Raw genomic sequence first — 57,154 nt, 5'->3', positions numbered from 1 at the left:
GCCCCGGCGGCGCGGGTAGGCGGCGTCGCGCTCGGCGAGACGGCCCGCGATGTCCAGGGAGCCGTCGAGGGCGCGGACCAGGTCGGCGCGCAGCCGGGTGGCCTGCGGCAGGGAGCCGTACTCGGCGGCGACCCGCCAGTTCAGCAGCAGGACCGCGCCCTCGACGCCGTCCGGCAGGTCCAGGGCGCGCAGTTCGGCGGTGCGGACGGTGAGCCGGTGCATGGCGAGGACGCCGGCCACAGCGGGCAGCACGCCCGGCTGGTCCGGTACGGCGATGAGGAGCTCCACGCCGAGCGGCTCCGGGTCGCCGGGCGGCTGCTCCTGGGTCGGCGGCTCGGTCTGCGCCCGCAGCGCGAGCACGGGGCTGCCGGTGGCGACCGCCTCCAGGGCGAGCCGTTCCTGCTCGGCGGTCGGCGCGGCGGACTCGGGCTCGTCGGGGACGTCTCCGGCCAGCACCGCGGAGACCCGTTTGACCAGGTCGGCGACGAGGGAGCCGCGCCAGGACGACCAGGCGGCCGGGCCGGTGGCCAGCGCGTCGGCCTCGGTCAGGGCGTGCAGCAGCTCCAGCGTGGACTGGCTGCCGACGGCCTCGGCGACCGAGCGGACGGTGGCCGGGTCCTCCAGGTCGCGCCGGGTGGCCGTGTCCACGAGCAGCAGGTGATGGCGTACGAGAGCGGCGATCACGGCCACGTCGTCGCGGTCGAAGCCGATGCGGGCGGCGACGTCCTTGGCGATGATCTCGCCGGCCACCGAGTGGTCGCCGGGCCAGCCCTTGCCGATGTCGTGCAGCAGCGCGGCGACCAGCAGGAGGTCGGGGCGGTGCACGCGGCGGGTGAACTCGGCGGCGCGCACGGCGGTCTCGATCAGATGCCGGTCGACGGTCCAGATGTGCACGGCGTTGCGCTGCGGGCGGCAGCGCACCCGCTCCCAGTCCGGAAGCAGCTGGGTGATCAGCCCTTCCGCCTCCAGCGCCTCCCAGACGTCGACGGTCGGGCAGCCCGAGCCGAGCAGCGTCACGAGCTGTTCGCGGGCCTCGGCGGGCCAGGGCGTGGGCAGCGGGCGCACGGTCGCCGCCAGGCGCCGTACGGCGTACAGGGAGAGCGGGAGGCCGGCCTGTGCGGCGGCTGCCGCGGCGCGCAGCGGCAGTACGGGGTCGCGCTCGGGGCGCGCGGCACGGGCGAGCACGGCCTCGCCCTCCTGCTCGACCACGCCCTCGGCGAGCGGCGACCGCTCGGCGACCGGCTTCCCGCCGCCCAGCATGGCGCGCAGCCGCGGCCGTACGGCCCGCGATCTGAGCACGCGCCCCACCTCGCGCCAGGTGACGTCGCTGGCGTACGAGATGACCCGCGCCGCCTCGTACACCTCCCGCAGCAGGGTGTCGGCGTCGAGCAGACCGAGCTCGGCGGCGACCTGGTCCTGCTCCTGGAGGGCGAGCCGGTCGGTCGCGCGGCCCGTCGTCAGATGCAGTGCGTCGCGTACGTCGAGCAGCCGGCGCCGTGCCTCGGTGAGGCCCTCGCGCGGGGCGTCGGCCAGCCAGGAGGCGGCGACGGCGCGCAGGATGGTGGCGTCGCGCAGCCCCCCGCGGGCCTCCTTGAGGTCCGGCTCCAGCAGATACTGCAGCTCGCCCTGGCGCTCGGCGCGCTCGGCGCCCAGCTCCTTCAGTTCGGGCAGCCGCTTGGGGGCCTGGTTGCGCCAGTCGGCGAGCACCGCGGTGCGCAGCGAGGCGGTGAGGCCGCGGTCGCCCGCGATGTGCCGGGCGTCGAGCAGACCGAGCTGGACCTTGAGATCATCACCGGCTGTTTTGCGCGCCTCGGCGGGGGTGCGGACCGAGTGGTCCAGGGCGAGGCCGAGGTCCCAGACGGGGTACCAGATGCGGTCGGCCAGGGCGGCGACCGCCTTGGTGTCGCCGCCGTCGTGCAGCAGCAGCAGATCCAGGTCGCTGCGCGGGGAGAGCTCACCGCGGCCGTAGCCGCCGACGGCGACCAGGGAGACTCCCCGCGCACCCTCGGCGCCCGCGTCGAAGAGCCCCGAGAGCCAGTCGTCCGTCAGCTCGGACAGGGCCGCACGGCGCGGCGGCCCGGACTGCTTCCCCTCGGTGAGGAGATGCAGCCGGGCCGCCGCGTAGCCGCTGGGTCCCGAGTCCTCTGCTTCCTTGCGCGCGTCCGTACCCGTCACCCAGCGACTCCTGTTCTTCCTCGGTCAGAGCGCGTCCGGGCCGCGCTCGCCGGTCCGGACCCGGACGGCCGTCTCCACCGGGAGCGACCAGACCTTGCCGTCACCGATCTTGCCGGTCCGGGCCGCCTTGACGATGACGTCGATCAGCTGCTCGGCGTCGTCGTCCTCGGCGAGGACCTCGATACGGATCTTGGGCACCAGGTCGACGGTGTACTCGGCACCGCGGTAGACCTCGGTGTGTCCCCGCTGACGACCGTAACCGCTCGCCTCGGTGACCGTCAGGCCGTGGACTCCGAAGGCCTGCAGGGCCTCCTTGATCTCGTCGAGCCGGTGCGGCTTGACGACGGCGGTGATGAGCTTCATGCGTCCACCTTCTTGCTCTGGGGCGCCGCGGCACCGGCGGGCACGGCGGTGCGTGCGGCGCCGCCGCCCGCGCCGCTGAAGTCGTATGCGGTCTCGGCGTGTTCGGCCTGGTCGATACCGGAGATCTCCTCGTCCTCGCTGACCCGCATGCCGATGGTCTTGTCGAGCAGGAAGGCGAGGATCGCGGAGGCGATCAGGGAGTAGGCGAGGACGGCGAAGACACCGGCGCACTGCTTCCAGAACTGGTCCAGGCCGCCGCCGTAGAAGAGGCCCTGCACGTCGGACTGGCCCTTGCCGCTGGCGAAGAAGCCGATCAGCAGGGAGCCGAGGACTCCGCCGACCATGTGGACGCCGACGACGTCGAGGGAGTCGTCGTAGCCGAACTTGTACTTCAGGCCGACGGCCGCGGCGCAGCCGACACCGGCGATGGCTCCGACCGCCATGGCGCCCAGCGGGGAGACCGCGCCGCCGGACGGGGTGATGGCGACCAGGCCCGCGACGGCACCGGAGGCGGCGCCCAGCGTGGTGAACGCGCCGTGACGGATCTTCTCGTAGGCGAGCCAGGCGCACATGGCGGCGGCGGTGGCGATCTGGGTGTTGACGAACATCAGCGGGCCGACGCCGTCGTCGTTGCCGAGCCAGGAGCCGGCGTTGAAGCCGAACCAGCCGAACCACAGCAGACCGGCGCCGAGCATCACCAGCGGCAGGCTGTGCGGGCGCATCGGGTCCTTCTTGAAGCCGACGCGCTTGCCGATGACGAGGATCACGCCGAGTGCCGCGGCACCGGCGTTGATGTGGACGGCCGTACCGCCGGCGAAGTCGATCACGCCCAGTTCGAACGCCCAGCCGCCGGTGCCCCAGACCCAGTGGGCGACCGGGAAGTACACGACCGTGGCCCACAGGATGAGGAACAGCGTCCAGGCCGTGAACTTGACGCGGTCCGCGATGGCACCGCTTATCAGCGCGGGCGTGATGATCGCGAACATCATCTGGAAGACGGCGAACACGAAGACCGGGATCGTGTAGCCGGACCAGATGTCCATCTTGTCGATCCCGGCCCAGCCGACGTAGTCGCCGGTCCAGCCGATGAGCGAGCCGTGGTCCGTACCGAACGCCATGGAGAAGCCGTACAGCACCCACAGGATGGTGATGACGCCCATGCTGATGAAGCTCATCATCAGCATGTTGAGGGTGCTCTTGACGCGGACCATGCCTCCGTAGAAGAAGGCGAGGCCGGGGGTCATGATCAGCACCAGAGCGGAAGCAATGAGCATGAAGCCTGTGTTGGCGGCAGACAGCTTGTCTGCGGCAAGCGTGATGGCTGGTGCCATCGGCGTCTCCTCGTCGTTGGTACGGCCCCGTGCGGGCGAAGCCTGAAGCGGGCATGAGGGGTGGGCCGGTTATGCGCCATGAGATTGGCGCAGCACGGTTTCGGTGGAAGCCCCTCGTTGTTTCGCCGCCGTGACGAAGGCGCCGTGTGTGTTACGCCTCGATGAACTGCCGGATGCCGGCCCAGTAGATCGTTATCCTGGCGCAACCTTCGGAGAAGGAAAGAAACCGGCCGCGGACGGCCTTCCGATGACCTGGCATGGGGGAGCCGAGTCGGGCAGTTCGGGAGGGCCGGCCGCGGCCGGGGTCTGGGGGTTCAGACCGCCTCGGCGGTCTCCGGGAGTTCGATGGCGAGCTTCTCGGTGAGGTCGACGATCTCGGCCAGCTCGCCGAAGTCCCGTACGGCGGTGTCGACGGTCTTTCGGATACGAGTGTTCACGCGCTCGGAGCGGACCTTCTTGGCGATGTGCATCGCCTGCTCGGCCAGCACCGCGCTCTGCTCGGGCTCGCGCTGCAGCAGATGGACCGTGGCGAGACCGATCAGGTTCAGTGCGTACGAGCGCTGGTGCTCGGTGTCCTTCGAGAACAGCTCGACGGCCCGGTGCATCACGGGGTCGGCGAGCGAGGCGTACGTGGGGCTGCGGCCCGCGACATAGGCGAGGTCGCGGTAGGAGTGGCTGTTCTCGCCGTGCAGTTCGGCCTCGGAGAAGAAGCGGATCCAGTCGGGGTCCGGCTGGTCCCACTCGTCGACGTCGGCGAAGTTGTCCTCGGCCATCCGCACGGCTCGCTTGCACTTGCCGGGCTGCCCCATGTTGGCGTAGGCGCGGGCCTCCATCGCATACAGCATCGACTGGGTGCGCGGGCTCGCGCAGTCCCGGCTGCCGTACTGCGCGAGGTGGATCAGCTCCAGGGCGTCCTCGGGCCGGCCGAGGTGGATCATCTGGCGGCTCATGCTGGACAGGACGTACGAGCCGAGCGGCTTGTCGCCCGCCTCCTTGGCGGCGTGCAGGGCGAGGACGAAGTACTTCTGGGCGGTGGGCTGGAGCCCCACGTCGTACGACATCCAGCCGGCCAGCTCGGCGAGTTCGGCGGCGACCTTGAACAGCTTCCTGGTGGTCTCCTCGGGCTGGGGCTCCTGGAGGAGGTCGGTCACCTCGTGCAGCTGGCCGACGACCGCCTTGCGGCGCAGACCGCCGCCGCACTGGGCGTCCCACTGGCGGAACATGACCGTCGTGGACTCCAGCAGGTCCAGCTCGGGCCGGGAGAGCCGGCCGGGGCGGCGGGACGCGGACGGCTGCTCGGGCTCCGTCTGCGCGGTCTGGGACGTGGGCACCAGCCAGCGCTGCATGGGCTCGATGAGGGACGGGCCCGCGGACAGGACCAGCGAGGTCCCGAGGAAGCCGCGCCGCGCCAGCATCAGGTCGCTGCGCGAGAACTCGCTGAGCAGCGCCACCGTCTGCGGGCCCGTCCAGGGCAGGTCGACGCCGGTCGCGGAGGGTGACTGGCGTGCGGTGCGCAGGCCGAGGTCGTCGACGGAGACCACACAGCCGAAGCGCTCGGAGAACAGCTCGGAGAGGATCCTGGGGATGGGCTCGCGGGGGTTCTCGCCGTCCAGCCAGCGGCGCACCCGGGAGGTGTCCGTGGAGATGTGGTTGGCCCCCAACTGGCGCGCCCTGCGGTTGACTTGACGGGCGAGCTCGCCCTTCGACCAGCCGCTGCGCACGAACCACGAGGTGAGCAGCTCGTTGGGGCGCTTGTCCGTGCTGGTCGCGGTCGTCCCGCTGCCGTCGCTGCCGCTCACTGGAACGCCCCCATCCCTGAGACCACTTGTCGCCGAGTGCGCCAAGCCCTATCAGAATGCCGGTAAATACGGTCCTCCGTCCGCCAGTTCTCACCCTTCGAACGGGATACCGACTTGCCTCCGGCATACCCACGAGTGCATGTGCCCCCAGGACTCGTGCACTCAAAGTAATCCTACGATCACCCGTCCAGCCATGGCGATCCCGGAAACGCCACCATTCGCCACCCCTTCGAATGAACTCACGGTGGCCACTCCGCGATTCACTTGACATAGACCGATCGGGAGTAGGCGGAGCGGTGCACTCAGGGGCGCGCGCCGCCGAGTTCACCACCCGGGACACCTCCGGCGCCGCCCGGACCAAGCGGAGGGGATGCCCCGCGGATACACAGGGTCACGATCCGCATCCGCGTCGTAACCAGCGACGCGTCGGACCCGTTGGAGGGGGTATGGGCTTCACGATCGGCGGCATCCGCGAGATCCGCTCCGGCTCGCGTCGGCGCGGCCGCTCCTCGGAGTGCACCGCCGTCGCCGAGTTCACCGGGCTCTGGGGCTGGGACGTCGTAGCAGGCGCACGGGCCGCGGGAGGAGCCTGTTCGTGCGGCCGGGTGGACTGCGGCGAACCGGGGGCGCATCCCCTGGAGTTCGCGCCCGAGGTCACGGCCGGCGCCACGCTCGACGAAGTGGTCAGGACGTGGAGCGACTACCCCGGCGCCTCGATCATGCTCGCCGTCGGCCGGACCTTCGACGTCATCGACGTGGCCGGACCCACCGGCCGCCGGGCGCTGATCCGCCTGGAGCGCATGGGACTGCCGCTCGGCCCGGTCAGCGCGCTCCCCGAGGGCCGCGTCCAGTTCTTCGTCGCCCCGGGCGCCGCCGCCGAACTGCCCGAACTGCTCTACCGCATGGGCTGGGACGACGCGGACTCCCTCGACCTGCGCGGCCTCGGACCCGGTACGTACATCACGGCCCCGCCGTCCGACCGCGGCGGCCGCGGCCCGGCGCGCTGGCTGCGCCCGCCCGCCCTCGACTCGGCCTCGAAGCCACCCGCGGCCCGCCTGCTGCTCGGGACCCTGGCCTACGTCGCCCATCGGTCACGGGCGTAGCCGTACGACACAGCCCCGCGCCGCAGCCGCGCACAGCGAAGCGCCCGCTCTCCAACTGCACCTTGGAGGCGGGCGCTTCTTCGTGCACGTACCAGCGGCGGGAGGTGGTCTCACTCTCCGATAAGGGCGTCAACGAACGCCTCCGGCTCGAACGGCGCCAGGTCGTCCGCGCCCTCGCCGAGGCCGACCAGCTTGACCGGCACGCCCAGCTCGCGCTGGACGGCGACCACGATGCCGCCCTTGGCCGTGCCGTCGAGCTTGGTGAGCACGATGCCGGTGATGTCGACGACCTCGGCGAACACCCGCGCCTGCACCAGGCCGTTCTGCCCGGTCGTGGCGTCCAGGACCAGCAGGACCTCGTCCAGCGGGGCGTGCTTCTCGACGACGCGCTTGACCTTGCCGAGCTCGTCCATCAGCCCGGTCTTGGTGTGCAGGCGTCCGGCGGTGTCGATGAGGACGACGTCGGTCCCCATCTCCTTGCCCTCCTTCACCGCGTCGAAGGCGACGGAGGCGGGGTCGCCGCCCTCGGGCCCGCGCACGGTGTAGGCGCCCACCCGCTCGCCCCAGGTCTGCAGCTGGTCGGCGGCGGCGGCACGGAAGGTGTCGGCGGCGCCCAGCACGACGCTGCGGCCGTCGGCCACCAGGACGCGGGCGAGCTTGCCGGTGGTGGTGGTCTTGCCGGTGCCGTTGACCCCGACGACCATCACGATGCCCGGCTTGCTGCTCTCGGGCTCGGTCCTGACCGTGCGGTCCAGGTCGGTGCCGACCAGCTTCACCAGCTCCTCGCGCAGCAGGGTGCGCAGCTCGGCGGGGGTGCGGGTGCCGAGGACCTTGACGCGCTCGCGCAGGCTGTCGACCAGCTCCTGGGTGGGGGCCACCCCGACGTCGGCGGCGAGCAGCGTGTCCTCGATCTCCTCCCAGGTCTCCTCGTCCAGGTGCTCGCGCGACAGGAGCGTGAGCAGACCCTTGCCCAGTGCGTTCTGGGAGCGGGAGAGACGGGCACGGAGGCGCACGAGCCGGCCGGCGGTCGGCTCGGGGACCTCGATCTCGGGGACTTCGAGGGAGGGCGGCTCCTCGACGGTGACGGGCGCCGAGCCGTCCGGGAGATCCACCTCCTCTATCGTCCGGCGTGGTTCGTCGCGGGGCGTCTCGGCCTCGTCGCCGACGTGCGGCTCGGCGGGAGGGGTGGTGATGTCGGGCGCGGTGGGCGGCGGGGGGGGCAGCGGCTTCTTGCGCCGGGTGCCGATGACGAGCCCGCCGATCGCGCCGAGCACGACCACGGCGATGACTACAGCAAGGATGACGGTTTCCATAACCCGTCCAGTATCAGTCATGGAGTCCGGCGACACCCCTCTGGATGTCTGACACTCCGTCAGCTAACGTCCCCTCCACACCCGCCCGGTGGAGGGGAGCCCCCATGCCCGTCTCGGTCGTCCGCTTCAACCTCGTCGAGCCCGACGCCACCCCCGCCTCCCTCGGCGCCCGCTACCGGGCGGCCCTGGAGATGGCGGCCTACGCCGATGAGCACGGCATCACCACCGTGCAGACCGAGGAGCACCACGGCGTCGCCAACAACTGGCTGCCGTCGCCGTTCGCCTTCGCGGGCGCCGTCTTCGGGGCGACCAGCCGGGTCGCGGTGACCGTCTCGGCGGTGATCGGCCCGCTGCACGACCCGCTGCGGCTGGCGGAGGAGATCGCCGTACTGGACCTGCTCAGCGGCGGACGGCTGGTGACGGTCGCGGGGATCGGGTACCGGCCCGAGGAGTACGCGATCTTCGACGTGGACTGGAAGCGGCGCGGAAAGCTGCAGGACGAGGTGCTGGAGACGCTGCTGAAGGCCTGGACGGGCGAGCCCTTCGAGTACCGGGGCCGCACGGTCCGCGTCACCCCGCGCCCGCAGACCGAGCCGCATCCGCTGCTGCTCGTCGGCGGCTCCTCGAAGGCCGCGGCCCGCCGGGCCGCCCGCCTCGGCCTGCCCTTCTTCCCCAGCGCCCACCTGCCGCAGCTGGAGGCGTACTACAAGGAGCGGCTCGTCGAGTACGGCACCGAGGGCTGGACCATGATGCCGGGCGCCGAGACGCCCCTGCTGCACATCGCCGAGGACCCGGACCGGACGTGGGCCGAGTACGGCCGGCACTTCCTGCACGAGGCGCGCACGTACGCCTCCTGGCAGTCCGGGGACATCCGCTCCGCGGTGAAGTCGGCCGCGACGACCGTGGACGAACTGCGCGCCGAGGGCGTCTACCGCATCCTCACGCCCGAGCAGTGCGTCCAACTGGGCCTCGACAACCTCGTCCTGCATCCGCTGGCCGGCGGGATGCCGGTGGACGAGGGCTGGCGCAGCCTGCGCCTGTTCGCGGAACGGGTACTGCCCGCACTGGCGGACTGAGAACTACGAGGAGAGGGGCAGCGGGGACTTGGCCCCTCTCCTCGGGATCGGGTAGCGCCCCCAAAGGGGCGCGGGGAACTCGAGAACGGGAGCGCCCCAAAGGGGCGCGGGGAACTGCGCGACCAGCCACGACGGCGCCGCGGACGGCCAATGGCCCGCGGCGCCAACGCCCGCGAAGCGCCTAGCCCATTTCTTCGAGCGCCTTGCCCTTCGTCTCCTTCACGAACTTCAGGACGAAGGGGACGGAGAGCGCCGCGAAGGCCGTGTAGATCACGTAGGTCGCGGAGAGGTTCCAGTCGGACAGCGACGGGAAGCTCGCGGTGATGGCCCAGTTGGCGATCCACTGCGCGGAGGCGGCCACCCCCAGGGCGGCGGCGCGGATCTTGTTCGGGAACATCTCACCGAGCATGACCCAGACGACCACACCCCAGGACAGGGCGAAGAAGAGGACGAAGACGTGGGCGGCGATCAGGGCGGTCCAGCCCTGCGCGGCAGGCAGCTTGCCGTCGACGAGGTGGTACGAGAACGCCCAGGCCTCCAGCGCGAGACCGACGACCATGCCGACCGAGCCGATCAGGGCCAGCGGCTTACGGCCGACGCGGTCCACGAAGATCATGGCGATCACGGTGCCGACGATGTTGATGATCGACGTCGTGAAGGAGTAGAAGAACGAGTCCGTCGGGTCGACGCCGACCGACTGCCACAGCGTCGAGGAGTAGTAGAACGCGACGTTGATGCCGACGAACTGCTGGAAGACCGACAGGCCGATACCGACCCAGACGATCGGCTTGAAGAAGAAGCCACCGCCGAGCAGGTCCTTGAAGGAGGACTTCTCCTCGCTCTTCATCGCGTGCTCGATCTCCCCGACGCGGGCGTCCAGACGCTCGCCCCCGCCGCCCTCGACCTGGCCGAGGATCTCGCGGGCACGCTCGTGCCTGCCGACGGAGATGAGGAAGCGCGGGGACTCGGGGATGGCGAAGGAGAGCAGGCCGTAGACGACGGCCGGGATCACCATCACACCGAGCATGACCTGCCAGGCCTCAAGGCCCATCAGGGTGCCGCGCTGGTCGCCGCCCGCGGCGTTGAGCAGACCCCAGTTGACCAGCTGCGAGACGGCGATGCCGATGACGATCGCGGCCTGCTGGAAGGAACCGAGCCGGCCGCGGTACGCGGGCGGGGCGACCTCGGCGATGTAGGCCGGGCCGATGACCGAGGCCATGCCGATGGCGAAGCCGCCGACGATGCGCCAGAAGGCGAGGTCCCAGAGGGCGAAGGGCAGCGCCGAGCCGACGGCGCTGATGGTGAACAGCACGGCGGAGATCTGCATGCAGCGGATGCGGCCGATGCGGTCGGCTATCCGGCCCGCGGTCGCCGCGCCGATGGCACAGCCGATCAGGGCGATGGCGATGACCTGCGCGAGGGCGGCGGAGCCGATGTCGTAGCGGTCCCGGATCGCCTCGACCGCGCCGTTGATCACGGAGCTGTCGTAGCCGAAGAGGAAACCGCCCATGGCGGCTGCCGCGGCGATGAAGACGACGCGCCCGAGGTGCTCGGGATGAGCCGAACCGGCTCCTGACTTGGGTGCCTGCGCAATGCTGGTCACGTTCGAACTCCTCGTGCCACCGGCGTCGCTGCCGGAGTGGGGGCGCCTGTCAGATTCAAGTGGCGCACAGAGGAGCACCGCTCACACCTGAAGGTTGGAACAACGATTTCGAGAGTATGCCTTCAAGTTTCGAAGTCAATAGGCGGTTGACTGTGAGCTTTGAGATACGAGCGAGCCTGTTGTGTTTACTTCTTGAAGATTTGGTTAGCGGAGCCGCTGCGAGATGACCTTGGACACACCGTCGCCCTGCATGGAGACGCCGTAGAGCGCGTCCGCGACCTCCATGGTCCGCTTCTGGTGCGTGATCACGATCAGCTGCGAGGCTTCCTGCAGCTCCTGCATGATGCGGATCAGCCGCTGCAGGTTGGTGTCGTCGAGGGCGGCCTCGACCTCGTCCATGACGTAGAAGGGGCTCGGCCGAGCCTTGAAGATCGACACCAGCAGCGCCACAGCCGTGAGCGACCTCTCCCCGCCCGAGAGCAGGGAAAGGCGCTTGACCTTCTTGCCCGGCGGACGCGCCTCGACGTCGACACCCGTGGTGAGCATGTTGTCGGGGTCCGTCAGGATCAGCCGTCCGTCGCCCCCGGGGAAGAGCCGGCTGAAGACTCCCTCGAACTCGCGGGCGGTGTCCCGGTAGGCCTCCGTGAAGACCTGCTCGACGCGCTCGTCGACCTCCTTGACGACCTGGAGCAGGTCGGCGCGCGTCTTCTTCAGGTCCTCCAGCTGCTCGCTGAGGAACTTGTGGCGCTCCTCCAGCGCGGCGAACTCCTCCAGGGCCAGCGGATTGACCTTGCCGAGCTGCTGGTACGCCCGCTCTGCGGCCTTGAGCCGCCTCTCCTGCTCGGCGCGGTGGAAGGGCTTGGGCCGGTTGCGCGGATGCTCCGGGTCCTCCGGCAGCTCCTCGCCCTCGGCCGGGGGCGAGGGCGGCACGAGCTGGTGCGGACCGTACTCGCTCACCAGCCCGGCCGGCTCCACACCGAGCTCCTCCAGGGCCTTGGTCTCCAGCTGCTCGATCCGCATCCGCTTCTCGGCGCCGAGCACCTCGCCCCGGTGGACGGAGTCGGTCAGCTTGTCGAGCTCGCCCTTGAGGTCGCGGCCCTGGTTGCGGGCGACGGTCAGCTCCTGCTCGCGGCGGGCCTTGGCGGCCTCGGCCGCGGTGCGCTCCTCGTCGGCCCGCGTGAGCGAGACCTCGACGTGCTGGAGCAGCTGGCGGGCACCGGAGGCGACGGCCTCCGCCACGGCCGCCTCGTGCCGCAGGCGCGCCCGGCGCTGTTCGGCACGCGCGCGTGCCTCGCGTTCCGCCCGGGCGGCCCGGTCCAGCGAGTCGGCCCGTCCGGCCAGTCCCTTGACGCGTTCCTCGTGCGTACGGACCTGGAGCCGGGCCTCCATCTCGGTCTGGCGGGCGTTGGCGCCGTCGGCCGCGAGCCGGTCCCGCACCGAGGTGTCGGGCTCCTCCTCGACCGGCATCTCCTCGGCGACGGCGAGGCGTTCCGCGAGTTCCTCGACCTCCTGGAGTGCCTTGTCGAGCGACTCCTGCGCCCGGGCGGCGGCCGCGATGGAACGTTCCGCTTCTCCTGCCGCGCCCCGCGCCTGACCCACGAGCCGTCCCAACTGCTGGGCGACGGTCGACTTCTCCCGGTCGGCGGCGCGGCGGCGCTCCGCGAGCTCCTCGACACCGGCGGCGCATGCCTTACGGCGCTCCTGTGCCGCGTGCTGCGCCTCGGTCAGCTCCTCGCACCGGACGGCCAGCTCCTCCAGCTCGGCGGCGGCCTCGTCCACGGAGGCCTGGACCTCCAGCAGGCTGGGGGCGCCCGCGGAGCCGCCGTGGGCGAAGTGGGCGCCGAGGAGGTCGCCTTCGGCGGTCACCGCTGTGAGGTGGGGGTGGCTGTAGACGAGGTCTTCCGCGTCTTCGAGGGTGTTGACCACGACGATGCCGTGGAGGAGTCGGCGGATGGCGGGGAGGAGGTCTGAGGGGGCGCGGACGAGGTCTGCCGCGTAGGGCAGTCCCGCGGCTGCGGGTTCGTCGTGGCCGGGCGCGCCGTTCCCCGCGCCCCTTTGGGACGTGTCAGGCACCGCTCCCGCGAGCAGCAGGGACGCCCGCCCGCCGTCCTGTTTGCGGAGCATGCGGATGGCGTCGGCCGCCGCCGACGGGGAGGTGACGGCCAGGGCGTCGGCTGCCGCGCCGAAGGCGGCGGCCAGCGGGGCCTCGTAGCCGGGGGTGACCGTCAGCAGCTCGGCGGCCGGGCCCAGCAGGCCGCTGAGGCGGTCCTTGGCGGCGAGCAGTATGCCCGTGCCGTCCTTGCGGCGCAGTCCCAGCGCCAGTGCCTCGTGCCGGGCCTGGGTCGCCGCGCGCTTGCGTTCCGCCGCCGTGGCCGCTTCCCGGGCCGCGGTCAACGCGGCCTCCGCGTCGGCCAGTTGTTGTTTCGCCGCCTCGTGCCGCTCGCCGAGTTCGGCGTCGCCGGCGTCCAGGCCGTCGACCTCGGCCTTCAGCGCCTCGTACTCCTCCTGGGCGGCGACGGCCCGCTCCTGGGCCTCGTCGCGGGCGGCGGCCAGCCGGTCGATCTCGGCCTGGGCGGAGGCGGCGCGCGAACGGGCGGCGTTGACCTGGCCGTTCAGCCGGGCCAGGCCCTCGCGGCGGTCGGCGATGGCACGGGCGACGTCCTTCAGGCGCCGTTCCTCCTGGGCGAGTTCACGCTCCAGCTCGGCCCGGTGGGCGACGGTGTCCTCCAGGGCCCGCTCGGCCGCCTCCAGGGCCGCTTCGAGCTCGGCCTCCTGCTCCCGGACACGGGCGGCCTCGCGCTCCATGTCCTCGGGGTCGCGGCCGCGCCGCTCCTCGGGCGGCACCGACGTCGCGCTCTTCACGCGCGCGTCCGCGAGCGAGACCGTGCCGCGCACCCGCTCGGCCAGCTGCGAGAGTTCGTACCAGGTCTGCTGGGCGCGCTGTAGCCGCGGGGTGAGCTGCCGTACCTCGTCCTCCAGGAGCGCCTCGCGCTGCTGGGCCTTCTTCAGCTCCTGCTCGGCGGCCTCCTTGCGCTCCTTGAGCGCGGCCTCGTCGGCGACCTCGGCCTTCAGCGCCTCCCGCAGCCGTACGAGATCGTCGGCGAGCAGGCGCAGGCGGGCGTCGCGCAGGTCGGCCTGGATGACGGCGGCCCGGCGCGCGACGGCGGCCTGGCGGCCCAGCGGCTTGAGCTGTCGGCGCAGTTCGTCGGTCAGGTCCTGCACACGCGCGAGGTTGGCCTGCATCGCGTCGAGCTTGCGGAGGGCCTTCTCCTTGCGCTTCCTGTGCTTGAGGACACCCGCGGCCTCCTCGATGAAGGCGCGGCGGCCCATGGGGTCGGCGTGCAGGACCGAGTCGAGCTGGCCCTGGCCGACGATGACGTGCATCTCGCGGCCGATGCCGGAGTCGGAGAGCAGTTCCTGGATGTCGAGCAGCCGGCAGGTGTCGCCGTTGATCTGGTACTCGCTGCCGCCGTTGCGGAACATGATCCGCGTGATGGTGACCTCGGCGTACTCGATGGGCAGGGCGCCGTCGGAGTTGTCGATGGTGAGGGACACCTCGGCGCGGCCCAGCGGGGGGCGGCCGGTGGTGCCGGCGAAGATGACGTCCTCCATCTTGCCGCCGCGCAGGGACTTGGCACCCTGCTCCCCCATGACCCAGCTCAGGGCGTCCACCACATTGGACTTGCCCGAGCCGTTCGGTCCCACGACACACGTGATGCCCGGCTCGAACCGGAGCGTGGTCGCCGAGGCGAACGACTTGAACCCGCGGAGGGTCAGGGCCTTGAGGTGCACGCCGCCGGACTCTACCTTCCGGGGCCGCCGCACACGATGAACCCGGGCCACTTGCGGTTTCACGCAGGAAGATGCAGGGCACACCAGACGTTGTAGAGGGTGAAAGGATGCGCGGGGGAAAGAAGGAAGGGACGCCGAAGCGTCCCTTGCAAACTCTGACAACTTAGCGGTTGATACGGGCGGCCCAACCACTGCTGTCGCGGTTCGATGCAGTGATCAGGTGAGCGCAGGCTCCGCCTGGTGTGCGTCGATGCTCTCCATGATCCTGTCGTGAGAAGCGGCAGCCGCGAGCGCGTCGTTCTCCGCCTGGATCCGTACGAGCTCGGATTCCAGGTCCTGGACGCGCTGCTGGAGCCGTCGCATCTCGGCGAGGAGTCGAGGGTCGGAGCCGCCGACGTAACCGAGAAGCGCCTTTGCCATGATGGATGGTCCTCCACACTGAGTGACCGACCGAAGCGGTGTGGGTCGTGAGGGAATCGCACCCGCGGTGCTTGACACTCTTGAGTTCGTGCTGCCGTTCATCCATGCCAAACAGCTAAGGTGCGCGGGGTGCTTTCAGCGTCTCACCAAAAAGTTTGACGGTCAACACGATCACGCCCCGTATTGGCGGGCAACCCGGTGGTGCGCGGCCTGAAAGCGGCGGCGCTACGACTCCTGCGGGGCCCTCGGGGCGTGGCGATCACTTCTAGGTGCGGAGCCTGCCACGACAAGTGGTTCTTGGCAACCACCAGGCAGTTTCTGCTCCGGGCAGCTGCTGTTGGCACGTTCCGGCGCTGTCGCCTGGGCTGATTTACACAATGGGGTCAGCGGATGGCGAAGCCGTCGTAGCCTCCGCGGGGTGTGTCCCAGATCTCGGTGACACCGTCGACCCGGCCGGGCGTGTCGTCTCCCCGGAGCCAGCCGAGGAGTCCTTCACACCGCTCCCGGGGGCCCTCCGCGACCACCTGGACCCGTCCGTCCCCCAAATTGAGAGCAAAACCACTAAGGCCTCCGAGTTCGAGGGCCTTGGCCCGGGTGAACCAGCGGAAACCCACACCTTGGACGCGTCCTCGCACCCAGGCGACCAGTCGCACATCCTCGCTCATGGGTGCAACCTAACCGGCCAATGTCTCTCGGGACACTTCCTCCCCTGGCGCCATGCGGTACCGTCCCCACCCAGTGAATCTCATATGAAACTCACTCGATCGAGTGAGTTGGGTCACTCGCGAGCCGGTAGGGCGCGAGACGGCCACGGAACGAGGAAGGCCAGAACATGGGACGCCACCGACGCTCAGCCGCCGGCCGCGCCGCCACGGGACGCGCCACGGGGGTCACGGGAAGAGACGGCTCGTACACGAGCGGCTACGACCCCCGGAAGTACTCGTACAGCTACGAACCGCCGGAGGCCTACGCGAGTGAGGCGGAGCCGACCATCGGCATCGCCCCGTATCTGCGCTCCGACGAGTACGCCACCGAGGCCGGCACCGACACCTACACCGAGGCCGGCGCCGACCTCGGCACGGATGCCTACGGCGAGATACGCACCGACCGGTACGCGGAGGCCGAGGCGCGCAGTGCCGCCTACCTCTTCGCCTCCGAGGAGGACTTCACCACCGTCTTCCCGGAGCACGGGCTCGCGCCCCGGAAGGGCTCGGGGCGCGGCGGGACGCGGCGCAAGAAGAAGACCGTGACGCCGGTGCGCACCGGACTGCTCGGTGTGTCCGCCGCGGTCGCCATCGGCACCGTCGCGGTCGCCACGGGTGCCATGCCCGGACTCGACAACTACAAGCTCGGCGGCGGTGGCGGCAGCGGCGACAAGGTGCAGGCCGCGGGCACCCCGACCAACTCCGCGACGGAGCAGGGCGGTACCTCCGGCAATGTCCAGGGCCGCGACCAGGGGTCCTCGACGAGCCGCGACGCAGACCGTTCGGCCTCGCCGTCGCCGGCCCCGTCGACCTCGACGGCGGCGCCCACCGAGGCGCCGACGAAGAAGCCGAAGGCGCCCGCCAAGAAGCCGACGGCCTCGCCTCCGAAGAAGGAGACCCAGCCGCCCAAGGAGACGGCCCCGCCGGTGACGGTCTCCGCGGAGGCCGCCGCCGAGGCGGAGGTGCTCAAGCTGGTCAACGAGGAGCGGGCCAAGGTCGGCTGCAGCGCGGTGTCCGCCAACAGCACGCTGACGGAACTGGCCGAGGCCTTCAGCGCGGCCATGGCCGCGGAGGGCTTCTTCGACCACACGGACCCGACCGGGGCCACTCCGTGGGACCGGGCCTCCGAGCTCGGCATCACCACCCTGGGCGGCGAGAACATAGCCCGGGGCCAGGCCGACGCGGCCGCCGTGATGGAGGCCTGGATGAACAGCCCCGGCCACCGGGCGAACATCCTGAACTGCGACTTCAAGACCCTCGGCGTCGGCGTGCACTTCGGGTCGGGCGGCCCTTGGTGGACCCAGGACTTCGGCTACTGACATCACCCGCGGGTGCGCTGACTCCCGGTTAGCGCACCCCGTTGGGTAGCGCTGTGTTCGAGTACGCTTGAGGGATGGAGACCTCGCAGGAGCTCACGCATGCGCGTGGCCTTCCGTATGACGTGTTCGCCAAGGTCTGTCCCTCGCGCGGGACGCTGGAGCATGTCACCGGGCGCTGGGGCGGGCTGACGCTGTGCGCGCTGCGTGAGGGCAGCCTGCGGTTCAACGCGCTGCGCCGGCGGGTCGACGGCGTCAGCGAGAAGATGCTCTCCCAGACGCTGCACGCGCTGGAGCGTGACGGCCTGGTGCACCGCGAGGCCCAGCCGACGAACCCGCCCCGCGTGGACTACGAACTGACCCCGCTCGGCCACGAGGTCGCCGAGCGGCTGATGAGCCTCGTGCACCTGGTGGAAGGCCGCATGGACGAGGTCCTCGCCGCCCGCGAGCGCTACGACGCGGCCCGCGGCGCCCGCTGACACTTCGGGCAGAAATAGCTGGAGCGGTTCATCCAGGGGCGCCGGCGCATCGGCGTGCCGCACCTCTTGCAGGGCAGACCCTCGCGGCCGTACGCGTCCAGCGACCGGTCGAAGTAGCCCGACTCCCCGTTGACGTTGACGTAGAGGCTGTCGAAGCTGGTGCCGCCGACGGCCAGTGCCGCGTTCATCACGTCCCTGACGTGGCCGAGGAGTTCGGCGGTGCGCGGGCGGGTGAAGCCGGACGTGGGGCGCTCGTAGTGGATGCGGGCGCGCCAAAGGGCCTCGTCCGCGTAGATGTTGCCGACGCCGCTGATCAACGACTGGTCCAGCAGGGCCCGTTTGATCGTCGTGCGCTTGCGTCGCAGCGCCTGGTGGAAGGCCTCGTCGTCGAAGAGCGGGTCGAGCGGATCGCGGGCGATGTGCGCGATGACGTCCGGCAGTCCCTCGGGGGTGTTGTCGTGCAACGACAGGCCGCCGAAGGTGCGTTGGTCGACGAAGCGGAGTTCGGTCGCGAGGTCGTCCGCGAAACGGACGCGGATCCTGAGGTGCTTCTCGTCGGGGGCCGCATCCGGCTGGACCAGGAGCTGGCCGCTCATGCCGAGGTGGGCCAGGACCGACTGGTGGGTGTCCTCCAGGGGCAGCCACAGATACTTGCCGCGGCGGCTCGGAACGCCGACGCGGTGCCCCTTGAGGCGGTGCGCGAAGTCGTCGGCACCGGCCACATGGCGCCGTACGGCACGCGGGTGCAGCACCTCGGCGTCGGCGACGACACGGTGGGCGACCCACCGCTCCAGGCCGCGCCGGACGACCTCGACCTCGGGCAACTCGGGCATGACGACCCCCGTACCGGACTGTGGAAGATCCGAGCGCCCGCCCCGGGCGGCGCGGGCGCTCAGGTTGCGCTGTTCGTCGGACAGGGACCCTGGCGGGCAGGGAGCCTTGTCAGGCGGAGACGGACGACGGACCTTGGCCGTCCTCGGCGGCCTTCTCGGCCGCCGCTTTCTCGGCTCGCTCGTCCGCCGCGGCCCGGATGGACCTCCAGGCGGACTCGGCGGCCTGCTGTTCCGCCTCCTTCTTGCTGCGGCCGGTGCCGGTGCCGTACGAGACGCCTCCGACGCGGGCGGCAGCAGTGAAGGTCTTCTCGTGGTCGGGGCCGGTCTCCGTGACCAGGTACTCGGGCACGCCGAGCCCTTCGGTCGCGGTGAGCTCCTGGAGGGATGTCTTCCAGTCCAGGCCGGCTCCGAGGTTCGAGGACTTCTCGATCAGCGGGTCGAACAGGCGGTGCACCAGTTCGGAGGCCGCATCGAGGCCCTGGTCGAGATAGACCGCGCCGATCACCGCTTCCAGGGTGTCGGCGAGGATGGACGCCTTGTCCCGGCCGCCCGTGCCCTCTTCGCCCCGGCCGAGCCGGATGAAGGAGCCGAGTTCCAGACCGCGACCGACCTCCGCCAGCGCACGCGAATTGACCACCGCGGCCCGCAGCTTGGCCAGTTGGCCCTCGGGCAGGTCGGGGTGGGTGGTGTACAGCGTGTCCGTGACCACGAGGCCGAGCACGGAGTCCCCGAGGAACTCCAGCCGCTCGTTGGTCGGCAGACCGCCGTTCTCGTACGCGTACGAACGGTGGGTCAGCGCACGCACCAGAAGGGCGGACTCGAGCTTGTACCCGAGCCGCCCTTCCAGAAGCGTGTGGGACGAGGCCGTGTTGTCCGCTTTCTTCTTGGCGGGTGGATCCGCCTTGGCGTCATCCGCCTTCTTGGCAGTGGACACGGTGCCTCTCACCAGCCGCTCAGACCTCGAGGACCTGGCGCTTGTTGTAGGTGCCGCAAGACGGGCACGCGATGTGCTGCTGCTTGGGCTCGTGGCAGCGCTCACACGCAACCAGGGTGGGGACCGCAGCCTTCCACTGCGACCGGCGGTGGCGCGTGTTGCTGCGCGACATCTTCCGCTTCGGAACAGCCACGGCTACTTCTCCTGCTTCTCGTCGACGCCCGCTTCCGCGTCAGCGCCGCTCATCTCGTCCTTCTCGCCGTCTTCGAGTGAACCGGCGAGTCCCTGCAGTGCCGCCCAACGGATGTCGACGGCGTCGTGGTGGTGGTCCGGGTCGTCCGCCAGCCGGGCTCCGCACTCGGAGCACAGGCCTGGGCAGTCGTCCTGGCACACCGGCTGCATCGGCAGTGCGAGCACCACCGCATCACGCAGCACGGGCTCGAGGTCGAACAGTCCGTCCTCGAGAAAGAGCCTGTCCTCGTCGTCCTCGGCGTCGTCGTCGGGATCCGCTGTGACGCGGCCCCGCTCGTCGGCGTCAGGGTACGAGAACATCTCCTGGAATTCCGCTTCGACGTCGAGCTGAAGCGGCTCCAGACACCTTACGCACTCCCCCTCGGCCTGTGCACGGGCGGTGCCTGTGACAAGCACCCCTTCCATGACCGACTCGAGCCGGAGTTCGAGCTCCACCGGGGCGCCTTCCGGCACTCCGACGACGCCCTGCAGACCGAGGTCCTTGGGAGCGTCGACCGTACGGGACAGCCTCTGCAGCGCACCGGGACGCCGTCCCAGCTCGTGCGTGTCGAACACGAGGGGGTTGCGGTGGTCGAGGCGAGCGTTGGGGGCCATTCCTGCTTTCGATCTTCTGAGCTCAGAGGGACGCCACCCTCGGTGTCTGTGGGCAGCGCTGATCGCGGACGTACACGCGACCGAAGAGCCAGGATACCGGTCCTTTCGCTCACGGCCCAATCCGCGGGTCCGCTACTGGCCGCGCCCCTGCTCGTACGCCCTCAGCTGCTCGGGCGTGATCATCCCGGTGTCGAAGAGGCTGGTCTCGTCGAGGGCGTACGCGTCGTGCCCCTGCGGGGTCTGGTGGCCCTGCTGCATCTGGTTCGGGTCGTACGCGGCCTGCTGGGCGTCGTAGCCCTGGTAGCCGTACGGATCCGCCTGCTGGTAGCCGTAGGCGTCCTGCTGGCCGTAGCCCTGCTGCTGATAGGCGCCTGCGTACGGGTCGGCCTGCTGCTGGTAGCCGTAGGCCGGCTGGGCCTGCGTGTAGTCCTGCTGCTGGACGGGCTGCGGCTGCTCGGCCGGGGCGGCCTGGACCTCCTGCTCGGCGAGCGCCGCGAGGTCGGCCAGGTAGTCGGCGTCGCTGGAGTGCTGGAAGGAGGTGCTGTCGTCGGCGAGGGCGCTCAGGTCGTCGGAGGCGATCCGGCCGTGCAGCTTCTGCCGGCCGCGGCCGACGGCCTCCAGGGTCTTGGCGAGGACCGCCTCGAAGGCGCCGAGCTTGACGTCCACATAGGCGTCGGCGTCCTTGCGCAGGGTCTCCGGGTCGTGGCTGCGCTCGGGGGCGTCCTCGTCCTCGTAGCCCTGTTCGTCGAGGCCCGGGCCCGTACCGAGGAGCTTCTCGCGGCCGCGGCCGACGGAGCCGAGGGTCTTGGTGAGGACGACCTCGAAGTTGGCGAGCTTGGAGTCGACGTAGTCGTCGGCCTCGGCGCGGATCTCCTCGGCCTCCTTACGGGCCTCGGCGAGGATGCGGTCGGCCTCGTTCTGCGAGCGGCGGGCGACCTCGGTGTCGGAGATCAGCGAGCCGCGCTCGGCGTGCGCCGTCTGGATGATCCGCTCGGCCTCCTGGCGGGCCTGCTCGACCATCTGCTCACGGTCGCCGATCAGCTCCTGCGCCTGTGCGAGGGAGCCGGGCAGCGCCGCGCGGACCTCTTCGAGCTGGGCGAGCAGCTCCGCGCGGTTGACCACGCACGAGGCCGACATGGGCATGGCCCGGGCACTGGAGACCGCCGCGACGATCTCGTCGAGCTTCTTCTGCACGTCCACCGTGTGCTCGCCACTCTCTACCGATGTGTTGGAGACGGACGGGACGACTGTAGCCCCATCGGTCCGCCGGTCTCATCAGTCCTTGCGCAGGCGCTTGTTGAGGGCCTCCAGGACCACCGGCGGCACCAGGTGCGAGACGTCTCCGCCCCAGGTGGCGACCTCCTTGACGAGCGAGGAGGACAGGAAGCTGTAGGTGGGGTTGGTCGGCACGAAGAGCGTCTCCACGCCCGACAGGCCGTTGTTCATCTGCGCCATCTGCAGCTCGTAGTCGAAGTCGCTGACCGCGCGCAGGCCCTTGACGATGGCGGGGATGTCGCGCTGCTTGCAGTAGTCGACGAGGAGGCCGTGGAAGGCCTCGATCCGTACGTTTCCGTACTCGGCGGTGACCTCGCGGATCAGCTCGATCCGCTCGTCGATCTCGAACAGGCCCTTCTTGGCCTTGTTGATCATCACCGCGACATAGACCTCGTCGTACAGACGGGAGGCGCGAGAAATGATGTCGAGGTGTCCGTTGGTGATCGGGTCGAACGACCCGGGACATACGGCGCGGCGCACTTGTGATCCCTCGCTCTCCGGTCCGGTCATCGTGCGTTTTCGCACGTTGAGGCGGCGCGACCGTACCAAAACGTTCCCTCGCCGTAGCGACGGGACCGGATCGCCTCGAAGCCGTCCGGCCACCCGAATTCGCCGCCTCGGGTGCTGCGCTCCACGGTGACGATCGCCTCCGGCGCGAGCCAGCCCCCCGAGCGGAGTGTGAGCAGGATCTCCCGAAGATCGTGATCCGTGACACGGTACGGAGGGTCGAGGAACACGATGTCGTACGGGTTTGCCGGCGCCGAAGTCTGGATGATCTGTTCCGCTTTGCCCGATCTGACCCCGGCGCCCGGGAGGCCGAGGCTCCTGACGTTCTCCCGGATCGTGCGGGCGGCGCGGGGGTCCGCCTCGACCAGGAGGGTGTGGCTCGCGCCGCGTGAGAGGGCTTCCAGGCCGACGGCGCCGGAGCCGGCGTAGAGGTCGAGGATGCGTTCGCCGTTGAGGGGGGCGCCCAGGAGGGACTGCCATGTGGAGAGGAGGCCCTCTTTGGCGCGGTCCGAGGTGGGGCGGGTGTTGTTTCCTGGGGGTACCTGGAGGCGTCGTCCGCCGGCTTCGCCGGCGATCACGCGGGTCATCTGTGGTCCTTGATTGTGGGCGGGTTTACGTTCATTGTGGCTGGTCGCGCCCGCGCGGCGGTAGCCGCAAATGGACTACAGCCCCGCGCCCCTAAAAACCGCTTCTCCTCAGCCCTTTTCCAAGTACCCCTCTCTTTCCTCGTCCAAGAGGGCTTCCAGGGCTGTGCGTAGGCCCGGGAGTGAGGTCAGGTCGGGGTCCTCCGCCACCAGGCGGGCTGCTTCCTCTCGGGCCTCTGCGATGACGTCCTCGTCCTCGATGACCGCGAGGACGCGGAGGCTGGAGCGGGCGCCGGACTGGGCCTGGCCGAGGACGTCGCCCTCGCGGCGTTGTTCGAGGTCGATGCGGGAGAGTTCGAAGCCGTCGGTGGTGGAGGCGACCGCGCCCAGGCGCTGGCGGGCCGGGCTGGCCTCGGGCATCTCGGTGACCAGGAGGCAGAGGCCGGGGGCGGAGCCTCGGCCCACGCGGCCGCGGAGCTGGTGGAGCTGGGAGACGCCGAAGCGGTCGGCGTCCATGACCACCATCGCCGTGGCGTTCGGGACGTTGACCCCGACCTCGATCACCGTCGTCGCGACCAGGACGTCGGTGTCGCCGGCGGCGAAGCGGCGCATGACGGCGTCCTTGTCGTCGGGGTGCATCCTGCCGTGCAGCACCTCGACGGCGAGGCCCTTCAGGGGGCCCTTGGCGAGCTGGGCCGCCACGTCGAGGACGGCGAGCGGCGGGCGCCTCTCCGCCTCGTCCTCGGGGGACTTCTGCTTGTTGGACTTCTTCGCGTCGGCCTGGTCGATGTCGTCGCCGATGCGGGGGCAGACGACGTACGCCTGATGGCCGCTCTCCACCTCCTCGCGGACGCGCTCCCAGGCGCGGGCGAGGAAGTGCGGCTTGTCGGCGGCCGGGACGACATGGGAGGCGATGGGTGAGCGGCCCGCGGGGAGCTGGTCGAGGACGGAGGTCTCCAGGTCGCCGAAGACGGTCATGGCGACCGTGCGCGGGATGGGGGTGGCCGTCATGACCAGGAGGTGCGGGGGCTGCTTGCCCTTGCCGCGCAGGGCGTCGCGCTGCTCGACGCCGAAGCGGTGCTGCTCGTCCACCACGACGAGTCCGAGGTCGTGGAACTGGACCTTGTCCTCGATCAGCGCGTGCGTGCCGATCACGATGCCGGCCTCGCCGGTGGCCAGGTCCAGCATCGCCTGGCGGCGTGCGGCGGTGCCCATGGAGCCGGTGAGCAGCACCACCTTGGTGGCGTGCTCGGATCCGCCGAGCATGCCTCCCTCGGCCAGCTCCCCCATCATCTCGACGACGGAGCGGTGATGCTGCTGGGCGAGGACCTCGGTGGGCGCGAGCATGGCGGCCTGCCCGCCGGCGTCGACGGTGGCGAGCATGGCGCGCAGCGCCACCATCGTCTTGCCCGAACCGACCTCGCCCTGCAGCAGCCGGTGCATCGGATGTTCTGTGGCCAGGTCGTCGAAGATCTCCTTGGAGACCTTCTGCTGGCCCTCGGTGAGGGTGAAGGGGAGGCGGTCGTCGAAGGCGGTGAGCAGGCCGTCGGGCTTGGGTCTGCGGGCCACGGCGGGGAGTTGGGCGTCGGCGTGGCGGCGGCGGGCGAGGGCGACCTGGAGGACGAAGGCCTCGTCCCACTTCAGGCGGGAGCGGGCGTCCTCGATGTCCGCCTTGGTCTGGGGGCGGTGGATCTTGAGGAGGGCCTCGGGGAGGGTGACCAGGCCCCGGCCCTCGCGGAGCGCGGGAGGGAGGGGGTCCACGGCGTCCTGAGCGGTCGGCAGGACCGTCTGGACCGCCTTGCCGATCTTCCAGGACTCCAGCTTGGCGGTGGCCGGGTACAGCGGGATCAGGGCGCCGGCCCAGGTCTCGACCGACTCGGAGGGGTCGTCGCCGCGGAGCAGCTCGTAGGCCGGATGGGCCAGCTGCAGGCGGCGGTTGAAAACGGAGACCTTGCCCGCGAACATCGCGCGGGTGCCCGGCAGGAGTTCCTTGTGGGGTTTGTGAACGCCGTTGCCGAAGAAGACCAGTTGGAGGCGGCCGCTGCCGTCGGTGATCGTGACCTCCAGCCGCTGGCCCTTGCCGCGGGGGGCCCTGGCCGAGGCGAAGGTGTGCAGCCGGGCGTCGGCGACCATCGCGACCACCGTGACGTGCTCGTCCATGGGGAGGTCGGCGAGGTGGGTGAGCTGGCCGCGCTCCTCGTATCTGCGCGGGTAGTGGTGGAGGAGGTCTCCGACGGTGTGCAGGCCGAGGTGCTCGGCCATCACCTTCGCGGTGGCGGGGCCGAGCACCGACTTCAGCGGCTGTTGCAGTGGTTCTTGCAGTGCGGGCACGAGATCCATTGCACACCACGCCACTGACATTGCCGTATACGTCGCGGGAAACCCCTGGTCAGACGGCTGGTTCCGGCCGTAGGATGGCGCGCTCCGGCCACGCCCGCGGTCACCGCCCCACCAGGTACCGCCCGACCCCGCGCCGTGCGACGTCCCCCCACCGGCGCTGCGACGATGGACTTCCAGACCTCACAGTCATCCCAGCCGTCCCAGTCACCTCACACCTTCCAGGTCGATCTGCGCGGCCTGGTGGACCTGCTCTCCCATCACCTCTACTCCAGTCCCCGGGTCTATCTGCGGGAGCTGCTGCAGAACGCCGTGGACGCCATCACGGCCCGTCGCGCGGAGCAGCCCGACGCTCCCGCGAGGGTGCGGCTGTACGTGGACTCCCAGGCGGGCGCCGCCCTGCGGGTCGAGGACACGGGCGTGGGTCTCACCGAGGCCGATGTGCACAGCCTGCTGGCCACCATCGGGCGCAGCTCCAAGCGGGCCGATGCGAGTGCCGCCGGGATCCAGGAGGTGCGATCCGACTTCCTCGGGCAGTTCGGGATCGGCCTGTTGGCCTGCTTCGTGGTCGCCGAGCGGATCCGGGTGGTCAGCCGCAGCGCCCGTACGCCGGACGCGGCACCGGTCGAGTGGACGGCGAGCGACGACGGTTCGTACACGGTGCGGACGCTGCCGCACGACGCGCGGCCCGAACCGGGCACCACCGTGCATCTGACGGCGCGCGCGGGCGCGGGCGAGTGGCTCACACGCGAGCGAGTGCTCACGCTGGCACGGGACTTCGGCTCACTGCTGCCGTACGACGTCCGGGTCGGCGACGAGGCGGTCACCGATCTGCCGGCGCCCTGGGACCGCCCGTACCCCTCCCCCGCCACCCGCCGGGTCGCCCTGGCCCGGCACTGTCACGACCTGTTCGGCTTCACGCCGCTGGACTCGATCGAGCTGGACGTGCCGCTGGCCGGGATCCGCGGGGTGGCGTACGTGCTGCCGTCGGCGGTCAGCCCGGCGCAGCGGGCGACGCACCGGGTGCATCTCAAGGGCATGCTGCTGACCGAGCGGGCCGAACAGCTGCTGCCGGACTGGGCGTTCTTCGTGCGGTGCGTCCTGGACACGGACAGCCTGCGGCCCACGGCCTCGCGCGAGTCGCTGTACGAGGACGAGACGCTGGCCGCCGTACGGGAGGCACTGGGCGAGCGGATCCGGTCCTGGCTGACCGGGCTCGCGGCCGGTGATCCGGAGCGGCTCGCGGCCTTCCTGTCCGTGCATCACCTGGGTGTGAAGTCCCTGGCGCGGCACGACCGGGAGATGCTGCGCACGATGCTGCCGTGGCTGCCCTTCGAGACGACCGACGGGCAGCTGTCCCTGGAGGAGTTCGCGCAGCGGCACCCGGTGGTGCACTTCACGCGGACCGTCGAGGAGTACCGGCAGGTCGCGCCGATCGCCTCCGCGCAGGGCGTCGGGGTGGTCAACGGCGGTTACACGTACGACAGCGAGCTGGTCGAGGCGCTGCCGTCGGTGCGGCCCGGGACGGTGGTCGCCGAGCTGGACGCGGACACCGTGACGGCGCATCTGGACGCGGTGGATCCGGCGGAGGAGCTGGCGCTGTCGGAGTTCCTGGCGGTGGCGCGGGCCCGGCTGGATCCTCTGCAATGTGACATTGCACTGCGCTCCTTCCACCCGCTCTCCGTCCCCGCCCTGCACCTCGACGACCGGGTCGCCCGCCATGAGCAGGCCCGCGCCGAGGCCGAAGCACAGGCGGACGACCTGTGGGCCGGGATCCTGGGCTCGCTGCGCGGCGGTGCGCCCCGCGCGCGTCTGGTGCTCAACCATCTCAACCCGCTGATCCGCAGGATCAGTTCGCTGCGTGACGCGGAACTGATCGGCACGGCCACGGAGTCCCTCTACGGACGGGCGCTGCTGATGGCGCAGCGCCCGCTGCGGCCGGCGGACACGGCGCTGCTGAACCGTGCGTTCATCGGCCTGCTGGAATGGGCGACCCACGGCGAATCCGATGCGACGGGCGACTCCTCGGGGGGCGGTTTCTGATGAGCTCGATCACCGACTTCGACTCCCTGCGCCGGGCGATGGCGGAGAACGGCGAGCAGCCGGAGGGCCCCGCGCGCAACGCGCGCGCGGAGCAACTGCTCGCCGAGGCCGAGAAACTGGGCATACCGCTCGCCGTGATCGAGGCGCTCGGGCACCAGCTGAAGGTCTACAACTACAGCTCCGAGAAGGACAAGATGTTCGTCCCCTTCGCGCGTCTGCTGCGCATGTGGGACGAACGGCCCGAGGATTTCGACGAGTACGAGGTGCACTCGCTGCACTGGGTCTTCAAGTGGATGTCGTCCGGCATGCTCGACCAGCCGCACATCCCGCTCGCCTCGATCGAGAAGTGGCTCGGCGAGATGGAGCACCGCTACCGGCTCGCCGGGCACTCCGAACGGGCCGTGCGCAGCGCCGAGTTCAGTGTGGCCGCGCACCTCGGGGACGTCCCGCGCGCGGAGCGGGCGTACGCGGCGTGGCTGGCCGCCGACCGCGACAGCATGGCCGACTGCCATGCGTGCGAGCTGCACGAGCAGGGCTGGTGGCAGGCGGAGCAGGGGCACGACGCCAAGGCGTTGGCGCTGTGGGCGCCGGTTCTGGGCGGCGAGTTCACCTGCGCGCACGAGCCGCACGCCGTCCTCGCGTCCTCCCTGGCGCCGTTGCTGCGGCTGGGCCGCACGGACGAGGCACGCGCGCACCATCTGCGCGGCTTCCGGCTGGTGCGGGGCATGGAGAGCATGCGGGGCGCGTACGCCGACCACGTGGAGTTCTGCGCCCTGAGCGGCAACGAGGCACGCGGCCTTGAGCTGCTCGCGGAGCGGCCGACGTACTTCACGGACACCGGGCACCCGCGCAGCAGGCTGGACTTTTTGAGCGTGGTGGCGCTGCTCATGCGGCGCCTGGAGGAGACGGGGCTGGGCGACCGGCAGGTGCCGGGACCGGTCGGCCGGACGTGGACCGCGCGCGAACTCGGCGCGCACGCGCGCGTGGAGGCGCTCGCCCTGGCCGGGCGTTTCGACGAGCGCAACGGCACCTCGCACGTGAGCGAACGGGCACGCGCGCGCATGGCGCAGCCCCAACTGGTGGAACGGCTGCCGCTCGGCGTGCGTACGGCGCACCCCGTCGCCGCCCGCCCGGCCCCCGCTCCCGCGGCGCCGGCCGTGGCACCCGGGCAGGAGCCGGACCTCGCGGCCCTGCTGGCCGAGGCACGCCGGATGTCCGACACCCTGCAGCCGAACGCCATGGAGGCCTGGGCGGCGGTCTCGCGGGCGGCGGCGGACGCCGAGCTGGACGTCCGCGACCGCGCCGAGATCGCCGACCACGAGGCGATGGGCCGGGGGCCGGAGGGCGCCGAGCTCTTCGAGCGGGCGGCCGATCTGTACGAGGAGGCGGGCGACCTCGGGGAGGCGCTGGGGGCACGCACGCGTGCCGCGTACGTACGCGCGCTGACGGGCCGGGTGGACGAGGCGCTGGCCGCGGTCGCCGGGCCGTACGACCAGGTCCTGGCGCTGTACGCCGAGGACGCCACGGGCGTACGGCAGACGGCGTCCGTGCTGATGGGGCGGGCGCGGGTGCTGATGCGGCGGGTGCTGGACGCCGACGAGACGGCGGACGGGGCACCTGACGAAACGGTTCTCGCGGCGGCGGAGTCCGCCGTGCGCGAGCTGCTCGCGCTGGTCGGCGGGCATGCCGGGGACGACGTGCGGATCGCGTCGCGGTACGCCGAGGGGCAGGCCATGCTCGCGGAGCTTGCGGTGCGCCGGGGCGACCTGGAGAAGGCCGTGGAGCTGTTCGGGCGGGCCTCGGCCGCCTTCGTCGAGGCCGGGCTGCCGTGGTTCGCGGTGGAGTACGAGGCACGGCTGGCCGGGCTGTCGCACCATCTGGGCGACATCTCGGGGGCGGAGCGGGCGCTGCGGGCGGCCCTGGAGCACGGCGGTGCGCATCTGGAGGCGGTCGGGCGGGCCCAGCTGCACCTCCAGCTCGCCGAGGTGCTGGGCGGCCGCGGGCTGTCCGTGGAGGCCGCCGAGCACGCCCTGGAGTCGGCGCACTGGGCGGACGAGGCGGGCGAGGGCCCGACGTTCGGCGCCTGGGCGCGGCATCAGCTGGGCGGGTTCCTGCTGCGGCAGGGACGGTTCGCGGAGGCCGCGGAGGTGCTGGAGTCGGCGCTGCCGGACCTGAACGAGGAGACGCACGGCGACGGAGTGGTCGTCCAGACGCAGTGGTGGCTCGGCGACTGTCTGAGCGAGCTCGGCGACCATCGCGCGGCGGCCGAACGGCGGCTGCAGGCCGCCGAGATCGCCCGCCACTGGCCCGAGCAGCGGGACCATGCGACGCTCGCCCATCTCGCCGCCGAGTCCCTCGGGGCGGCCGGGCTGTCCGCCGACGCCGACCGGGCGTACGCGCGCGCGGGCGAGCTGTGGCGCTCGCTCGGCGACGTCCACGGCCTGGTCCGTTCGCTGCGTGCACGCGCGTGGCTGGCGCTGCGCGCGCAGGACGGGGCGGGCGCCGCACGGGAGTTGATGGCGCAGGCCGTCCGGGAGTGCGCGTCGGCACTGGACGGGGACGGCCACGACGAGGGGGCGCGCGAGCGGCTGGCCGCCGAACTCGGCCACACCCACCGCCAGTTCGGCGACCTGCTCGCCCGTTCCACCTCCGAGGACGCCGACGACGACGCCATCCGGACCGCACTCGAGGACGCCCTGACCCAGGTCACCGAGGCGATCACGGTGTTCGCCTCCCTCGGCGACGCCGCCCTGGACAGCCGCACCGGCGCGGAACTCGCCGCGGGCTGGCTGGAGACCGACCTCGGCCACCCCACCCGCGCCACCGCACGCGCGCGTACCGTCCTCGCGATGTACGACGGCGCCCCCACCGACGACGAAACGGCCCAGTCCCGCCGGGCCGAGGCGGAGCAGATGCTGCAGGTGGTGGAGGAACAGGGGGCGGGGTGAGGGGGCGCGCGGCGCCGGGTCAGACGGATGCGGGGTGTGGGCCGGGGCTGAGACGGCACGGGGGCGCGGCCGGTTGACGCCTCACTACTCCACGCCGATCAGCAGCAGAGCGCCCTGGCGGCCGCCTCGGTACACCACCGTGTCGACGGCGAGGTAGGACTCGCGTACGCGTGCCTCCAGGCGGTCGGCGACGGACTGGGGGGCGTCGTCGCCCAGGACGAGGGTGACGAGTTCGCCGCCGGCCTGGAGCATGCGGTCGAGGACGCTCTCCGCGGTGGCGGTGACGTCGGAGCCGATCACGGCCACGTCGCCCTCGACGAGGCCGAGGACGTCGCCGGCCTGGCAGATGCCCGCCATGGTCCAGGACTCGCGCTCGGCGACGACGACCTCGGCGTACCGGGTGGCGCCCGCCGCCGAGGTCATCGACACGACGTCCTCGTCGAAGCGGCGCTCCGGCTCGTGCACGGCCAGTGCCGCGATCCCCTGGACCGCGGAGCGGGTGGGAATGAGGGCCACGCGGATGCCCTCGGCACGGGCCTGCTCGGCCGCCGCGGCAGCGGTGTGCCGCAGGTCGGCGTCGTTGGGCAGCAGCACCACCTCATGCGCGTGCGCACGCCGTACGGCGTCGACGAGTTCACCGCTGGCGGGCCGCTCCCCCGGGCGCGCGAGCACGGCGGTCGCACCGGCCTCGGAGTACAGCCCGGCCAGTCCCTCCCCCGGCACGACGGCGACCACGGCCCGCTGCACCCGCTCGCGGGGCGGCCGCCCACCACCGGTGGTGTGCACGTCGCCGAGCCCGAAGTGGGTGATCCGGATGCGGTACGGCCGCCCGGCCTCGACGCCCGCCTCCACGGCGGCGCCCGCGTCGTCCACGTGCACATGCACGTTCCACAGGCCGTCGCCGCCGACCACGACCAGCGAGTCCCCGAGGGCGTCGAGACGGGACCGCAGCCGCTGCACGGACGCGTCGTCCGCCTCCAGGAGGTAGATCACCTCGAAGGCGGGGCCGCCCGCCTGGGGGGCGGCGCAGTCGTCACCGGCAGGAGCCTGATCGGCCGTGTCCGTGCCCGTACGTGCATCGCCATCTGTGGCCACGTCCGTGCCTGTGCCGGGCGGTACGTACGCCTGCTCCCCGGAACTCGCGACCGGCCGCGGCGTCTGACCGGTGAACGTCTCCACCAGCGCCGCGAGCACCGCCACCAGCCCCCGTCCGCCGGCGTCCACCACCCCGGCGCGGCCGAGCACGGCCAGCTGCCCCGGGGTCGCGGCCAGTGCGGTGCGCGCTCCTTCGTAGGCCGCCCGTGCCACCGCCCCGCAGTCGCCCTCGGCGCCCTCCGCCGCGTCGGCGGCGGCCGAGGCAACCGTCAGGACCGTGCCCTCGACGGGGTGCGCGACGGCCTGGCGGGCGGAGTCGGCCGCGTGCCGGAGCGCGGCCCGGAGGCCGGACCCGTCGGTGTGAGGCGTCTCACCGTCGGCGGTGAGCACCTGCGCCATCCCGCGCAGCAGCTGGGCGAGGATCGTCCCGGAGTTCCCCTGGGCGCCGATCAGCGCGCCGTGCGCCATCGCACCCGCCGCATCGGCCAGCGTCGGCTTCCCGGAGACCCCGGCACCCACCTCGTGGGCTGCGAAGACGGCCTCCACGGCCGCGACGGCGGACTCCACGGTGAGATAGAGATTGGTGCCCGTGTCCCCGTCGGCCACGGGGTAGACGTTGATCGCGTCGATCTCCTCGCGCGCGCGTCCCAGCGTCTCCAGCGCGAGGCCGCACCAGGTGCGCACCGCCAGAGCATCGAAGAATGTCTGCGGCACCTGCGCCACCTGCGCCTCCTTGAGCTGCCGGCCTGGACGCAGCGTAGACCCCGGGGTGCCGCCGGCCGGAAGAGGGGCGGAGCGGGGCCCTGAGCAGCCATGGTAGTTTCGTTGTACTGGCGCAGTCGTTGTATGCTGCTCCGGTTGCCCGACACAGATCGGGCTCGTCACCTGGCACCGCCACCCAGATCTCTGATCCTGCGATCTCGATCCCGGCATGCCGGGACTCAACCGTAAGTGCATCTGAAGTCTTTGGAGTGACCCGTGGCTGCCAACTGCGACGTCTGCGGCAAGGGCCCGGGCTTCGGCAACAACATCTCGCACTCGCACCGCCGTACGCCGCGCCGCTGGAACCCGAACATCCAGCGCGTTCGTACTGTGGTCGGCGGGACGCCGAAGCGCGTGAACGCCTGCACCTCGTGCATCAAGGCCGGCAAGGTCTCGCGCTGACGCCCACAGCTGAGCGCGCGGCCACTGCTGGTTCGCCGCAATGAGCCGGTCCACCTCGTGTGGACCGGCTTTTTGCTGCCCTGAGCAAGCCGTCACCGGACGCTGAGAAGCTGTACCCATGCGCTTCGGCATCCTGGGTCCCCTGGACGTACGCACCGACGACGGCACCCCACTGGACCCCGGCGGACCCCGCCCCCGTGCCCTGCTCTCGCTGCTGCTCCTCGACGCCGGCCACCCGGTGTCCACCCAGCGCCTGATCGAGGGTCTGTACGGCGCCGAGGCGCCCGCCGGTGCCGCCAACGCCCTCCAGTCGCAGATCTCCCGCCTGCGCAGGCGGCTGGCCCCGCACGCGGAGATCGAGGCGGTCGCCGCCGGCTATCGCCTCGCCGCCCCGTCCGACTCCGTGGACGCCCACCGTTTCGAGCAGCTGTCCCGGGACGGCCGGGCCGCACTCGCCGCAGGCGACCACACGCGCGCGGCGATGCTGCTGCGGGAGGCGCTCGCCCTGTGGCGGGGCCCGGCCCTGCCCGACCTCCCGGACGCGCACGCCGACACCATGCGGCTCGCCGAGCTCGGGCTTGCCGCCGCGGCGGATCGGATCGAGGCGGACCTGGCGCTCGGCGGTGGCCCCGAACTCGTACCGGAGCTACGGGCGCTGCTCGCGGAGCACCCGCTGAGCGAGCGGCTGTACGGGCAGCTGATGCGGGCCCTGCACGCGGGCGGGCGGCCCGCCGAGGCGCTCGGGGTGTACGAGCAGGCCCGGCGCACGTTGGCGGACGAGCTGGGCGCCGACCCCTCGCCCGAGCTGGCCGCGCTGCACCTGGAGCTGCTCCGGGGCGGGGGGTCCGAGCGGCAGCGTCTGCCCGTCCAGCTGACGCGCTTCGTCGGGCGGGAGAGCGAACTGGACCGGATCGCCTCGCTGCTGGCGCAGGGTACGCGTCTGGTCACGCTCACCGGTCCGGGCGGCGCGGGCAAGACGCGGCTGGCGATCGAGGCGGCCGGGCAGCATGCCGGTGTCTGTTTCGTGGAGCTGGCGCCGCTCACCGACGGGGCGCAGATCCCGTACGCCGTCCTGACCGCTCTCGGTGTACGTGAGGGTCTGCGCACGCCCGCCACCGACAGCACGGACCGGCTGCTGGCCGCCCTGGAGGACCGCGAGCTGCTGCTCGTCCTCGACAACTGCGAGCACCTGGTGGAGGAGGCCGCCAGGACCGTCTCGCTGCTGCTCGGCACCTGTCCCGGTGTGCGCGTCCTCGCCACCAGCCGCGAGTCCCTCCAGATCACCGGTGAGGTGCTGGTGCCCGTGCCGCCGCTGCCACCGGAACCCGCGGAGCGGCTCTTCCTGGACCGCGCCCGTGCCGTACGCCCCGGCTTCGAGGCCCACGCGCGCGTGCCCGGCATCTGCGCCGCCCTCGACGGACTCCCGCTCGCCATCGAACTGGCCGCGGCCCGGCTGCGCACCCTCACCCCGGACGAACTGGCGGACCGCCTGGACGACCGCTTCCGCCTCCTGTCCCGCGGCGACCGCTCCAAGGCCCCCCGCCACCGCACCCTGCGCGCGGTCGTGGAGTGGAGCTGGGACCTCCTGGACGAGGAGGAACAAGAACTGGCCCGCCGCCTGACCGTCTTCTCCGGCGGCGCGACCCTGGAAGCGGTCGAGGCCATCTGCGGCCTGCCCTACCCGGAGGACGTACTGGCCTCCCTGGTCGAGAAGTCCTTCCTGGAGGTCTCCGCGGGCCGCTACCGAATGCTGGAGACGATCAGGGCGTTCGCGGCGGAGGGTCTGGAGGGTGCGGGGGACGTGGGCGCTGCGGCAGACCCCCGCCCCGCCCGGGGCCCCACTCCCACCGCCCCCCTGAAAACCGCCCACGCCTCCTATTTCCTCCGCCTCGCCGAAGAAGCCGAGCCCCACCTGCGTGGTGGCGGACAACTGGCCTGGCTCGATCGGTTGGCTGCCGAGCAGGGGAATCTGGATGCGGCGCTGCGGTATCTCATGCATCGCGACACCCACCGGGCCCTGCGCCTCATGGGGCCGCTCTCCTGGTTCTGGCGGCTGCGTGGAGTGCACGGTGAACGGGTGGCGACGGCAAGGGAGTTGCTGGGTGAGGTGGGAGACGCGCCGCCGCCCGGGCTGGAGGAGGAGTACGTCCTGTGCGTCATCAACGCGCTCTCCGGCACGGGCGACGAACCCGAGCTCGTCGCGCGCGCGGCGGCCGTGCTGCACGCGTACCGGGGGCCGCTGCGGCTGCCGTACATCCTCGTGATGTGGGCGGTCGCGACCGGCCCGTGGCCCGACACCGAGGCGCACGCCCTCGCGCTGGCCGGCGACTCCCGGTGGGCGCGCGCCCTGCTCGACGTGGGCCTCGGCTTCAGGACGCAGTTCGAGGGCCGGCCGGCCGAGGCCGAGCAGTACTTCTCCCGAGCGCTGGCGGGGTTCCGGGTCACCGGTGACCGCTGGGGCCAGGCCAACTGCCTGGACCCGCTGGGGATGTGCGCCCACGCGCGCGGTGACTCCGAGCGCGCCCTGGAGCTGCTCGACGAGGGACTGTCGTACACGCGGGAGCTGGCTGCCCCGGAGGAGACCGCCGATCTGCTGCGCACCCGGGCCACCGTGCTGATGCACAAGGGCGACACGACCGCCGCGGCGGCCCACTTCGAAGAGGCGATGGCGCTCGCGCGGGGCGCCGGACTCCCCGACAAGGCGGCGGCCGCCCGGCGCGGCCTCGGCGACGCGGCCCGGCTGTCCGGGGACACGGCACGCGCACGCGTGCACTACGAGAACGCCCTGCAGGAGTGCGCCGCCAACTGGTTCAGCGTCGGCGAGACCGTCCGCTGCCTCCTCGGGCTCGGCCGTACGGCCGCCGCCGAGGGCGACACCGACGAGGCCCTCGACTGGTTCCGGCAGGCCGCCGAGCTGGCCGTGGAGGGACCGGGCGACCTGGAACTCGCCGACACCGCCGAGGCGCTGGCCTCCACCGCCGGCTCCCCCGAGCGGGCCGCGGTACTGCTGGGCGCGGCAACGGGCCTGCGGGGCGGCCGCATCGAGAACAACCCCGACGTCGCCCCCGTAGAGGCAAAGGCACGCGCGAACCTCTCACCCGAGGCGTTCGAGCAGTCCTTCGAGCAGGGCCGAAAGCTCCGGTCGGCGGCGATCAGCGAACGGTAGGCGGCGCTCAGCGAGCCGTAGGCGGCGGTCAGCGAACGGTAGGCGAGCGGTAAGCGGCACCCCCCACGCTGCCGTACATGACGAACAAGACGCACGACCTGGCCCACCTCACCGTCCTGATCTCCGGCGCCAGCGTCGCCGGCCCCGCACTCGCCCTGAACCTCGCCCGGCTCGGTGCCCGGGTCACCGTCGTCGAGAAGGCGCCCGCACTGCGCGGTGGGGGCTTCGCGGTCGACTTCCGCGGTCATGTCCACCGCACGGTCCTGACGTCCATGGGCATCTGGGACGAGATCCACGCCCGCCAGACCCACATGGGCCGCCAGACCGTCGTCGACGCCGACGGCAGCCCGCGCATCGACCTGCCCGCCGACATGATGAGCGGCGACGTGGAGATCTTCCGCGGCGATCTCGCGCAGATCATGTACGAGCGCACCAAGGACGACGTCGAGTACGTCTTCGGCGATTCGATCGCCTCCCTCATCGAGGACGCCGACGGCGTCGACGTCACCTTCGACAAGGGCGCTCCCCGCCGCTTCGACCTGGTCGTCGGCGCCGACGGCCTGCACTCGAACACCCGCCGCCTCGTCTTCGGCGACGAGTCGCGCTACCTGCGCTTCTTCGACCACTACGTGGCCGGCTTCGACGTACCCAACCACCTGGGCCTGGACCGCACGGGCCGCGTCTACAGCGAGCCCGGGCGCGCCTTCGTCATCGGCAACTACGACGGCGATCCCGACCGCGCGGGCGCGCTGCTGGTCTTCCGGTCCGAGGAACTGTCGTACGACCGCAGGGACGTCGCGGCGGTGAAGGAGATCCTCCGGCAACGCTTCGCCGGGATGGGCTGGGAGGCGCCGGCCGTCCTCAAGGCCCTCGAAGAGGCCGACGACCTCTACTTCGACGCGATCGCCCAGATCCACGTCGACCGCCTCACCCAGGGGCGGGTGGCCCTGCTCGGCGACGCCGGGTACGGGGCGACCATGGGCGGCATGGGAACGGGCGTCGCCGTCGTCGGCGCCTATGTCCTCGCCGGTGAACTCGCCCTGGCGGGCGGTGACTTCCGTACCGCCTTCGCCGAGTACGAGACGCGCATCCGGGACTTCGCCAAGGGCTGCCAGAAGATCTCCGGCAACGCGGGCCCGTTCTTCGCCCCGCCGACCGAGCGGCGCATCCGCATGCGGGACCGGATGTACCGCATCCTCGCCTCGCGCCCGCTGGCCCGCTTCTTCAAGCGGATGACCGAGAAGGCGGCCACCGACATCAAGCTGCGGGAGTACCCGGCCCTGACGGCCCCGGCCCGGCCCTGAACGCCCAGCCGTGGTCCACGGGCCCGATCCCGCCGCCGAGCGCGAACCCGGCGGCGATCGCCCCGGTGACGTAACTCTTGGCCGCCGCCACCGCCTCCGGCACGGACTGCCCCTTCGCGAGCTGCGACGCGATCGCCGACGCGAGGGTGCAGCCCGTGCCGTGCGTGTGCCGGTTGTCGAGGCGGGGAGCGCGCAGCCAGTGCTCCTCCGTGCCGTCGGTGAGCAGGTCGACGGCGTCACCGGCGAGATGGCCGCCCTTGACGAGCACCCACCGCGGTCCGTACGCCAGCACGGCCGCCGCGGCCTCGCGCAGGTCCTGCTCCGACTCGACCCGTACGCCGGTGAGTTGGGCCACCTCGTCGAGGTTCGGGGTGACGACGGTGGCGAGGGGCAGCAGCTTCGTGCGTACGGAGTCCAGAGCGGAGGCCGCCAGCAGCGGGTCGCCGTGCTTGGAGACGCCCACCGGGTCGACGACCGCCGGAGCGTCCGTACCGCCGATCAACTCGGCCACGGCTTCGACGAGTTCGGCCGAGGAGAGCATCCCGGTCTTGACGGCCTGCACACCGATGTCGTCGACGACGCTGCGGTACTGCGCCCGTACCGCCGCCACCGGCAGCTCCCAAGCCCCTTGCACACCCAGCGAGTTCTGGGCCGTGACCGCCGTGACGACGCTCATGCCGTGCACGCCGAGCGCCAGCATCGTCTTCAGGTCGGCCTGGATCCCGGCCCCTCCGCCGGAGTCGGAGCCCGCGACGGTCAGCACCCGGGGCGGCGCGCTCATGACTCGATGTCCCCGCCGAAGTGGTCCCAGCCGCCCTTGCTGGTCCACGGCGCCCCGTCGACCGTCACCTGCGGCAGCGCCGAGGGGTTGAGCACCTCGCCGATCACCTTCCAGCGGGCGGGCAGCTTCACGTCCGGCGGGAAGGTCGCCACGATCGCGTGGTCTTCTCCCCCGGTCAGCACCCACTGCATCGGGTCGACACCCACGGCCTGTCCGATGTCGTTCATCTGCGAGGGGATGTCGATCGCGCCGGAGCGGATGTCGATACGGACCTTGCTGGCCTCGGCGATGTGCCCGAGGTCGGCGATGAGTCCGTCGCTGACGTCGCACATCGCGGTCGCGCCGAGCCCCGCGGCGGCCGGACCCGCGTGATACGGCGGTTCGGGGCGGCGGTGCGCCTCCACGAAGGCGCGCGGCGAGCGGAAACCGCGCGAGAGCACGGCGTATCCGGCGGCGGACCAGCCCAGCCAGCCGGTGACAGCGACGCGGTCGCCGGGCTGGGCGCCGGCCCGGGTGATCGGCTCCTGGTTGCGCAGATCGCCGAGCGCGGTGATCGACACCGTGATCGTGTCGCCCCGTACGACGTCTCCGCCGACCACCGAGGCGCCCGCGACCTGGCACTCGTCGCGCAGCCCGTCCATCAGCTCGCTCGGCCAGGCGACCGGGAGTTCGGCCGGCACGACCAGTCCGAGCAGCAGCGCGGTCGGCACGGCGCCCATGGCCGCGATGTCCGCGAGGTTCTGCGCGGCCGCCTTGCGCCCCACGTCGTAGGCGGTGGACCAGTCGCGGCGGAAGTGCCGCCCCTCGACGAGGATGTCGGTGCTGGCCACGACCCTACGGTCGGGTGCGGCGACCACCGCGGCGTCGTCGCCGGGGCCGACCCGGACCGCCGGGGTGGTGGTGAGACGGGAGGTGAGCTCCCTGATGAGCCCGAACTCCCCGAGCTCACCAACAGTGCCCTTCATTTCCCTTGCTCCCCTTCTGTCCCTTGCCGTTCCCGGTCGCGCGTCATCCGTGTCCTCGTTACGGTCGAGGTGTCCGTCAACTTCTGTCGTGCCCGCACCCCGGCGCGGGGACCCCGGCCTTCGCGGGTCTCCCCGTGGTGTGCGGCGACGCGATACCGTGGCGTTCCTTTTCCCCACATGATCCTCGTGGCCGCCCTGGAGGTTCCGTGGTACAGGCGTACATCCTGATCCAGACGGAGGTCGGCAAGGCGTCGACCGTCGCCGAGACGATCAGCAAGATCCCTGGAGTCATCCAGGCCGAGGACGTGACAGGACCTTATGACGTGATCGTGCGGGCGCAGGCCGACACCGTGGACGACCTGGGACGCATGGTGGTCGCCAGAGTCCAGCAAGTGGACGGCATCACCCGCACCCTGACCTGCCCGGTCGTCCATCTGTAGCCCCCGTCTACCCTTGGCCGGTGAACTTCATCCGCCACCGGTACCGAACTGTCCCCGTTGTTGTCGGGGTGCCCGCTCTCGCCGTCGTGCTGATCACGGCAACGGGCTGCTCCTCAGCAGACGACAGCGCCCGGGCTGCGGTTCCAGACCCGGGCGCGAAGGTCACCAAGCTGTGTCAGAACCTGGACAAGCTGCTGCCGTCCAGGGTCGACGGCCAGGATCGCCGGGACCCCGAGCCCGCCTCCGCACTGACCGCGGGCTGGGGCGACCCGGCGATCATACTGCGCTGCGGTGTCCGGCGGCCCGCCGAGATGAACGATCCGGAGGCGGACGGCGTCGAGGCCGACGGCGTGGGCTGGCTGCTGCAGAAGCAGGACGACGGGTCCTTCCGTTTCACCTCGACGCTGCGCACGGCGTATGTGGAGGTCACCATCCCGAAGGACCGTACGGGAGACGGGGTGGCACCTCTGGTCGATCTGGCTCCGGCCGTGAAGAAGGCGATCCCCGAGGGGATCGCCGACTGACCCGGGCTGCGGTTCAGCGCAGCCCGGTGGACCTGCGCAGGGCCGCCCGGATCAGCTCCTCCACGAGTTCCGGATAGCTGAGTCCGCTCGCCTGCCACATCTGCGGGTACATCGAGATCGGCGTCATGCCGGGCATCGTGTTGATCTCGTTGATGACGAAGCCGTCGTCGGTGAGGAAGAAGTCCGCGCGCACCAGGCCCTCGCAGGAGGCGGCCTCGAAGGCGTCCACCGCGAGCCGCTGGACCTCGGCGGTCTCCTCGGGCGTCAGCGGCGCCGGCACGATCCCCGGGGTGGAGTCGATGTACTTGGCCTCGAAGTCGTAGTACGCATGCGCGTCCGGCGGCGGGATCTCCGAGGGCAGGCTCGCGCGCGGGCCGTCCTCGAACTCCAGCACCCCGCACTCGATCTCGCGGCCGTGCAGCGCCGCCTCCACGAGCACCTTCGGGTCGTGCCGCTGGGCCTCGGCGATCGCGTCGTCCAGGCCGGACAGGTCGTCGACCTTGGTGATGCCGATCGAGGAGCCGGCGCGCGCGGGCTTCACGAACAGCGGCCAGCCGTGCTGACCCGCGAAGTCGACGATCTTCTTGCGGGCGGCGAAGACGTCCCGCTCCCACTCGCGCGGCCGGATCACCACGTACGGGCCGACCTTGAGCCCGAAGGAGGTGAACACCCGCTTCATGTACTCCTTGTCCTGGCCGACGGCCGAGGCGAGCACGCCCGAACCCACGTACGGGACACCGGAGAGCTCCAGCAGTCCCTGCAGGGTGCCGTCCTCGCCGTAGGGGCCGTGCAGGACGGGGAAGACGACGTCGACCTCACCGAGCGCCTTGGGCACCGATCCGGGCTCGCTGTAGACGACTTCGCGGTTGCCGGGGTCGATGGGGAGCATGACACCGCCCTCGTCCGACTCGGCGAGCTCCTCGACGTCCGGCGTACGGCGCTCGGTGATCGCCATCCGGTCCGGTTCGTCGGCGGTCAGGGCCCAGCGGCCGTCCCGGGTGATGCCGATCGGCAGGACGTCGTACCGGGTCCGGTCGATGGCTCGCAGGACGGCGCCGGCGGTGACCACGGAGATCCCGTGTTCGGAGCTGCGTCCGCCGAACACGACGGCCACGCGCGGCTTGCGAGACGGCTGCTCAGGGCTCTGGGGGAGGTTCTCGGTGCTCATATCGCGTTGAGAGTACCCGTCCGTAGGGCCCCGAGTCAGCGCGCCACCGGCGGCGTCGCTCAGCGTCGTTCGGGCTTCGCGCTGCGCGACATCAGCTCCTTGACGGCGACCACCGGGGACTTGCCCTCGTGCACGATGGCCACGACCGTCTCGGTGATCGGCATGTCGACGCCGTGCCTGCGCGCCAGATCCAGTACGGACTCACAGGACTTGACGCCCTCGGCGGTCTGCTTGGTGACCGCGATGGTCTCCTGCAGGGTCATGCCCTTGCCGAGGTTGGTGCCGAAGGTGTGGTTGCGCGACAGCGGCGAGGAGCAGGTCGCCACCAGGTCGCCGAGCCCGGCGAGTCCGGAGAAGGTCAGCGGGTCGGCGCCGAGCGCCATGCCGAGCCGGGTGGTCTCGGCGAGCCCGCGCGTGATCAGCGAGCCCTTGGCGTTGTCGCCGAGGCCCATGCCGTCCGCGATGCCGACGGCGAGCCCGATGACGTTCTTCACCGCGCCGCCCAGCTCGCAACCCACCACGTCGGTATTGGTGTACGGCCGGAAGTAAGGGGTGTGGCAGACGGACTGGAGCCGCCGGGCGACCGCCTCGTCGGTGCAGGCGACCACGGCGGCGGCCGGCATGCGGGCGGCGATCTCCCGCGCGAGGTTGGGCCCGGTGACGACGGCGATCCGGTCGGCGCCCACCTTGGCGACGTCCTCGATCACCTCGCTCATCCGCATGGCGGAGCCGAGTTCGACGCCCTTCATCAGCGAGACGAGGACCGTGTCGGACGCGAGCAGCGGGGCCCAGTCGGCGAGGTTGCCGCGCAGGGTCTGCGAAGGGACGGCGAGGACCGTGAAGTCGGCGCCGCGCGCGGCCTCGGCGGCGTCGGTCGTCGCCCGCACGCCGTCCGGGAGTTCGACGCCGGGAAGGTAGTCGGGGTTCGTACGCGTGGAGTTGACGGCCTCCGCGAGTTCGGGGCGCCGTCCCCACAGGGTGACCTCGCAGCCCGCGTCGGCGAGCACCATCGCGAACGCGGTGCCCCACGAACCGGTGCCGAAGACGGCCGCCTTGACGGGCTTGCTCACGTGCCCTGCCCCTCTTCCTGCCCGGCCTTGTGCTGCACCTGCGTCTGCGCCTGCGTCCTGCGCCGCTGCTCGATCCGCTCCTGGCGCGGGTCGTAGCGCGTGGCGGGTGCCTTCTCGCCGCGGATCTCCTCCAGCTGCCGGGTGACGGCGGTCATGATGACCTCCGTCGCCTCCTTCAGCAGCTCCGGAGTCATCTCCTTGTCGTAGAAGCGGTCGAGGTCGACGGGCGGCCCGGCGAGCACGTGATGGGTCTTGCGCGGGCGGAGGTTGGGCTTCTTGGCGTACGGCGGGAGCAGTTCGTTGGCTCCCCACTGGGCGACCGGGATCACCGGGCACTTGGTCGTCAGGGCGACGCGCGCGGCGCCCGTCTTGCCGACCATGGGCCACTGGTCGGGGTCGCGGGTGATGGTGCCCTCGGGGTAGAACGCGACGCACTCACCGCGCTCCACGGCGTCGATCGCGGCCCGGAAGGCGCTGAGCGCGTCCGTGGTCTCGCGGTAGACGGGGATCTGTCCGGTGCCGCGCATCGCGGCGCCGACGAATCCCTTCTTGAAAAGGCCGCTCTTCGCCAGGAATCGCGGAACCCGTCCGGTGTTGTACTGATAGTGCGCGTACGCGAAGGGGTCCACATGGGAATTGTGGTTCACCGCGGTGATAAATCCACCCTCGGCCGGAATGTTCTCCATTCCGCGCCAGTCCCGCTTGATCAGAACCACCAGCGGCGGTTTGCAGAGCACCGCGGCGAAGCGGTACCAGAAGCCGATTCTGCGGCGGGGCACGCGCGCACCTTCCTCTAGGGGCCATGGGACATCGGGCCATGGGGCCGCACAAGTGTCGCCCCGGGCCGACGGTCTGTCGAGAACACGGTACGCCCCGACGGCGCGACCGCCAGATGGCCGAGGTGACGGCTGAGTGACAATGGCCGCGACGAGAGAGGGACGGAACACCGGTGCTGTGGACCTTGGTCATACCCCTGAAACCCCTGGCGCGGGCCAAGAGCAGGCTCTCGGGCACCGCCGCCGGCGGACTGCGCCCGGGTCTCGCCCTCGCCTTCGCCCAGGACACCGTGGCGGCGGCGCTGGCCTGCCCGGCGGTCCGGGATGTGGCCGTAGTCACGGACGACGCCCTGGCCGCGCGTGAGCTGTCCGCGCTGGGCGCCCGGATCGTCCCCGACGAACCGCAGGGCGGCCTCAACGCGGCACTGGCGCACGGAACCGCCGTCGTACGCACCGCACGCCCCGAAAGTCCCGTCGCGGCCCTGAACGCCGATCTGCCGGCCCTGCGCACCCCGGAATTGTTCCGGGTCCTTGAAGCGGCCGCTGAATTCCCCCGTGCTTTTCTCGCCGATGCGGCCGCAATCGGTACGACCCTGCTGGCGGCAGGACCCGGTCAGGAATTGCTCCCGGCATTCGGCCCGGATTCCCGCGCCCGCCATGCCGCGTCCGGCGCCGTGGAACTGGCCCTGGACGCCGTGGATTCCGTACGCCAGGACGTGGACACGGGCGCCGACCTGCGCACGGCGCTGGCCCTGGGCGTGGGGCCGCACACGGCGGCGGTGGCCGCGGGGCTGCTGACCCCGGGCTCCTGATCGGCTCTTGATCGCCTCTTGATCGGCTCCTGGTCGGCTTTTGACCGGCGCGGGCCGCCGCATCCCCACGACAGGCCCCGAACCCGCCCGCACATTAGGCTGGCCGTCATGCAGGCCACGGCATACACCTACGACGCCAACACCCGCACCGGCAGCGTGCTCCTGGACGACGGCACCCCCGTCCCCTTCGACGCGGCCGCCTTCGACGCCGGAGGCCTGCGGCTGCTGCGGCCGGGACAGCGTGTGCGCATCGAGGTGGAGAGCGCCGAGGACAGCCCCCGCATCACGCTCGTGACGCTGCAGACCATGTGAACGCCGCACCCCCCACGAACACGCCGCGGGCCGGGCTCCGATGCGGAGTCCGGCCCGGCGCGTGAGTGCCCCTGTGCCCCTTACCTCTTGCGGGCGGTGGCCTTCTTGGCGGTGGTCTTGCGAGCCGTCGACTTCTTGGCGGGGGCCTTCTTGGCCGTCGCCTTCTTCGCCGGGGCCTTCTTCGCGGTGGCCTTCTTGGCGGTCGTCTTCTTCGCCGCGGAGGTCTTGGCGGCGCCCGTGGCCTTCTTGGCCGTGGTCTTCTTCGCCGTGGCCTTCTTGGCGGTGGCCGTGGTCTTCTTGGCCGTGGTCTTCTTCGCCGTCGTCTTCTTCGCGGTGGCCTTCTTGGCGGTGGTCTTCTTCGCCGCGGCCTTCTTGACGGTCGCGGAAGCCCCGCCGCTCAGGCTGCCCTTGGGCGCCTTCTTGACGGCGACCTCGCCGCCGCGCGGGAGCTTCTTCGAACCGCTCACCAGGTCCTTGAAGCCCTGGCCCGCGCGGAAGCGCGGAACGGAGGTCTTCTTGACCCGAACCCGCTCGCCCGTCTGGGGGTTGCGGGCGTAGCGGGCCGGACGGTCGACCTTCTCGAACGAACCGAAGCCGGTGACCGAGACCCGGTCTCCCGCGACGGTCGCGCGGACGATGGCGTCCAGGACCGCGTCGACGGCCTCGGCCGCCTGCTGACGGCCACCGACCTTGTCGGCAATCGCTTCTACGAGCTGCGCCTTGTTCACGTCTTCCCCTTCGGAGACATTGCCAGAACGAAACTGTTCAAGCTTTTTCGCACGTTAGGCAGATATATACCGCAAATCAAACACGAAACGGGCTAATCACCCGTGCGCCGCAACGAACTCGACTGCCCCGGCTGCGTTCAGCGGTCCTCTTCGGGGATTCGACCCTCGTCCAGGTCCACGGTGAACGCCTCCAGACGCCTTGCCGCGTCGGCGAGATCGTGCTTGGCCGCGGCCGTAATGACCAGCAGCTTCCGGGTCAGCGCCATCCGTACGCCCTCCGGGACTTGCAGTGCGCGCACTCTTGTGTGCGCTTCCTTCAGTTGGTCCGCGACTGCCGCGTAGAGCTCGAGTTGGCCGTCGTGTTCCATGCACAGATTGTGCCATCTGGGGCGAGTTGTCGCCTGCGGGGGTCGCAACTGATACCTCAAACGGCCTTCCCTGGTGCTGCGGAAGTCCCTTCCACACGTGTCGGCTACCCCGCTAACAACCGTCGTAACGTGGGAAGTTGGGGGAAATCGCGAGGGGCCTCGGCGGCGCACGGGCCCGGACACGGCTGTACCCCCGATCGGACCGATCGGGGGTACGGCGGGGGTGTTCCGGTGGCCGAAACCCGTCGAGTTGCGGGTCCGCGGGCCGGCCGGGTCAGACCTTGAGCGTCTGCGGCTTGTACGAGGGGCGCTTGGCCTCGTACGCGGCGATGTCCGCCTCGTTCTGGAGGGTGATGGAGATGTCGTCCAGCCCGTTCAGCAGCCGCCAGCGGGAGTTCTCGTCCAGCTCGAAGGAGGCGGTGATGCCTTCGGCGCGCACCTCACGGGTCTGAAGGTCGACGGTGATCTCCGCCTGCGGGTCCTTCTCCGTGAGGTCCTGCAGCGCCTCCACCACCTTCTGCTCCAGGACGACCGTGAGCAGGCCGTTCTTCAGCGAGTTGCCGCGGAAGATGTCGGCGAAGCGGGAGGAGATCACGGCCTTGAAGCCGTAGTTCTGCAGCGCCCACACCGCGTGCTCGCGGGAGGAGCCGGTGCCGAAGTCGGGGCCGGCGACCAGGACCGTGGCGCCCTTGCGCTCGGGCCGGTTGAGGATGAAGTTCTCGTCCTTGCGCCAGGCCTCGAAGAGCCCGTCCTCGAAACCGTCCCTGGTCACCTTCTTGAGCCAGTGAGCAGGGATGATCTGGTCGGTGTCGACGTTGGAGCGGCGCAGCGGGACGGCCCGGCCGGTGTGCGTGGTGAATGCTTCCATGATGCTCAGACTCCAGCGGGCGCGGCGGCGGTTGTGTCGGTCAGGTCGGCGGGCGAGGCCAGGTGGCCCGTCACCGCGGTCGCGGCCGCGACCTGCGGGGACACCAGGTGCGTACGCCCGCCCTTGCCCTGCCTGCCCTCGAAGTTGCGGTTGGAGGTGGACGCGGAGCGCTCGCCCGGGGCCAGCTGGTCGGGGTTCATGCCCAGACACATCGAGCAGCCCGCGTGCCGCCACTCGGCGCCGGCCTCCTTGAAGACGACGTCCAGGCCCTCGGAGACGGCCTGCAGGCCCACGCGCGCGGAGCCCGGGACGACCAGCATCCGTACGCCGTCGGCGACTTTGCGGCCCTTGACGATCTCGGCCGCGGCGCGCAGGTCCTCGATACGGCCGTTGGTGCACGAGCCTACGAAGACGGTGTCCACCTTGATGGAGCGCAGCGGCTGCCCGGCCTCCAACCCCATGTATTCCAGGGCCTTTTCGGCGGCGTGGCGCTCCGATGCGTCTTCGTACGAAGCCGGGTCGGGGACGGCCGACGAAAGCGGCGCGCCCTGGCCGGGGTTGGTGCCCCAGGTGACGAACGGCGCCAGTTCGGCGGCGTCGATGACCACCTCGGCGTCGAACTCGGCGTCGTCGTCGGTCCGCAGCGTCTTCCAGTACTCGACCGCGGCGTCCCAGTCGGCGCCCTCGGGGGCGTGCGGACGGCCCTTGAGGTACGCGAAGGTGGTCTCGTCGGGGGCGATCATGCCCGCGCGGGCGCCGGCCTCGATCGACATGTTGCAGATGGTCATGCGGGCCTCCATCGAGAGCTTCTCGATGGCGGAGCCGCGGTACTCCAGGATGTAGCCCTGGCCGCCGCCCGTGCCGATGCGGGCGATGATCGCCAGGATCAGGTCCTTGGCCGTGACGCCCTCGGGCAGTTCGCCGTCGACCGTGATGGCCATGGTCTTCGGACGGGCCATCGGCAGCGTCTGGGTCGCCAGTACGTGCTCGACCTGGGAGGTGCCGATGCCGAACGCCAGCGCACCGAAGGCGCCGTGCGTGGAGGTGTGGGAGTCGCCGCAGACGACCGTCGTACCCGGCTGGGTCAGACCCAGCTGCGGGCCCACGACATGCACGACGCCCTGCTCGACGTCGCCCAGCGGGTGCAGGCGTACGCCGAACTCGGCGCAGTTCTTGCGCAGCGTCTCCAGCTGGGCGCGCGAGACCGGGTCCGCGATCGGCTTGTCGATGTCGAGGGTCGGGGTGTTGTGGTCCTCGGTCGCGATGGTGAGGTCGAGACGGCGCACCGGGCGGCCGCTGAGACGCAGACCGTCGAAGGCCTGCGGACTGGTCACCTCGTGCAGGAGGTGGAGATCGATGAAGAGGAGGTCGGGCTCGCCCTCGGCGCGCCGGACGACATGGTCGTCCCAGACCTTCTCCGCGAGTGTCCTACCCATCGCTTTCCCTCCGGCCGGCAAAGGTGCACCGGCCCAACTAGAGATCTTGAAGGAGACGACGCCCGGCCCCAGTTCACAGGCGCCCGTCGCCAGGCCCGTTCGGTCCGCGGGCCGCTGTGCGTACCAGGGTTGCGCGTCTCACGGAAAAATGAACTTGCGTTTCACAGAGTGAGACGCGAGTATCGTTTCATGGACAACAGTAGCGGCGTCGGCGTTCTGGACAAGGCGGCCCTTGTCCTGAGCGCCCTGGAGTCCGGGCCGGCCACCCTCGCGGGACTGGTGGCGGCAACCGGACTGGCACGACCCACGGCCCACCGTCTGGCCGTGGCTCTGGAGCACCACCGTATGGTGGCGCGCGACATGCAGGGCCGGTTCATTCTGGGCCCGCGTCTGTCGGAGCTGGCCGCGGCAGCCGGCGAGGACCGCCTCCTCGCGACCGCGGGCCCGGTGCTGACCCACCTGCGGGACGTCACGGGCGAGAGCGCCCAGCTCTACCGCCGCCAGGGCGACATGCGCATCTGCGTCGCCGCGGCGGAGCGTCTGTCCGGACTTCGGGACACGGTCCCGGTCGGCTCGACGCTCACGATGAAGGCCGGCTCCTCCGCGCAGATCCTGATGGCCTGGGAGGAGCCGGAGCGGCTGCACCGCGGCCTGCAGGGCGCCCGCTTCACGGCCACCGCGCTCTCGGGCGTACGGCGCCGCGGCTGGGCCCAGTCCATCGGCGAGCGCGAGCCGGGCGTCGCCTCGGTCTCCGCCCCGGTGCGGGGCCCCTCCAACCGCGTGGTGGCCGCCGTCTCGGTCTCCGGCCCCATCGAGCGCCTGACGCGCCACCCGGGCCGTATGCACGCCCAGGCGGTCATCGACGCCGCCGCCCGCCTCTCCGAGGCCCTGCGCCGCACCGGCTGACCACACCGGGAGACGCCCGGGACGTCGACAGGGAGGGCCCGCCTCAACGCCGCGGCTGGTCCTCCCCGTTGACACACAGGGCGGCGGTCCCGACCGGGACTCCCGGACACGGCGAAGGCCCCCCGCCGAAGCGGAGGGCCTTCGTCTCGTACCCCCGACCGGATTCGAACCGGCGCTACCGCCTTGAGAGGGCGGCGTGCTAGGCCGCTACACAACGGGGGCGAGGATCATGCGAGCGGTTGAAACTGCACCGCCGCAGATCCGAGCTGGTCTACCTGGACTCGAACCAAGACTAACTGAACCAGAATCAGTCGTGCTGCCAATTACACCATAGACCAATGTGGTTTAGACCAGTTTGTACCCCCGACCGGATTCGAACCGGCGCTACCGCCTTGAGAGGGCGGCGTGCTAGGCCGCTACACAACGGGGGCCCTAGCGATCCTGCATCGAGGTCGGCGGGAGCTACCCGGACCGTCCTCGCGGGAAGGATCTGTACCCCCGACCGGATTCGAACCGGCGCTACTGCCTTGAGAGGGCAGCGTGCTAGGCCGCTACACAACGGGGGCGATGCAGATGAGCTCTGCGAGCTGGCCTACCTGGACTCGAACCAAGACTAACTGAACCAGAATCAGTCGTGCTGCCAATTACACCATAGGCCACTGGAACGCAAGCCCCTGTGGGGATCTCGTTCTAGCTTGCTCCTCCGGCTCCGGCCTTTCGGCCCGCTCCCCGGCGGCGCAGGAAGAACATTACCCGAAGGTGGACGGGGCTCCAAAACGGGTATCGGCGCCCAGCAGCGCCGGGAGTTCGGCGAGCGACGTGATCCGGTGGGGGCCCGCGGGGGCGGCCGCGCAGGTGTGCGCGCCCGTGCGGTCGATCCAGACGGACAGCAGTCCGGCGTCCGCGGCACCGCGCCCGTCGATCTCCGGGTGATCACCGACGTACGCGACCTGGTGCGGGGCCAGTCCCAGCGCCTCGCAGGCGGCCAGGAAGGCGCGGGCCTCGGGTTTGGAGACGCCGAGCTCGGCGGCGCACAGGACGGTCTCGAAGCGGTCGTGCACGCCGAGCGTGCGCAGCTTGTGGTCCTGGACGTGCAGGCTCGAGTTGGAGAGCACGGCGTGGCGGTGACTGGCCGCGAGCGCGTCGAGGGCGGGCAGGACGTCCGGGAAGAGCGCCCAGGCCGCCTCGTAGTGCGTGCGGTAGCGCAGGAACCACGCGTCGGCCTCGTCGTCGCTCAGGCGATCGCCCAGAAACACCCGCACCCGGTCGCGACGCTGGTCCTCGAAGGACACCTCACCCGCCGCGAACCGCGCCCACTGCTGGTCGGTCACCGCCCGCCAGTGCGCGAGGGCCTGCTCGACGGTGCTGTACCCGTCGAGCAGGCCCTCGGTGACGAGATGGCGGCGCATGCCCGCGCGGTCCGCGGTCGTGTAGTCGAAGAGCGTGTCGTCGACGTCCCAGACCACCGCGCGAATGCTCATGATCCGGAGGTCACCAGCCTGGCCAGCGCCGCGTCGATGCGGGTCAGCGTCCGCTCCTTGCCCAGGACCTCCAGGGACTCGAAGAGGGGCAGGCCGACCGTGCGGCCGGTGACCGCGACGCGGACCGGGGCCTGGGCCTTGCCGAGCTTGAGGCCGTGGGCCTCGCCGGCCGCGAGGACGGCCTCCTTCAGGGACTCCGCCGAGGTCCAGTCGGCCGACTCCAGCTTCTCCCTGGCCGTGCGCAGCAGGGCGTCCGAGCCCTCCTTCATCGCCTTCGTCCAGCTCGGCTCGTCGAAGACCGGCTCGGCGAGGAAGAGGAAGTCGACGTTGTCGGTGATCTCCGAGAGGACCTTCAGACGGGTCTGGGCGTGCGGGGCGATCGCCTGCCAGCGGGACTCGTCGAAGGCCTCCGGCGCCCACGGGGCGAACGGCGCCTGCAGCCACGGGCGGCAGCGCTCGGTGAAGTCCTTCACGTCCAGCAGCCGGATGTGGTCGCCGTTGATCGCCTCGCACTTCTTGAGGTCGAAGCGGGCCGGGTTGGGGTTGACGTCCGCGACGTCGAAGGCCGCCACCATCTCCTCGATCGAGAAGATGTCCTGGTCCGCGGAGAGCGACCAGCCCAGCAGCGAGAGGTAGTTGAGCAGGCCCTCGGGCAGGAAGCCGCGCTCGCGGTAGAGGTTGAGCGAGGACTGCGGGTCACGCTTGGAGAGCTTCTTGTTGCCTTCGCCCATCACGTACGGCAGGTGCCCGAACGCCGGGATCCGCTGCGCGACGCCCAGCTCGATCAGCGCCTTGTAGAGGGCGATCTGGCGCGGGGTGGAGGAGAGCAGGTCCTCGCCGCGCAGGACGTGGGTGATCTCCATCAGGGCGTCGTCGACGGGGTTCACGAGCGTGTAGAGCGGGGCTCCGTTGGCTCGTACGATCCCGTAGTCCGGCACGTTCTCGGGCGTGAACGTCAGCTCGCCGCGGACCAGGTCCGTGAAGGTGATCGTCTCGTCGGGCATCCGGAAGCGGACGATGGGCGTACGGCCCTGGGCCTCGTACTCCGCGACCTGCTCGGCGCTCAGATCGCGGCAGTGGCCGTCGTAGCCGGACGGCCTGCCGGCGGCGCGGGCGGCCTCGCGGCGGGTGTCCAGCTCCTCCTGGGAGCAGTAGCAGCGGTAGGCGTGACCGGCGTCCAGGAGCCTGTTCGCGATGTCGGCGTAGATGTCCATGCGCTGCGACTGGCGGTAGGGCGCGTGCGGGCCGCCGACCTCGGGGCCCTCGTCCCAGTCGAAGCCCAGCCAGCGCATCGCGTCGAGCAGCTGGGTGTACGACTCCTCGGAGTCGCGGGCCGCGTCGGTGTCCTCGATGCGGAAGACCAGCGTGCCCTGGTGGTGCCGGGCGAACGCCCAGTTGAACAGGGCGGTGCGGACCAGGCCCACATGCGGGTTACCGGTGGGCGAGGGGCAGAAACGGACGCGAACGGGGGAGCCGGGTGCGCTAGCCACGCTTGACAACCTTGTTGGTGAGAGTGCCGATGCCTTCGATGGTGACGGCGACCTCGTCGCCGACGGTGAGCGGCCCGACGCCTGCCGGGGTGCCCGTGAGGATCACGTCGCCGGGGAGCAGCGTCATGGCCTCGGTGATGTTGACGATCAGGTCCGCGATCGGATGGATCATCTCGCTGGTGCGGCCGAGCTGGCGCTGATCGCCGTTGACCGTGAGCTGGATGGTCAGATCGCCCGCGGTGGCGAGGTCGAGATCCGTCTCCACCCAGGGGCCCAGCGGGCAGGAGCCGTCGAAGCCCTTGGCCCGGGCCCACTGCTTCTCGCGCTTCTGGACGTCACGGGCGGTGATGTCGTTGGCGCAGGTGTAGCCGAAGATCACGTCCGCCACGCGTTCGCGCGGGACCTCTCGGCACATGCGGCCGATGACGACGGCCAGTTCGGCCTCGTGATGGAGGTCCTCGGTGAAGGACGGGTAGCGGATCTCGTCGCCGGGGCCGATCACGGAGGTGGAGGGCTTGAAGAAGGCGAACGGGGCGTCGGGCACCTCGTTGCCCAGCTCGCGCGCGTGCTCCGCGTAGTTGCGGCCGAAGGCCACGACCTTGTTGGGGAGCACCGGCGGCAGCAGCCGGACCTTGCTCAGCGGGACCTTCGTACCGGAGAGCTCGAAGTCCGCGAACGGAATGCCCTTGATGATGTCGAGGACGAGCTCGTCCGGCTTGTCACCCTCGACCGCGCCGAAGGCGACGTTCCCGTCGATGGAGAATCTGGCGATGCGCACGGGATCCTGGCGCCCCTTCTGAGCCTGCTGGAGTCTGACGCTCCAGGCTAACGCGGCAGGGCGGCGCCGACTTGCGCATTCCTGTGCGGTTCACCGCGTGGGGCGCCGTGAGTGATCGGCGCCCCGTGCGCGTACTACTGACCGGTGGAGGCGGCGGGGACGTCGACGAGGATGGTGCGCCTGGGGTTCGCGGTTCGCGTGGGAAGATCGAGGGAGTGCTCCGGAAGCTGCGGGATCTGCAGTTCGTCGGTGCCCTCGAGGTCGGCCAGTGTGGTGCGGCGCGGGTTGGCTATGTTCTGGAACATCATCGTCGTCTTCACGGTTGTTCTTGACCTTGTCGTCCGTCGCTGCTTGGCAGTTGTACGCCTCTTGTAAAGCGCCAGGCTAAACGCGCCATTCCCCGCGGAAGTCCGGGGAACCCCTCGATCAGCATGTGAGTTTGCTCACGGCGCCGAGGCCAAAACGGTCAATTCAGGCCTGCAACCCACCCTGACGAAACGGACATTGGCCACCTGAAGCCATCATTCCGCTCCTGATCATGGCGACTGGGACACCACTCGATCCTGCACAACTCGCGGGTATACGTCCGTTTTGCTGCAGATACCTTTCTACTGCTGGTGACTCCGCACTCACGTGCTGTCACGTACGTCACGGCATGAGGCGCGAGCCTTGTTGGAGATCCTGCACTGTGCTGGAATGCCACGGACCGCCGCAGGATCGAGCCGGCGCACAGGGGGCGCAACGCGCGCCGAGCGGTGGCGAGAAGGGGGAACCAGCGCCGGTCACTTCACGACCACAGGGGGCGCATTCAGGGCGCCTCCCAAAACGCCGACACCGTGTCTTTCCGTTCACCCGGAGGGGCGCCTGGTCCAGAGGTTGCGACGCTAGTGCAGGGACGTTTCAAGAGGGATGGCAGTGCTTCGGCGGAGCCGGAGCCGCACGGCGGGACTGGCCCCAATGTCGGCAGTTCCTCGCCCCAGCACGCCCAGAACCAGGGTCCGGGTCCGTCCGGCGACGGCGGTGACCGCTCCGGACCGGGGGCGTCCGCGGCCTCCGGGGCCCCCGGCACCGCCACTCCGGTGGTGAAGCCGCCGAAGGGCCCGACCGGCCCCGGATCGCGCGTGGCACTGCGCAACTGGCGCATCTCCACGCGCCTCGTGTCGCTGCTCGCGCTCCCCGTGGTGGCGGCCACCTCGCTGGGCGCCCTGCGCATCAGCGACAACATGGACGACATCCAGCAGCTCGACAACATGAAGCTGCTGACGGACATGACCAAGCAGGCCACCGAGCTGGCCGCCGCGCTCCAGGAGGAGCGCGACCAGTCCGCCGGCCCGCTGGCGCACGGCTCCAAGGCGAGCGACTACACGGTCAAGGGCTACCGCGACAAGACGGACCGGGCCGAGCAGAACTTCAAGGACGCCGCCGAAGAGATCGACGTCTCCGGCAAGGACGAGAACCTCCAGGGCGTCCGCGAGAGCCTCGTCAGTGTCGTCAGCGACCTGGGCACGCTGGAGAAGATCCGGTCCGGCGCCTACGAGACCAAGCTGAACTCCTCGCAGACCGTCGAGTCGTACCACCGCCTCATCACGCACCTGCTGGACCTCTCGCAGGACATGGCGGAGGCCACCAGCAACCCCGAGATGATCCAGCGCACGCGTTCCCTGGCGGCCTTCTCCTCCGCCAAGGAGTACGCCTCCATCCAGCGCGCGATCCTCGCCGCGGCCCTGCCGGCGAACAACACCACGGTCGGCAAGCTCTCCGAGAACGACCGGCTCTACGCCCAGTCGGCGCTGCAGAGCCAGGGCTCGGACCTGCGCAGCTTCAAGAGCATCTACGGCACCGACAGCGCGGCCGCCCTCCTCAAGCCGATCGAGGAGAACAACGCGACGATCAAGGCCACCGACACCTACGCCAGCCGCGCGCTGGCCGGTCAGGACGGCCTGCAGGACCTGCAGAAGCGTTCGTACCAGGACTGGGTGGACGACAGCTCGACCAAGATCGAGCAGATGCAGAAGATCGAGCACACGCTGCTGGAGGACATGGAGCAGAAGGCCCGCGAGCTGCGCTCCGCCTCCGAGCGCGAGGCGATCATCTCCGGTGCGCTGATCCTGCTCGTGCTCGGCGTCTCGCTCGTCGGCGCCTTCGTCATCGCCCGGTCCATGATCCGCTCGCTGCGCCGGCTGCAGGAGACCGCCAACAAGGTCGCCCAGGACCGCCTGCCCGAGCTGGTCAAGCAGCTGTCGGAGTCGGACCCGCAGGACGTCGACACCTCCGTGGAGTCGGTCGGTGTGCACTCCCGGGACGAGATCGGCCAGGTGGCCGCGGCCTTCGACGACGTGCACCGCGAGGCGGTCCGCCTCGCCGCCGAGCAGGCCCTGCTGCGGGGCAACGTCAACGCGATGTTCACCAACCTCTCGCGCCGCTCCCAGGGCCTCATCCAGCGTCAGCTCTCGCTCATCTCCGAACTGGAGTCCCGCGAGGCCGACCCGGACCAGCTGTCCTCGCTGTTCAAGCTCGACCACCTCGCGACGCGTATGCGCCGTAACGGTGAGAACCTCCTCGTCCTCGCCGGTGAGGAGCCCGGCCGCCGCTGGACCCGCCCGGTCCCGCTGGTCGACGTGCTCCGCGCCGCCGCCTCCGAGGTGGAGCAGTACGAGCGCATCGAACTGGCCGCCGTACCGACGACCGAGGTCGCCGGCCGCGTGGTCAACGACCTCGTGCACCTGCTCGCCGAGCTGCTGGAGAACGCGACCTCCTTCTCCTCGCCGCAGACCAAGGTCAAGGTCACCGGTCACGCGCTGCCCGACGGCCGTGTGCTGATCGAGATCCACGACACCGGTATCGGCCTCTCCCCCGAGGACCTCGCGGCGATCAACGAGCGGCTCGCCTCGCCGCCCACCGTGGACGTCTCCGTCTCCCGCCGCATGGGTCTGTTCGTGGTCGGCCGGCTGTCGCAGCGCCACGGCATCCGCATCCAGCTGCGCCCGTCCGACTCCGGTGGTACGACCGCGCTGGTCATGCTGCCCGTGGACGTCGCCCAGGGCGGCAAGAAGCCGCAGGGCAAGCCCGGTCAGGGCGCCGGTCCCTCCGGTGGTCCCGCCGCGGCCCAGGCCGCCGCTGGTGCGGCCGCGGCCCGTCGCCAGGCTGCGGCCGGCGCGGGCGGCGGTGGCCCCCTCGGTGCCGGTGCGTCCGCCGGTGGTGGCCGGCTCGGGGCCGGTCAGGGGCCGCGGGCCGCGCTGCCGGGCGCGGGTGGCCCCGGTGGCGGTCGTCCCGGAGCGCCGGGCGGACCGCGTGGACCGCAGTCCCCCGCGGCTCCGCAGCAGGGCCGGCCGGCTCCCGCGGGTGCGGGCTCCGCGTTCGGTCAGGCGGGCGCCCCCCAGGGCATGCAGGCCGCGGGCACGGGCCAGGACAGCTTCGGCGGCGCTCGTGGCGCCGTACCGCCGCAGTCCCAGAACCCGCAGGGCCCCCAGAACCCGCAGAGCCCCGCGAACTCCGGTGGCGAGGGCCGCGGCCGGCGTGGTCGTCAGCCGCTGCTGCCGGGCCGTGGCGGTCCGCGTGCCGAACTGCCGGGCGGCGCCCAGCAGCAGCCCGCCCGGCCGAGCTGGAGCGACGAGAACGCGCAGCCGCCGGTGCCGCGCGCCTCGCTCGACGCCCCGCGCGGCCACGACGAGACCTCCCGGATGCCGCGGGTCGACGACCGGCAGGGCCCCGGGTCCACGTCCGAGTTCCAGCGGCCCGACTTCGGTGCTCCGGCGCCGCAGCAGCAGCCGCAACAGCCGCAGCAGACGGGCCAGTTCGCCCGTCCCGAGTACGGCGCCCCGCAGCAGGGCACGAACGGCTCGCAGAACTCGGGCCAGTTCGTCCGCTCCGACGTCTTCGGCAGCCCGGCCGGGCAGAACGACCGCGGCAATGCGAACAACCCCAACAGCCCTGCCAACACCGGCCAGTTCGCCATCCCGCAGGCCTACGACACCGGCTCCACGGGTCAGTTCGCCGCACCGGGCTACGACGCCGGCGCCACCGGTCAGCACAATCTGCCGGGCCGTCAGAACAACGGTGACACCGGGCAGTTCGAGCGCCCGCAGGTCAACGGCAACCACAGCGACTTCGGTGCTCCACGCCAGCCGGTCCCGCCGCGTCCGCAAGCGCGGCCCGTCCGCCAGGAGCCGGAGGCGCTGCCGCCGGCCACCGGTCCGGGCGACGGCCGTACACCGCTGTACGACACGCTGGAGACCAACTGGTTCCACGGCGGCGCTGCCGCCGCCCGGCACAGCAACGGCTCCGCTCCGCAAGCGCCGGCGGCTCCCGCCGCCGCTCCCTCGGCGCCGCAGCACTCCCCCGGTGCGCAGCGACCCGCCACCTCTTCCTGGCGCGCCTCGCCGAACGACGAACTCGTCCGGCAGGCGGAGCGCGTGAGGCAGCCGGCCGCGGGCGGGGTCACCACCTCCGGCCTGCCGCGCCGGGTGCCCCGGGCGAACCTCGTCCCGGGCACGGCTCAGCAGCAACAGCACCAGTCCGGTCCGCAGGTCTCGCGTGCGCCTGACGACGTACGCGGCCGGCTGACCAATCTCCGTCGGGGCATCGCGCAAGGTCGCCAGGCCGGCAACGGCCAGACCGGCAGCTTCCCGAGCCCCACTCACCAGCAGGAGCGATAGTTGAGCCAGATGAGCCAGGCGGCACAGAATCTCAACTGGTTGATCACCAACTTCGTGGACAACACCCCCGGTGTGTCCCACACCGTCGTCGTGTCCGCCGACGGTCTTCTTCTGGCGATGTCGGAAGGCTTCCCACGTGATCGCGCCGACCAGCTGGCGGCCGTCGCGTCCGGGCTCACCTCGCTGACGGCCGGGGCCTCCCGGATCTTCGAGGGCGGCAATGTGGCGCAGACGGTCGTGGAGATGGAGCGGGGCTTTCTCTTCCTGATGTCCGTCTCGGACGGCTCGTCCCTGGCCGTGCTCGCGCACCCGGAGTGCGACATCGGCCTGGTCGGCTACGAGATGGCCCTGCTGGTCGACCGCGCGGGCGCCGTACTCACGCCCGACCTGCGCGCCGAACTGCAAGGCAGTCTGCTCCACTGAACCCCACCGGCACCACCCGTCTCACCAAATCACCGTCCGGCCGCCACAATCCCCCCATCGGCCCTACCGACGGCACGACTGACCGACTTGCTGTCCAGCCCGGAGGATTCATGACCCCGCCCACCGCCTCTCATGATCCGTACGCGGAGCCGTACGAGGATGAGGGCGACCAGCCGCTGGTACGTCCGTACGCGATGACCGGTGGCCGGACGCGGCCGCGCTACCAGCTCGCCATCGAGGCACTGATCAGCACCACGGCCGACCCGGCAGCACTCATGGGGCTGCTCCCGGAGCACCAGCGCATCTGCCACCTGTGCCGTGAGGTGAAGTCGGTCGCGGAGGTGTCGGCGCTCCTGGCCATGCCGCTGGGCGTGGCCCGCATTCTCGTCGCGGACCTGGCCGAGGCCGGGCTCGTCGCCATCCACCAGCCGGGCGGCGACGAGACGACCGGTGCACCGGACGTGACCCTGCTCGAAAGGGTGCTCAGTGGACTTCGCAAGCTCTGACGGAGGTAGGGCGACCACCTCCGCGAAGATCGTGGTGGCGGGTGGCTTCGGTGTCGGCAAGACCACGTTCGTGGGCGCCGTCTCGGAGATCAACCCGCTGCGCACGGAGGCCGTCATGACGTCCGCGTCCGCGGGCATCGACGACCTGACGCACACC

At 71.1% G+C, this 57,154-nt stretch carries 48 protein-coding genes, 5 tRNA genes and 1 pseudogene (1 of these 54 cut by a window edge); 18 read left to right on the top strand and 36 right to left on the bottom strand.

Translation table 11 applies throughout. From position 1 onward, the window contains the following. From MQN93_RS33090 to nsdA, 4 genes are all read right to left on the bottom strand, one after another. On the bottom strand, positions 1-2,175 hold the 5' portion of the coding sequence (locus tag MQN93_RS33090; RefSeq protein WP_242712442.1) for a [protein-PII] uridylyltransferase. 273 nt of this gene lie to the left of the window's left edge; 2,175 of the gene's 2,448 nt are visible here — the first part of the coding sequence; its start codon is at positions 2,173-2,175; its stop codon lies off the left edge, out of view. A 24-nt stretch (positions 2,176-2,199) separates the two neighbouring features. Then, complete coding sequence (locus tag MQN93_RS33085; RefSeq protein WP_003997576.1) at positions 2,200-2,538, bottom strand: P-II family nitrogen regulator; 339 nt, start codon at positions 2,536-2,538, stop codon at positions 2,200-2,202. Continuing rightward, entirely contained in the window at positions 2,535-3,869 is a 1,335-nt protein-coding gene (locus MQN93_RS33080) for an ammonium transporter (protein ID WP_242712441.1), read from the bottom strand. The genes MQN93_RS33085 and MQN93_RS33080 overlap by 4 nt, the downstream gene beginning before the upstream one ends. Before the next feature lie 314 nt (positions 3,870-4,183). Next, positions 4,184-5,668, bottom strand: coding sequence for a transcriptional repressor NsdA (nsdA, locus tag MQN93_RS33075; protein ID WP_242712440.1), 1,485 nt, complete (start codon positions 5,666-5,668; stop codon positions 4,184-4,186). Positions 5,669-6,114: 446 nt separating this feature from the next. Between nsdA and MQN93_RS33070 the strand changes: the two genes are divergently transcribed. Then, positions 6,115-6,771 carry a bifunctional DNA primase/polymerase gene (locus MQN93_RS33070; protein ID WP_242712439.1) on the top strand — a complete coding sequence of 219 codons (657 nt, stop codon included), beginning with the start codon at positions 6,115-6,117 and terminating at the stop codon, positions 6,769-6,771. Positions 6,772-6,881: 110 nt separating this feature from the next. On the opposite strand, the gene ftsY is transcribed toward MQN93_RS33070, so the two are convergent. Beyond that, positions 6,882-8,084 carry a signal recognition particle-docking protein FtsY gene (gene ftsY / locus MQN93_RS33065; protein WP_016432415.1) on the bottom strand — a complete coding sequence of 401 codons (1,203 nt, stop codon included), beginning with the start codon at positions 8,082-8,084 and terminating at the stop codon, positions 6,882-6,884. A gap of 104 nt (positions 8,085-8,188) precedes the next feature. Here ftsY and MQN93_RS33060 point away from each other — a divergent pair, with 104 nt between their 5' ends. Beyond that, a complete protein-coding gene (locus tag MQN93_RS33060; protein WP_242712438.1) occupies positions 8,189-9,160 on the top strand; it encodes an LLM class flavin-dependent oxidoreductase in 972 nt (323 codons plus the stop codon). A gap of 181 nt (positions 9,161-9,341) precedes the next feature. Here MQN93_RS33060 and MQN93_RS33055 read toward each other — a convergent pair whose 3' ends face one another. The 4 genes from MQN93_RS33055 to MQN93_RS33040 all read right to left on the bottom strand — a co-directional run bounded on the left by MQN93_RS33055 (position 9,342) and on the right by MQN93_RS33040 (position 15,640). Then, on the bottom strand, positions 9,342-10,763 hold the full coding sequence (locus tag MQN93_RS33055; RefSeq protein ID WP_016432417.1) for a sugar porter family MFS transporter: 1,422 nt from the start codon (positions 10,761-10,763) through the stop codon (positions 9,342-9,344). A 204-nt stretch (positions 10,764-10,967) separates the two neighbouring features. Continuing rightward, the gene (gene smc, locus MQN93_RS33050) at positions 10,968-14,555 is read right to left on the bottom strand and encodes a chromosome segregation protein SMC (protein WP_242712437.1); all 3,588 of its coding nucleotides are present in this window, start codon (positions 14,553-14,555) and stop codon (positions 10,968-10,970) included. 216 nt (positions 14,556-14,771) lie between these two features. Further along, the gene (locus tag MQN93_RS33045; protein ID WP_016432419.1) at positions 14,772-14,975 is read right to left on the bottom strand and encodes a hypothetical protein; all 204 of its coding nucleotides are present in this window, start codon (positions 14,973-14,975) and stop codon (positions 14,772-14,774) included. A gap of 383 nt (positions 14,976-15,358) precedes the next feature. Next, positions 15,359-15,640, bottom strand: a complete 282-nt coding sequence (locus MQN93_RS33040; protein ID WP_016432420.1) for an acylphosphatase — start codon at positions 15,638-15,640, stop codon at positions 15,359-15,361. A gap of 167 nt (positions 15,641-15,807) precedes the next feature. On the opposite strand from MQN93_RS33040, the gene MQN93_RS33035 reads away from it, so the two are divergent. Beyond that, positions 15,808-16,998, top strand: a complete 1,191-nt coding sequence (locus MQN93_RS33035; protein ID WP_242712436.1) for a CAP domain-containing protein — start codon at positions 15,808-15,810, stop codon at positions 16,996-16,998. A 74-nt stretch (positions 16,999-17,072) separates the two neighbouring features. Next, positions 17,073-17,474, top strand: a complete 402-nt coding sequence (locus MQN93_RS33030) for a winged helix-turn-helix transcriptional regulator (protein WP_242712435.1) — start codon at positions 17,073-17,075, stop codon at positions 17,472-17,474. Here MQN93_RS33030 and mutM read toward each other — a convergent pair. The 8 genes from mutM to recG all read right to left on the bottom strand — a co-directional run bounded on the left by mutM (position 17,447) and on the right by recG (position 24,793). Then, on the bottom strand, positions 17,447-18,307 hold the full coding sequence (gene mutM / locus MQN93_RS33025; protein ID WP_242712434.1) for a bifunctional DNA-formamidopyrimidine glycosylase/DNA-(apurinic or apyrimidinic site) lyase: 861 nt from the start codon (positions 18,305-18,307) through the stop codon (positions 17,447-17,449). The two genes, MQN93_RS33030 and mutM, sit on opposite strands and share 28 nt — an antisense overlap. A 109-nt stretch (positions 18,308-18,416) precedes the next feature. Beyond that, entirely contained in the window at positions 18,417-19,253 is an 837-nt protein-coding gene (rnc, locus tag MQN93_RS33020; RefSeq protein WP_016432424.1) for a ribonuclease III, read from the bottom strand. A gap of 7 nt (positions 19,254-19,260) precedes the next feature. Further along, positions 19,261-19,434, bottom strand: a complete 174-nt coding sequence (rpmF, locus tag MQN93_RS33015) for a 50S ribosomal protein L32 (protein WP_003951102.1) — start codon at positions 19,432-19,434, stop codon at positions 19,261-19,263. Positions 19,435-19,436: 2 nt separating this feature from the next. Continuing rightward, complete coding sequence (locus tag MQN93_RS33010) at positions 19,437-20,087, bottom strand: YceD family protein (protein ID WP_016432425.1); 651 nt, start codon at positions 20,085-20,087, stop codon at positions 19,437-19,439. Positions 20,088-20,219: 132 nt separating this feature from the next. Continuing rightward, complete coding sequence (locus MQN93_RS33005) at positions 20,220-21,287, bottom strand: ATP synthase F0 subunit B (RefSeq protein WP_242712433.1); 1,068 nt, start codon at positions 21,285-21,287, stop codon at positions 20,220-20,222. A gap of 75 nt (positions 21,288-21,362) precedes the next feature. Beyond that, the gene (coaD, locus tag MQN93_RS33000; protein ID WP_037780346.1) at positions 21,363-21,842 is read right to left on the bottom strand and encodes a pantetheine-phosphate adenylyltransferase; all 480 of its coding nucleotides are present in this window, start codon (positions 21,840-21,842) and stop codon (positions 21,363-21,365) included. Positions 21,843-21,868: 26 nt separating this feature from the next. Beyond that, the gene (gene rsmD, locus MQN93_RS32995) at positions 21,869-22,456 is read right to left on the bottom strand and encodes a 16S rRNA (guanine(966)-N(2))-methyltransferase RsmD (RefSeq protein ID WP_242712432.1); all 588 of its coding nucleotides are present in this window, start codon (positions 22,454-22,456) and stop codon (positions 21,869-21,871) included. 108 nt (positions 22,457-22,564) lie between these two features. Beyond that, positions 22,565-24,793, bottom strand: a complete 2,229-nt coding sequence (gene recG / locus MQN93_RS32990; protein WP_242712431.1) for an ATP-dependent DNA helicase RecG — start codon at positions 24,791-24,793, stop codon at positions 22,565-22,567. Between the two features lie 165 nt (positions 24,794-24,958). Between recG and MQN93_RS32985 the strand changes: the two genes are divergently transcribed. Together MQN93_RS32985 and MQN93_RS32980 are read left to right on the top strand one after the other, a co-directional pair. Continuing rightward, positions 24,959-26,833 carry an HSP90 family protein gene (locus MQN93_RS32985; protein WP_242712430.1) on the top strand — a complete coding sequence of 625 codons (1,875 nt, stop codon included), beginning with the start codon at positions 24,959-24,961 and terminating at the stop codon, positions 26,831-26,833. Continuing rightward, on the top strand, positions 26,833-29,781 hold the full coding sequence (locus MQN93_RS32980) for a tetratricopeptide repeat protein (protein ID WP_242712429.1): 2,949 nt from the start codon (positions 26,833-26,835) through the stop codon (positions 29,779-29,781). The genes MQN93_RS32985 and MQN93_RS32980 overlap by 1 nt, the downstream gene beginning before the upstream one ends. 84 nt (positions 29,782-29,865) lie before the next feature. Here the strand turns inward: MQN93_RS32980 and MQN93_RS32975 are convergent, their stop codons facing one another. Then, positions 29,866-31,599, bottom strand: a complete 1,734-nt coding sequence (locus MQN93_RS32975; RefSeq protein ID WP_016432432.1) for a DAK2 domain-containing protein — start codon at positions 31,597-31,599, stop codon at positions 29,866-29,868. A gap of 255 nt (positions 31,600-31,854) precedes the next feature. Here MQN93_RS32975 and rpmB point away from each other — a divergent pair, with 255 nt between their 5' ends. From rpmB to MQN93_RS32960, 3 genes are all read left to right on the top strand, one after another. Next, positions 31,855-32,040 carry a 50S ribosomal protein L28 gene (rpmB, locus tag MQN93_RS32970; RefSeq protein WP_004924906.1) on the top strand — a complete coding sequence of 62 codons (186 nt, stop codon included), beginning with the start codon at positions 31,855-31,857 and terminating at the stop codon, positions 32,038-32,040. A gap of 118 nt (positions 32,041-32,158) precedes the next feature. Continuing rightward, positions 32,159-35,206, top strand: a complete 3,048-nt coding sequence (locus MQN93_RS32965; RefSeq protein WP_242712428.1) for an AfsR/SARP family transcriptional regulator — start codon at positions 32,159-32,161, stop codon at positions 35,204-35,206. Positions 35,207-35,283: 77 nt separating this feature from the next. Further along, a complete protein-coding gene (locus MQN93_RS32960; protein ID WP_242712427.1) occupies positions 35,284-36,510 on the top strand; it encodes an FAD-dependent monooxygenase in 1,227 nt (408 codons plus the stop codon). Here the strand turns inward: MQN93_RS32960 and thiD are convergent. Both thiD and MQN93_RS32950 read right to left on the bottom strand, forming a co-directional pair. Beyond that, a complete protein-coding gene (gene thiD, locus MQN93_RS32955; RefSeq protein WP_242712426.1) occupies positions 36,464-37,291 on the bottom strand; it encodes a bifunctional hydroxymethylpyrimidine kinase/phosphomethylpyrimidine kinase in 828 nt (275 codons plus the stop codon). The two genes, MQN93_RS32960 and thiD, sit on opposite strands and share 47 nt — an antisense overlap. Beyond that, positions 37,288-38,256: a thiamine-phosphate kinase gene (locus MQN93_RS32950; protein ID WP_016432436.1), complete on the bottom strand. Its 969-nt coding sequence runs from the start codon at positions 38,254-38,256 to the stop codon at positions 37,288-37,290. Before MQN93_RS32950 ends, thiD begins: the two co-directional genes overlap by 4 nt. A gap of 206 nt (positions 38,257-38,462) precedes the next feature. Here MQN93_RS32950 and MQN93_RS32945 point away from each other — a divergent pair, with 206 nt between their 5' ends. Both MQN93_RS32945 and MQN93_RS32940 read left to right on the top strand, forming a co-directional pair. Further along, entirely contained in the window at positions 38,463-38,696 is a 234-nt protein-coding gene (locus tag MQN93_RS32945) for an Lrp/AsnC family transcriptional regulator (RefSeq protein WP_016432437.1), read from the top strand. A 20-nt stretch (positions 38,697-38,716) separates the two neighbouring features. After that, complete coding sequence (locus MQN93_RS32940) at positions 38,717-39,220, top strand: DUF3515 domain-containing protein (RefSeq protein WP_242712425.1); 504 nt, start codon at positions 38,717-38,719, stop codon at positions 39,218-39,220. A 13-nt stretch (positions 39,221-39,233) separates the two neighbouring features. Here MQN93_RS32940 and MQN93_RS32935 read toward each other — a convergent pair whose 3' ends face one another. From MQN93_RS32935 to MQN93_RS32925, 3 genes are read right to left on the bottom strand one after another with little or no spacing between them, the layout of a single operon-like run. After that, positions 39,234-40,388 carry a D-alanine--D-alanine ligase family protein gene (locus tag MQN93_RS32935; RefSeq protein ID WP_242712424.1) on the bottom strand — a complete coding sequence of 385 codons (1,155 nt, stop codon included), beginning with the start codon at positions 40,386-40,388 and terminating at the stop codon, positions 39,234-39,236. Between the two features lie 59 nt (positions 40,389-40,447). Next, positions 40,448-41,458: an NAD(P)H-dependent glycerol-3-phosphate dehydrogenase gene (locus MQN93_RS32930; RefSeq protein ID WP_016432440.1), complete on the bottom strand. Its 1,011-nt coding sequence runs from the start codon at positions 41,456-41,458 to the stop codon at positions 40,448-40,450. Continuing rightward, on the bottom strand, positions 41,455-42,237 hold the full coding sequence (locus MQN93_RS32925) for a lysophospholipid acyltransferase family protein (RefSeq protein WP_016432441.1): 783 nt from the start codon (positions 42,235-42,237) through the stop codon (positions 41,455-41,457). The genes MQN93_RS32930 and MQN93_RS32925 overlap by 4 nt, the downstream gene beginning before the upstream one ends. Before the next feature lie 170 nt (positions 42,238-42,407). Here MQN93_RS32925 and cofC point away from each other — a divergent pair, with 170 nt between their 5' ends. Then, positions 42,408-43,046, top strand: coding sequence for a 2-phospho-L-lactate guanylyltransferase (cofC, locus tag MQN93_RS32920; protein ID WP_016432442.1), 639 nt, complete (start codon positions 42,408-42,410; stop codon positions 43,044-43,046). Positions 43,047-43,154: 108 nt separating this feature from the next. After that, complete coding sequence (locus tag MQN93_RS32915) at positions 43,155-43,358, top strand: hypothetical protein (protein WP_016432443.1); 204 nt, start codon at positions 43,155-43,157, stop codon at positions 43,356-43,358. 80 nt (positions 43,359-43,438) lie between these two features. Here the strand turns inward: MQN93_RS32915 and MQN93_RS32910 are convergent, their stop codons facing one another. From MQN93_RS32910 to leuC, 4 genes are all read right to left on the bottom strand, one after another. Beyond that, entirely contained in the window at positions 43,439-44,086 is a 648-nt protein-coding gene (locus tag MQN93_RS32910; RefSeq protein WP_242712423.1) for an HU family DNA-binding protein, read from the bottom strand. Between the two features lie 137 nt (positions 44,087-44,223). Further along, a complete protein-coding gene (locus MQN93_RS32905) occupies positions 44,224-44,454 on the bottom strand; it encodes an SCO5555 family protein (RefSeq protein ID WP_016432445.1) in 231 nt (76 codons plus the stop codon). A 274-nt stretch (positions 44,455-44,728) separates the two neighbouring features. Beyond that, a complete protein-coding gene (gene leuD / locus MQN93_RS32900) occupies positions 44,729-45,322 on the bottom strand; it encodes a 3-isopropylmalate dehydratase small subunit (protein WP_242712422.1) in 594 nt (197 codons plus the stop codon). Positions 45,323-45,327: 5 nt separating this feature from the next. After that, complete coding sequence (leuC, locus tag MQN93_RS32895; RefSeq protein ID WP_016432447.1) at positions 45,328-46,758, bottom strand: 3-isopropylmalate dehydratase large subunit; 1,431 nt, start codon at positions 46,756-46,758, stop codon at positions 45,328-45,330. Positions 46,759-46,947: 189 nt separating this feature from the next. Here leuC and ndgR point away from each other — a divergent pair, with 189 nt between their 5' ends. Continuing rightward, positions 46,948-47,664 (top strand): IclR family transcriptional regulator NdgR, encoded by a 717-nt coding sequence (gene ndgR / locus MQN93_RS32890; RefSeq protein ID WP_016432448.1) that lies wholly within the window; start codon positions 46,948-46,950, stop codon positions 47,662-47,664. 149 nt (positions 47,665-47,813) lie between these two features. Here the strand turns inward: ndgR and MQN93_RS32885 are convergent. From MQN93_RS32885 to MQN93_RS32845, 9 genes are all read right to left on the bottom strand, one after another. Continuing rightward, positions 47,814-47,886: transfer RNA gene (locus MQN93_RS32885), tRNA-Glu, on the bottom strand. Positions 47,887-47,930: 44 nt separating this feature from the next. After that, positions 47,931-48,002: transfer RNA gene (locus MQN93_RS32880), tRNA-Gln, on the bottom strand. Between the two features lie 20 nt (positions 48,003-48,022). Further along, positions 48,023-48,095 (bottom strand) — tRNA-Glu (locus MQN93_RS32875). A gap of 62 nt (positions 48,096-48,157) precedes the next feature. After that, positions 48,158-48,230: transfer RNA gene (locus MQN93_RS32870), tRNA-Glu, on the bottom strand. 21 nt (positions 48,231-48,251) lie between these two features. Then, positions 48,252-48,323: transfer RNA gene (locus MQN93_RS32865), tRNA-Gln, on the bottom strand. A gap of 90 nt (positions 48,324-48,413) precedes the next feature. Next, positions 48,414-49,145, bottom strand: a complete 732-nt coding sequence (locus MQN93_RS32860) for an HAD family hydrolase (protein WP_242712421.1) — start codon at positions 49,143-49,145, stop codon at positions 48,414-48,416. Then, positions 49,142-50,635, bottom strand: coding sequence for a glutamate--tRNA ligase (gene gltX, locus MQN93_RS32855; protein WP_242712420.1), 1,494 nt, complete (start codon positions 50,633-50,635; stop codon positions 49,142-49,144). The genes MQN93_RS32860 and gltX overlap by 4 nt, the downstream gene beginning before the upstream one ends. Then, positions 50,628-51,413: a fumarylacetoacetate hydrolase family protein gene (locus tag MQN93_RS32850; protein WP_016432451.1), complete on the bottom strand. Its 786-nt coding sequence runs from the start codon at positions 51,411-51,413 to the stop codon at positions 50,628-50,630. The genes gltX and MQN93_RS32850 overlap by 8 nt, the downstream gene beginning before the upstream one ends. Positions 51,414-51,547: 134 nt before the next feature. Beyond that, positions 51,548-51,733 (bottom strand): hypothetical protein, encoded by a 186-nt coding sequence (locus MQN93_RS32845; protein WP_037780351.1) that lies wholly within the window; start codon positions 51,731-51,733, stop codon positions 51,548-51,550. A gap of 567 nt (positions 51,734-52,300) precedes the next feature. On the opposite strand from MQN93_RS32845, the gene MQN93_RS32840 reads away from it, so the two are divergent. From MQN93_RS32840 to MQN93_RS32825, 4 genes and pseudogenes are all read left to right on the top strand, one after another. Next, positions 52,301-56,068 carry a sensor histidine kinase gene (locus MQN93_RS32840; protein ID WP_242712419.1) on the top strand — a complete coding sequence of 1,256 codons (3,768 nt, stop codon included), beginning with the start codon at positions 52,301-52,303 and terminating at the stop codon, positions 56,066-56,068. A gap of 9 nt (positions 56,069-56,077) precedes the next feature. Further along, a complete protein-coding gene (locus tag MQN93_RS32835) occupies positions 56,078-56,491 on the top strand; it encodes a roadblock/LC7 domain-containing protein (RefSeq protein WP_003973453.1) in 414 nt (137 codons plus the stop codon). A 110-nt stretch (positions 56,492-56,601) separates the two neighbouring features. Beyond that, the gene (locus MQN93_RS32830; protein ID WP_016432454.1) at positions 56,602-56,997 is read left to right on the top strand and encodes a DUF742 domain-containing protein; all 396 of its coding nucleotides are present in this window, start codon (positions 56,602-56,604) and stop codon (positions 56,995-56,997) included. Then, a pseudogene (locus MQN93_RS32825) lies at positions 56,978-57,154 on the top strand (ATP/GTP-binding protein); the annotation flags it as partial. The gene MQN93_RS32830 and the pseudogene MQN93_RS32825, both read left to right, overlap by 20 nt.

Origin of the sequence: Streptomyces spinosisporus (assembly GCF_022698145.1) — a bacterium.
Taxonomy (GTDB): Bacteria; Actinomycetota; Actinomycetes; order Streptomycetales; family Streptomycetaceae; genus Streptomyces; species Streptomyces spinosisporus.
This window is presented reverse-complemented; position numbering and strand designations above follow the sequence as displayed.

What these genes read in the sequence shown, in the direction of transcription:
- MQN93_RS33045 (WP_016432419.1), bottom strand. Translation starts at nt 14,975, where the DNA reads ATGGCAAAGGCGCTTCTCGGTTACGTCGGCGGCTCCGACCCTCGACTC.
- thiD (WP_242712426.1), bottom strand. Translation starts at nt 37,291, where the DNA reads ATGAGCGCGCCGCCCCGGGTGCTGACCGTCGCGGGCTCCGACTCCGGC.
- MQN93_RS33080 (WP_242712441.1), bottom strand. Translation starts at nt 3,869, where the DNA reads ATGGCACCAGCCATCACGCTTGCCGCAGACAAGCTGTCTGCCGCCAAC.
- MQN93_RS32830 (WP_016432454.1), top strand. Translation starts at nt 56,602, where the DNA reads ATGACCCCGCCCACCGCCTCTCATGATCCGTACGCGGAGCCGTACGAG.
- leuC (WP_016432447.1), bottom strand. Translation starts at nt 46,758, where the DNA reads ATGGGTAGGACACTCGCGGAGAAGGTCTGGGACGACCATGTCGTCCGG.
- MQN93_RS33040 (WP_016432420.1), bottom strand. Translation starts at nt 15,640, where the DNA reads ATGAGCGAGGATGTGCGACTGGTCGCCTGGGTGCGAGGACGCGTCCAA.
- MQN93_RS33010 (WP_016432425.1), bottom strand. Translation starts at nt 20,087, where the DNA reads ATGGCCCCCAACGCTCGCCTCGACCACCGCAACCCCCTCGTGTTCGAC.
- MQN93_RS33035 (WP_242712436.1), top strand. Translation starts at nt 15,808, where the DNA reads ATGGGACGCCACCGACGCTCAGCCGCCGGCCGCGCCGCCACGGGACGC.
- MQN93_RS32980 (WP_242712429.1), top strand. Translation starts at nt 26,833, where the DNA reads ATGAGCTCGATCACCGACTTCGACTCCCTGCGCCGGGCGATGGCGGAG.
- mutM (WP_242712434.1), bottom strand. Translation starts at nt 18,307, where the DNA reads ATGCCCGAGTTGCCCGAGGTCGAGGTCGTCCGGCGCGGCCTGGAGCGG.
- MQN93_RS32965 (WP_242712428.1), top strand. Translation starts at nt 32,159, where the DNA reads ATGCGCTTCGGCATCCTGGGTCCCCTGGACGTACGCACCGACGACGGC.
- MQN93_RS32860 (WP_242712421.1), bottom strand. Translation starts at nt 49,145, where the DNA reads ATGAGCATTCGCGCGGTGGTCTGGGACGTCGACGACACGCTCTTCGAC.
- MQN93_RS32935 (WP_242712424.1), bottom strand. Translation starts at nt 40,388, where the DNA reads ATGAGCACCGAGAACCTCCCCCAGAGCCCTGAGCAGCCGTCTCGCAAG.
- recG (WP_242712431.1), bottom strand. Translation starts at nt 24,793, where the DNA reads ATGGATCTCGTGCCCGCACTGCAAGAACCACTGCAACAGCCGCTGAAG.
- MQN93_RS32985 (WP_242712430.1), top strand. Translation starts at nt 24,959, where the DNA reads ATGGACTTCCAGACCTCACAGTCATCCCAGCCGTCCCAGTCACCTCAC.
- ndgR (WP_016432448.1), top strand. Translation starts at nt 46,948, where the DNA reads ATGGACAACAGTAGCGGCGTCGGCGTTCTGGACAAGGCGGCCCTTGTC.
- rsmD (WP_242712432.1), bottom strand. Translation starts at nt 22,456, where the DNA reads ATGACCCGCGTGATCGCCGGCGAAGCCGGCGGACGACGCCTCCAGGTA.
- MQN93_RS33070 (WP_242712439.1), top strand. Translation starts at nt 6,115, where the DNA reads ATGGGCTTCACGATCGGCGGCATCCGCGAGATCCGCTCCGGCTCGCGT.
- MQN93_RS32905 (WP_016432445.1), bottom strand. Translation starts at nt 44,454, where the DNA reads ATGGAACACGACGGCCAACTCGAGCTCTACGCGGCAGTCGCGGACCAA.
- MQN93_RS32950 (WP_016432436.1), bottom strand. Translation starts at nt 38,256, where the DNA reads ATGAAGGGCACTGTTGGTGAGCTCGGGGAGTTCGGGCTCATCAGGGAG.
- MQN93_RS32960 (WP_242712427.1), top strand. Translation starts at nt 35,284, where the DNA reads ATGACGAACAAGACGCACGACCTGGCCCACCTCACCGTCCTGATCTCC.
- leuD (WP_242712422.1), bottom strand. Translation starts at nt 45,322, where the DNA reads ATGGAAGCATTCACCACGCACACCGGCCGGGCCGTCCCGCTGCGCCGC.
- MQN93_RS32835 (WP_003973453.1), top strand. Translation starts at nt 56,078, where the DNA reads ATGAGCCAGGCGGCACAGAATCTCAACTGGTTGATCACCAACTTCGTG.
- MQN93_RS32915 (WP_016432443.1), top strand. Translation starts at nt 43,155, where the DNA reads ATGCAGGCCACGGCATACACCTACGACGCCAACACCCGCACCGGCAGC.
- ftsY (WP_016432415.1), bottom strand. Translation starts at nt 8,084, where the DNA reads ATGGAAACCGTCATCCTTGCTGTAGTCATCGCCGTGGTCGTGCTCGGC.
- MQN93_RS33060 (WP_242712438.1), top strand. Translation starts at nt 8,189, where the DNA reads ATGCCCGTCTCGGTCGTCCGCTTCAACCTCGTCGAGCCCGACGCCACC.
- MQN93_RS33030 (WP_242712435.1), top strand. Translation starts at nt 17,073, where the DNA reads ATGGAGACCTCGCAGGAGCTCACGCATGCGCGTGGCCTTCCGTATGAC.
- MQN93_RS33085 (WP_003997576.1), bottom strand. Translation starts at nt 2,538, where the DNA reads ATGAAGCTCATCACCGCCGTCGTCAAGCCGCACCGGCTCGACGAGATC.